This is a genomic window from Bacillus sp. A015 (genome assembly GCF_053851875.1).
Genome location: NZ_JBSPZB010000005.1, coordinates 172,559 through 225,301, shown reverse-complemented (window position 1 = coordinate 225,301; position 52,743 = coordinate 172,559). Strand labels below are relative to the sequence as shown.

The window sequence follows — 52,743 nt, the reverse complement described above, 5'->3', positions numbered from 1 at the left end:
TAACAACATTCGCATTCAAACGAAACTAAACAACCAATCACCGATAAACTATCGGCAATTGGCTGTATAAAGGTGTTTTGATCCCTGTCTCAAAAACGGGGGTCAGTCCCAAACGAGGTGCTTTTTTCTATTCCATGATCTATTTCAACATTTTTTTAGAAAAAGTGATCCAAATCTTCATCCCCCTCGTTCAGTAGATGTCACAACGAAAAGAGAGGAGGCAAAAACATGTTTTCAGATGTTCTCAGCCAGCTATTCGATTCTATTTCTAACATTATTAATACGCTTGGTTAATTTTCAAAACCCGCTGTCCTTAGAAGGTAGCGGGTTTTTTATATAAAAAGCCCGCTTCTAAAGTAGAGCGGGACTTTTATGCATTACATCTTTTCCGGTGCAGATACGCCAATTAGTTTTAATGCGTTGGCTAGCGTAATTTGTGTTGCTTTCATGAGTGATAGACGAGCTGTTGTTTTTGTTTCGTTTTCTACATCAATGACCTTCTCGGCATTGTAGAAGCTGTGAAGGGCTGATGCAAGGTCATAAATATAGTTGGTCACGCGGTGCGGAATGCGCTTTTCAGCTGCTTCTGCTACAACTTCTGGGAAGCTGCCAATGATTTTCAGAAGATCGTATTCTTTTTCCGATTGAATGTGAGAGAAATCTGCTTTCTCAAGGTTTGGCTCGTAGCCTTTTTCTTCACCTTGACGCAGCATGCTGCAAATTCTCGCATGCGCATATTGTGCATAGTATACAGGGTTTTCGTTAGACGTAGAAATCGCTAAGTCTAGGTCAAAGTCCATATGTGTCGCCGCACTTCTCATCGCAAAGAAATAACGAGTGGCATCTAAGCCTACTTCTTCAATCAGATCACGCATCGTCACGGCTTTTCCTGTACGCTTACTCATCTTCATCTTTTCACCGTTTTTGTATAGGTGGACAAGCTGAATGATTTCTACTTCAAGCTTGTCCGCTGGATATCCAAGGGCTTGGATGGCCGCTTTCATTCGAGGGATATAGCCATGATGGTCTGCTCCCCAAATGTTAATGAGCTGATCAAAGCCTCTGTCCAGTTTGTCCTTATGATATGCGATATCTGGAAGCAAGTACGTGAAGCTGCCGTCTTTTTTAATCAGTACACGGTCCTTGTCATCGCCAAAATCAGTTGAACGTAGCCATGTCGCGCCGTCTGCTTCAAAGATATAGCCTTTTTCACGAAGCGTTTCTAGCGCTGGTTCAATTTTGCCGTTTTCATATAAAGATGTTTCAGAATACCATACATCAAATGGGACACGGAAATTCTCAAGGTCTACACGTAATTTTTCTAATTCGTATTTTAATCCGTACTCACGGAAGAACTTCATGCGCTCTTCTTCTGGCTCGTGCACGAAACGGTCACCAAATTCATCAGCAAGCTTTTGACCAATGCCTTTGATGTCTTCTCCTCTGTAGCCGTCCTCCGGCATTTCTTTTTCAAGACCGAGCGCCTCAAAGTAACGTACTTCTACAGATAAAGCGAGGTTATTGATTTGATTCCCTGCATCGTTGATATAGTATTCACGGCTCACGTCGAACCCTGCTTTATCAAGGATGTTGCAAAGAGAATCACCTACAGCTGCTCCGCGGGCATGTCCAAGGTGAAGATCACCTGTTGGGTTTGCTGAAACGAATTCGACTTGTACCTTCTGGCCGCCGCCTGTATTCGTTTCGCCGTATGCCTCTTTTGCCTCAAGGACGGATGGGATGAGCGTTGTTAAATACTGATTGTTCATATAAAAGTTAATGAATCCTGGACCTGCAATATCCAGTTTTTCAATAGACGCTTTCCCTTTGTCAAACGCATTGACAATGTCTTCTGCGATTTGACGAGGTGCTTTTTTCGCAATGCGGGCAAGCTGCATCGCCATGTTGGTGGAGTAATCACCGTGCGTTTTCTCTTTTGGCACTTCCAAAAGGACATCTGGCACCTGGCTTTCATCAGCAAGTCCTGCTTTGACGACTGCCGCAATGATTTCTTCTTTTAACGCATCTTTGACCTGTTCTGCGATATTCATGAACGTAAATCCTCCTTATACGAAATCGATAATGTATGTAAATGCTTTTGATCTTCACCTGTCAGCATATCGTACGTAATGTGCAGTAACCCATTGTCCACATCGAGATCAATGCCGTGTGTGTGAACATCGAGCTGAAGTGTACCGAATGGCATCGTGTAATGTGTGACGGTCGTTTCTCCAATGAGAAAGCGCTGCTTCATTTGAATGGCACCTGATCTCATGACAAAAATTTCTTTTTCACTCATTTTCACAACGGTTTTTACTTGACCCATTTCATGTTCTTCATGGTAAGTGAGATACGTTTTGTCATTCTTCTCTTGATACGTTCCAGTTGTCCGGAATTCGATCGTTTCAGCCGGTTCCGTCTCTGGTTTCATCACTGACTTTACATGAATTGAAATTTGGTTTTGTGTCATTTTGCACTTCCTTTGCTAAGACCCGTTTAACTAAAATAGTATACCATATTCACGATCGCCTATCATACCATCATTTCTCTTCTTCACTAGGATTAAACTTCGTTTTTGATCTTCTAAAATCACTTTAGCAAAAGAGAAAAATGAAATTGACCAATATAACGAGTCCAGCCTTTAATCCCAAGTCTTTTCGATTTATTAAATAAAAAAGAGCTTGTATGCCTGAACTTGCCAAAAATGCCTGAAAAAAATCAAATGGAACGATATGCGCTTGCTTACATACCACCTGCATGAATAACGCAATGCCAGTGAGATAGAAAAAACCTCGATCCTGAAACAGACCAACCATCTCTTCCTTTGCCTCTTTTTTCGAAGCGAAAACTGGCGGCTCAGATGCGAGCTCTCGTTTCAATGTGAAAAAGCCTGCCGCTAACACACATACAGCGAGTAACACCATCAATATAGAAGAAACCATGAGCTGCCTCCTTTATTTTTTTGCCCAATGTAAAAAAAGAGCTTGTCCACATGAGATGACAAGCTCCTCTATTAAAATGTTTATTTCACAAACCCAAGCAGCATTTCGCGTAAAAGCTTGCTCGCTGTATTCGCTGTTTGGTCAGAGTGATCATATACAGGTGCTACCTCGACAAGGTCTGCACCGACTACTTGGACATCAGAGCCTGCAATCGCATGAATGGATGCAAGCAGCTCTTTTGACGTAATGCCGCCAGCATCAACCGTTCCTGTACCAGGTGCATGTGCTGGGTCTAGTACATCAATGTCGATCGTGACATAAACTGGGCGTCCCTTCAGCTTTGGCAATACTTGCTTCAAGGGCTCCAGCACTTCAAATGTAGACATGTGCATGCCCGCTTCTTTTGCCCATTCAAACTCTTCTTTCATCCCAGAACGAATCCCGAAAGAGAACACATTTTCAGGTCCAATGAGTCCTGCTGCTTTACGAATGGGTGTGGAATGAGAGAGCGGCTCTCCCTCATATTCCTCACGAAGATCCGTATGTGCATCCATATGGATGATCGCCAAATCTGGATATTTTTTATGCATTGCACGGAAAACCGGCCAAGACACTAGATGCTCGCCGCCCATTCCTAATGGAAATTTGTCTTTTTCTAAAATGCTGTCGACATACTCTTCAATTAAATCTAAGCTTTTTTGTGCGTTCCCAAAAGGAAGTGGAATGTCACCAGCATCAAAGAATGGTACCTCGTGCAGCTCACGATCTAAATAAGGGCTGTATTCCTCTAAACCAATGGATACTTCACGAATACGGTTCGGACCAAAACGTGAGCCTGGGCGGTAACTGACTGTCCAATCCATCGGCATACCGTATAAAATGACTTTTGCATCTTCCCATGTCGGATGACTTCCAATAAACACTTTTCCTGAATAAGCCTCGTCGAATCTCATGCAAGATTCCTCCTTTTACGCTTCAAAAAATGCGCAAACCATCATTTGCGCATTTCCATTTCGCTTGATTTATTTCATTAAGTCGCTCACAAATTTCGGCAGAACGAATGCCGCTTTGTGCAATTCTTTTGTGTAATATTTTGTTTCAATATCAAAGAAGCGGCTGTCTTCTACAGCAAGTGGATCATATTTTTTAGAACCGATTGTAAACGTCCAAAGACCGCTTGGATACGTTGGGATATTCGCTGTGTAAAGCTTTGTGATCGGGAAAATTTCCTTTACATCACGCTGTACATTTGTAATCAACTCTGGTGTGAACCAAGGGTTGTCCGTTTGTGCAACGAAAATACCGTCTTCTTTGAGTGCTTTTGAAATTCCTGCGTAAAATCCTTTAGAGAACAGGTTCACAGCTGGCCCAACTGGCTCAGTCGAGTCCACCATGATGACATCATATTCGTTGTCAGCTTCGGCAATGTGCATAAAGCCGTCTCCCACTTTGACATCCACACGAGGATCGTCTAGTTTCCCAGCAATGGAAGGAAGGAATTTCTTCGAGTATTCGATCACCTTGCCGTCAATATCAACAAGCGTAGCCTTTTTCACACTTGGGTGTTTGAGGATTTCACGAATCACACCGCCGTCTCCTCCGCCTACGACAAGAACATTTTCCGGGTTTGGATGAGTGAAAAGAGGAACATGTGCCACCATTTCGTGGTATACAAACTCATCTTTCTCAGATGTCATCACCATGCCGTCTAAAAACAGCATATTGCCAAACTCTTCTGTTTCCACCATTTCTAAATGCTGAAAGTCTGTTTGTTCTGTGTGAAGGGTTTTCTTCACCTTTAATGTAATGCCAAAATTCTTCGTTTGCTTCTCTGTATACCAAAGTTCGCTCATTGTCCATCTTCCTCTCATCCAATAATAAACAAACATCTATTGTTAGCGCCTTTTATCGGCTATGACTATATCGATTGTCCAAGAAAAAAGTATAGTGGATTCATATCAAATTGTAAAGAACCGCATACGATATCTTCACTTTTAAGGCACACTCATGCAATCACTTGTTTAAAACGGTTTTCTTTGTTCCATACTGATAAAAAACCGTCAAAATGGGGGCTTTGCATGGACACAATCATGAGTAATAAAAAAATCCGCATGACCGTGAAAACGATTCGAGCCTGCTTTTTTATTGGCTTGCTCGCCTTTCTATTTGCAGGCACTGTCTTTTTGACGATTCTTTTACTTGCAAAGTGGCAAGGTGCCCCTTCTGTTCAAGTTCCCCAATCCACGACCATTTATGCAGCAGATGGCTCAAAACTTGGAGAATCCAGCTTTGGAGAAAAGAGATATTGGGTCCCATTAAAGGACATGTCCCCTCATATCAGGCAGGCAGTTGTAGCTGTTGAGGATAAAACCTTTTATGAGCATCATGGCTTTGATGTAAAACGGATGGCGGGTGCTGCGGTAGCCGATATTCGTGCAATGGCAAAGGTGCAAGGTGCCAGCACGATCACTCAGCAATATGCACGAAATCTCTATTTAGATCATGATAAAACTTGGAAGCGGAAGTGGAATGAAGCCTATTACACGATCCGCTTAGAGCAAAACTATACAAAAGATGAGATTTTAGAAGGATACTTGAACACCATTTATTATGGTCACGGAGCGTACGGTGTGGAAGCGGCGTCCCGCCTTTATTTCGGGAAAAAGGCGAAGGACTTGACCCTGTCCGAATCTGCCCTGCTTGCTGGTATCCCAAAGGGGCCTTCCCTCTATTCTCCTTATGTGAATGAGGAGAAAGCTGAGGCAAGAAAAGCCATGATTCTAAGTCAGATGCAAGAGGAAGGCATGATTTCAAAAAAAGCAGCGGCTGATGCCACAAAAGAAAAGCTGTCCTATCGTCCGCTCAAGCAGAAGCAGCTGCAAGCAAAGCAAGCCCCGTATTTTTATGATGATGTGATTCGAGAACTGAAACAAACCTTAGGCTTAACAGAGGAACAAATTGAAACCTACGGACTGCATATACAAACAACCTTACATCCAGAGTTACAAAAAATCGCAGAAAAGACGCTGAAAAAAACGATGAATGCCGGCTCAGACATCCAAATAGGCTTTACCGCCATCCATCCCCAAACAGGGCATGTGCTTGCTCTAATCGGGGGAAGGGATTATGAGAAAAGCCCATTCAATCGGGTAACACAAGCCAAAAGACAGCCCGGTTCAACAATGAAACCCCTTCTCTATTACATTGCCTTGCAAAATGGTTTTACACCAGCAACTGTCATGCGCAGTGAGGAAACGGTTTTTGAGCTGGATGATCAAGGGAGCGGTGCCGCTTATTCACCAAGTAACTATCACGGCTATTACGCCAATGACGGAATTACGATGCTCCAAGCCCTGGCACTGTCTGATAATATTTATGCAGTCAAAACCCATCTGTTTTTAGGCATGGAGCAGCTTGTACGTGCAGGTAAAACATTTGGTATCAACGAGAAACTAGATCAAGTGCCCTCACTTGCCCTAGGCACGTCTCCTGTCAAACCAATTGAAATGACCAACGCTTACGCCATGCTTGTCAATGGCGGCAAACGTGTCAAGCCAACCTTTATTACGAAAGTAACAGACGCAAAAGGCAACGTGCTCTTTGAGGAAAAACAAAAACGAGAGCAAGCCCTAGATGAAAAAGCAGCATTTGTTACCACCGACATGATGTCAGGGATGTTCAATGATCAACTAAATGGATATACAAGTGTCACTGGACGTACCATGATGAAGGACCTCACACGAACATACGGCGGAAAATCGGGGACGACAGGAGCAGACAGCTGGATGATCGGCTTCTCACCCCAGCTCGTCACAGGTGTGTGGACCGGCTATGATAAAGGACGCACCATTGACTCGGTTGAAGAAACCGCCTATGCGAAAAAAATATGGGCCTCCTTTATGGAATCAGCCCTCACGCAGCAGCCAGCCTCCTCCTTCAAGCCGCCAAACGGCGTAAAAGGCGTGTATATCAATCCAAAAACCGGCGACCTTGCTGGTCCAGGATGTGAATCAAAGGTATTCACCTATTTTATAGAAGGAACTGAGCCGACAGGAGTCTGCTATGGTGCTGAGGACAAAGCCTCTGAGCAAGACCCAGTTCAGGATCAAAAGCCAAAGAAATGGTGGGAAAAGTGGCTGAAACGATAAAGAAATCAAAAAAGACATGAAAAACCCCGAGATACACATCTCGGGATTCTCCATGTCCTAGCTTTAACACCAGTTTACTCAAAAAACGGCTGGAATTGGTGGCCCTCAGCCATTCTTCACAAAAAATTCACAATTACTCAGGGACAGCCAAGCCTTCTTTTAATTCATCTGTGGATGCTTCCCATAATGCTTCATTATGACTCTTCAAAAAATCAGCAAGCACCTTTTTCGATACATCATCCATATGATTGACGACGATTTGGCGTTTCATGGATTTATCCATTAAATTCACATGCTCTGGAAGTGACTTATATCCGCGGCGAATCGAACGGTCGACGGTCATTTCACAGGCCGTCACCCCCGCATAATAAGGTCCATCTTCTCTGCGGTCAATGGTCACCCATACGAGCCAATACGGCTTTCCGTTTGGTACCTCTTCTTTTGTTTTCAAAAATTTAATCCCTTTTTCTACTGCACTTCTTGCATGCATGGCACCAATATCAATGATAGCTTCCTTTTCCTCTACATCAATGATGACTGGCGAGATATTATCAAGACTGAGGGCGCCTGCCCCAAAACCTCCATGACCGTCAGTTGCATCTGTTTTTTTAATGATATTAAAACCAATCGGTTTCTTCTTTTTACCTTCCATTTGTTAGACCTCCTAAAGCAACGGTTTCAAAATTAAATTAAACCAGTAAATAATTTGATCTCTCATACTGATCAACGGACCAAAAACAAACTGACCTAGCGGCGTAATGACCAATATGAGGAAAATGATAATCCCATATTGCTCAAATTGCGTCATCTTCGCGCGGATACCAGGACTGACAACGTCCTCAATAATGCGATACCCGTCTAGAGGCGGGATCGGCAACAAGTTAAATAGGAACAAAATGACGTTCAAGTTAATAAAAATCTTGAAGAAATAATCGACCCCCGGCTCAAAGCGCATGATCCACTCTCCACCGAATTTCTGAAGAAGCACATACACAAAAAAGCCCAAAAACGCTAAGATCAAGTTGCTTAAAGGACCAGCGATGGAGACACAAATCCCTGCTAAGCGCGGGTTCTTAAAATGGTAACGGTTCACCGGTACAGGTCTCGCCCAGCCAAACCCAGCCACAAAGATCAAGATCGTCCCGAATATATCCAGATGCTTTAGTGGATTTAACGTCAGCCTTCCTTGATTTTTAGCTGTCGGGTCTCCAAAACGATACGCAACATATGCATGCGCCAGCTCATGCATCGTGAATGCAACGACAAGCGTAATCGCGACATATGGAATAAGTTCTAATGGATAAACAAGAAATTGGTCCAAAGGCATGAATCCCTCTTTCTTTCTATACAATGATTTACTTCATTCAGTATACTATAAGAAGTCCCTTAAACTAAAGGGAAGCGTAGCACTAAAGGAAAAAGGAGGTTTTTGTATTGCCGATTGTCACTGTTCAAATGCTTGAAGGAAGAACAGACGAGCAGAAAAGAGCTCTTGTGGAGAAAGTCACTGATGCCGTTGTCGAAACAACAGGCGCAGGTGCAGAAAAAGTCTCTGTCATTATTGAAGAAATGAAAAAAGAACACTATGCCGTAGCAGGGAAGCGAATGAGCGACCTGTAAGCATATAAAAAGGACGAACACCTCTGTGTTTGTCCTTTTGTCTCTTATCTTATCTGTACCACGCTTTGTTACGGTTCACTTGACTTTTATGAGCCGCATCGAAGTAATCGACTGTATAGGAATAATCATAATTCATTAAGCAGACAATTCCACTGCCTTGAGGGTCATGCGGCAAGCCAAAGTTATGGCCGTATTCATGCGTAGCGGCTTTTGCTGTATTCGCTGTTCCTTGGTCAAGGTTGACAGCGAATGCACTTCCGCTCGGTGCACGATTGTAAACATAAGCAATTCCGCCAGCATCAAAGTTTGGATTTGCTGTAAATCCTGTGACAAAGTCGTACCCTCTGCCATCAAAGCTGCGCTGAAGGTTTGATAGAATTTGCTCTGCATTTGATCCAGAAGACGTCCAAGATCCTACTGCTTGCACCACAAAGTCCACATCATGGTCGCGGTTAAATGTGACGTCCGCTTGCTCGATGATGCTGACAATCCGCGTCTGCCAATCACTATATTTCGCGCGATACTGCGCATCAGCAACTGCATAGACTGTCACTTTCTGACTGCCTGTACTTGCTTTTGTTGAAATAGAATCTCCTGTATTGGCCTTAAAGGTTCTGGAGCCTACCTGCTTACCGGACTCATCTAACACCTTTGTTGTGACATCTTGTTCAATTGGAGGTGCTGTCATCAAATCTTTAAAATCATTTGCCTTTGGCAACCCCTCACTAACATGTGTTTCGAACGGCGCATGACCATGATCATGCCCATGACCTGCACTCGCTACTGGCGCTGAAGCTGAACTTACCCCCGGTAACAAACTACCTACCAATAAAAATGACAAAAAGACTGAACGCTTTTTCATTCCTATCCCTCCTTTGTTTTTCACAAGGTTATATATTCACTGAAAATTCACTATTTTCCTTCTATTCAGTCAAAAACAGGGAATTGGATGCACAGGAAGAAATCGAATCACGTCATTTTCACTAATTTTTCGGATATTTCGGCACACATTTCATCGAAAAATAGCACTTTGGTCTGGGTCTTCCAAAACAAAAAAAGCCCAAAAAGTCGGGCTCTTGTCAAATTAGTTCAGTTCGTTCAACTGATCGATATAAGCTAGGGCAGCCTCAAATTCTTCGTCCGTATAGCGCTGCTTGCTTTTAATGGTGAAGACCTTTTCCTTCACCTCATCTTGAGGCAGGTCATCAAAGTATAAAATCGTTGAGACGAGCTCAAGGAAACGAGACGATTGCTCGTTCATCTGCTGCGTCAGCACTTTGAGGTCAGGCATGTCCACTTCACACTGATCGAGAAACTCTTTCCCATTGTCCGTCAGCGAATAGCGATATTGATAGTATCCGCCCTTTTTTTCCTTCATTTCGTCCAAGAATCCAAGGTTGCACAGCTCTTCAATTCTGAGCGTCAACTCCTCTGAATAGGGGCCATAAAAATGAAAATCGTATTTCTCGTAAAAAGGCAAATCTAGCTTTTTTGCTATGTAAATCATTTTTTGCAGCTTTTTCCGTCCAACGATTTCCCCTGATTCAGAGAACACCTTCATCAACTTTGCATGCTCTTTCAACAAATTCCCGACATCTCCTTTTTCAGTACTTCCTTATCCCAATCCAAGCAACTTCATGATCGCCTTCTTTTCTTCAGCTTTTTCCGACATATCTACAATTAAGTCCATCGGGAAATAAAGTTTATGATCGGTTCTTCGTTTACCGGAAATGGCGTCAACAATATCTGACTGTCTCGACAGTTCTTTAATATGATCACTTTGCGTTAAGAGGTGAATAGGCAGCCTCTCTTCTTCCTCCCCCGGTCTGTAGAAGTCATAAGGCAAGTCAGAGGAAGAGTCGACCACTAAATAATAGTCAGGATCAATGCCTGCCTCCTTGAACAAGGCGGTCAGCTTGAAATATTTCGTCATTTCTTCATTTGGATTAAACTCTGTATATTGGAACAATCGGCGGTTCATAAAACGGCGGCACAAATCAGCCAGCACATGATCTTCTTCGTCTTCCCACGCCTGAAAATAAAATAAGACAATGGATTCATCCAGCTTAATATAATCCTCTGTGGTGACATTCCCTTCAAAAATCGAATAAAAATGAACAGGGGCATGTGTAAACATATAGCCGGTTTCATGCAGCTCTTTTGCTCGATGGAGGATTTTCGTTAAAATGACTTCCGCACTGCGTGTCACTGGGTGGAAATAAACTTGCCAGTACATTTGATAGCGGCTCATAATATAATCCTCTACGGCATGCATCCCGCTCTGCTTCATCACAATCTGATCTTCTCTCGGACGCATCACTCGCAAAATACGCTCCATATCAAAGTGGCCATAGCTGACGCCTGTATAGTAGGCATCACGCTGCAAGTAGTCCATTCGGTCGGCATCAATTTGACTTGAGATCAAACTGACAACCTGTTTGTTTTGATAGGTTTTGGCAATGACTTCCGCCACATGCTTCGGAAAATCCTCACTAACCCGGCGAAGCACTTCATTTACTTCCGTTTTCCCTAAAATAATATCTCTTGTAAACAATTCATGATCTAAGTGGAAGACCTTTTCAAAGGAATGAGAAAATGGACCATGACCGAGGTCATGAAGCAGGGCGGCACTGAGTACAAGCTCACGCTCCCCTTCATCCCATTCAGGCCGTCCTTTAAACACATCATCGACAATTCGTCTCACAATCTCGTATACACCGAGTGAATGATTGAATCGGCTGTGTTCTGCACCATGAAACGTCAAGTAAGTGGTTCCTAGCTGTTTAATTCGTCGCAGGCGCTGAAATTCTCTAGTTCCTATTAAATCCCATATTAATGCGTCCCGTACGTGAATATACCGGTGCACAGGATCTTTAAATACCTTTTCTTCAGATAATTTCCCTTTTGGATACGCCATCGTTTCGTCCCTCTTTTTTAAGACGTGTTTCTATTATATCGGGTAACTTTTCCCGAAAACATCCTTGAATTTGCTGGTGAATGTGTTCTCAAAGATTGCACGGACGTAAAAAGCCCGACCTGACAGGGACGGACCTCTTTTTAGGTCGACTGAACACATTCAGTGACATTTATTTGACTTTTTTTTGAACCTTTTCGATTAACTCATCTTCTGTTGGTGCGGATAATGGGCGATTGTTCACAAACGCAAAAGCCTTTTTTCGTCCTGGACCACAATATGATTGACAGCCAATCTCAATTTTTGCATCAGGGTCAACCGATTTGAGTCGAGGCAATAACGTCTTCAGGTTCGTCGCATCACAATCGTCACATACGCGAAACTCATTAGCCATGGTCTTACGCTTCCTTTCAATGATGAAACTTCATTCTATATGAAACAGTTGGACAACCAAGAGTGAATAATATACCACCCAACATTGTACATCGAAGCGGCTGGACTTGCAAGATGCATTGTAACCGCCGATACGTGTTCATATAAAAGCTAGTATTTTCCACTATCCTTTTAGCAAACTTGTATAAACCTTCTTCAACTTGGCTAATCTAATACCATCAAATCATATGGGGGTTTAAACACATGTCAAAACAAAGACAAGATGCTTGGTCAGAGGAAGATGATCTCCTTCTGGCAGAAACCGTCTTACGCCATGTCAGAGAGGGCAGCACACAGCTGAACGCGTTTGAAGAAGTAGGAGACAAACTGAACCGCACCTCAGCGGCATGCGGTTTTAGATGGAATGCTGTCGTGAGGCATCAATATGAAAAAGCCTTGGCACTTGCCAAAAAACAGCGAAAGCAACGAATGCGTGCACTCGGCAATGGCCAGCCTGCGAAAAAACGATTACTCTATCAGCCGCAAGTAGAAGAAACGATTACACATGAGGAATTTTCTGAGGAGCTGGAACCAGCGCAAGAAGAAACGTTTGCACCAGCAGCTGAAACAGCAGAACAGCTCCAGTTTGTCGATAAAAGCTACAATGAAGAGTTAGCTAGTTTATCACATTTATTGTCACAGGCTTCCCACGTCGCAGAGAAAAAGCCAGAAGCCAATCCATTTGGGCAGCGTCAGGAATTAACCATCGAAGATATCATTGATTTCTTACGCCGCTATGAAGGTGATGGACAGCAATCGTCTGCCTTACGTATGGAAAACAGCCGGTTAAAACGAGAAAACAACGAACTTTCACATAAAGTCTCGCAGCTAGAGGCTGAAGTGAAAAAGCTTGAAAAGGATCAGCTCACGATTCAAGAAGATTATGAAACACTCGTCAAAATCATGAACCGTGCAAGAAAACTAGTTTTGTTTGAAGATGACGACAATGCCGCACCAACCTTTAAAATGGACCGTAACGGCAACCTTGAAAAAATGGCAGAATAACAAAAAGTGCTCCCCACCTTGGGGAAGCACTTTTTTATATATCCAAAAATAGCATCACACTAAAAAGGACATTGATCAAAAACACGAACATAAAGATATACCTGACCTGTCTCACCTGAAAATCACCAAAAATAAAAATATAAAGCCCTGCGATGCCAAGCGTCAGTACAGGCTGAAGAAACGGCACTAAAAGCGAAATGCCGTAGCCGGCTCCTATGATGACAGGAAGCCAAAGTAAATAGAGGTAACTGCCGTTTTTGGATTTCAAGATACCGCTCCCTCTCTTTCTTCTAATTGCTTCGGTTCAGACTGAACAAACTTGAATCCTGCTATTGTACGACCACGTTTATATGATGTCCAAACGGCAATCGCTGGCTGATCAGTTAGCGATTCTGTGTCGATTGTGATCATCACTTTTTCATTTAATTCGATTGAAGCAGCTGTCTCCAATCTGCACCCAGACAAACTGATATCATGTATGATAATCGGCACCTTCTCATCCAATCGTTCCTCGTAGGTCATCACGCCTGTAACATCTTGTAAAGATCTTCTCATCCATTTGCGTCGTATAGCCTTTGGTATTTTCTCCGTTTCTCTTAAGAAACGGAACAACGTCCGAACAGCAAATGATTTTTCCTCACGATCTGTCATCGCCACATGTTCTCGTGTGAATAAGAAACGGATAAGTGATAGATACCCTGATTTGTGTGTGTCAGTAAAGGAAACACCGATCAGAAGCTGGTCTCCCTCCGGATAACTCCAGACTAAGTCACACACAATACCTTCACCCTCTGAAAAGAACAATTGAGTTTGCCCTTGATAGAGAGAAGGGGCCTGATCCAATGGAATGGATAGCCGCGCACCTGAATCACTCATATCTAATAGAAAACAAGGGATATCATGATCTTGTTGATCGGACCGAAGATGCCCCTCTTTTTCAATGATAAACCTTTCTGATTTTCGATAACGCGGACGATCAAATGCAACAATCAGTGCCATGAATAGACCTGCACCGTTATAAAGCACCCAAAAGAGATTGATCAACGTAAGATCCGCATTCATCGTCCCCTTTATCTTCACATCATACCCTGTTTTCACAAGGACAAGCAATGAGAGTAGCAAGAAGATCAAATGTGGAATCATCGTTTTTAAATGAAAATGCCTTTTATCCGTTTGAATTCCCTTCGGTGTCACAAGAAATTCAATTCGCTTCTTGAAAAGCAGCTCACTTAGGGCCGCACCAGCCAAGTGAAATGCCATAGAGGTTTCATAAATATGACTCCAGAACATACTTCTTTTTTGATTCGACACAAGTTTAAACGCTAGATATGAACTAAAGAATGCCGGCAGCCAAAACATGAAAATGGACTGAAAATCCGCCCAAAAACTTTGGATGCCAAACAGTAAAAACAAGATCGGTGTTAGGATGTAAATCATTTTAAACAAACCGTTAAACCAATAGATAATGCCATCTATATAAAGGACTCTTTGCATAACCGTTAAGCCATGAACCTTCAAAGGGTTGAATTTACGGGCACACTGAATATTCCCTCTAGACCACCGATCTCGCTGTCTCAACAAATCAATCCAGCTTTCAGGGGCCAATCCGACAGCTAATACTTCTCCAATAGACACGGATTTGAACTTCCCTTGGAGGAGCATTCCAGTCGCCATGTCTTCTGTAATCACACCTGTAGCAAATCCACCGATTTCATCTAGGGCGGCTCTTCTAAATACAGTATTACTCCCTACATACATGACGGCATTAAACCGATCCTTGCCGGATTGCAGTGTTTGCATAAAGAAATCCTGTTCATTTGGAATACGATCCTTAGAGAACATATTGTATTGAAAGGGATCTTCATTATAAAACGCCTGTGGAACCTGAACAAACGCAGTCGCTCCATCTTGAAAATAAGGAACCGTCTTTTCTAAAAATGAAGGAAGGGGCACCATATCTGCATCAAGTGTGAGAATAAGCTCCCCATCCGTTTGAGACATTGCATGATTTAAATTACCCGCCTTAGCAAATCTGTTATCTGACCTTGTCAGATAATGAACACCAAACTCATGAGCGAGCTGTTCCACAGCCTGTCGACTCCCATCATCACATAAATAAATGTGGATGCACTCTTTTGGGTAGGAGAGATTCACACAACCTGCAACAGTCCGTTTTAGCACCTCAATTGGCTCATTATATGTAGCTATGAAAATATCAATTATAGGCACCCTATCAAGATCACTCATTTTGACTGGCTTTCGCTTTGAAGGCTTCCAAACAAGTGTATAAAAAACCAGTAGCTGTAAAAATCCAATGCATTCACAGGCAACGAGCAAGATACCCATAACGATATTAAATGTACCTTCATGTGGCAGTGTAAAGAACAGACGCCAACCAATATAGGCCACATTTGTTGACACACAAAGGATAATGATGATTTTTTTAACAGTAGTGGCTACTGGTTGAATACGATACATCCCATACAGCACACATAAAAAACAAAGCATGAACAGCGGGTAATACATAGTGAATAACGACAACTATTTTCCCCTTCTTTCTCTCTAACGCTAGAATCACATCACTTATATGATTTTATATCAATTGCCCATGTTAGATGAAAAACATCTAACATCAATTCACCATATCATTTCCACAATGTATCTAACTGATTTGAATAAAAATCAATGGCCTTTCGATAACTTAAGATATCAGGATCTTTTGTCGTTTCAGTTAAACAGTTCAGTAATATCTCCATTGCTTTGCTATGTTCATTCAAATTATACAAAGTCATGGCATAAAACGTTTGAATGGCTCTGTTATTTGGATAAACTTCCATCCCGTTTAGAAATATCTGTTTTGACTTTTCATATTCTCCTAAAGTTCTGTATGTACTTCCTAACCCTAGTAAAGCGTCTTCTAGTTCTTCTGAAGACAATCCTAACTCGATTGCCTTTTCATAAAAAAAGACTGCTTGCCTTTCCTCTCCTAGCAAGTCATAACTCCAGGCACATTGATAGTGAATGGAGGCATGGTATGGATACTCCTCCACAAGATAAGTGAGCATTTCATTTGATTCTTGAAGGTGTCCACTTTCTCGAAGTTCAATGGCTTTCACAAGCTTTGTATCCATTACTTCACCTCTATGTCTTTTCAAGATTGCAGTACCTATGTGTTTTACGAAAACACCTTTTCATTCCGCTCAATCATCCGCGTCATGTTTTTCTCAAATTCAAGCTGTTCTTCTTCGTTCAGCCCTGATGCCGTCAGTTGGTCACTTAGCTTTTGAAGCTCTTCTAATAAAAGACGCATCAGAAGCATACAATCGATTGGTTCACCAATTAACTCTGACAAAGATGCCATCGTATCAGGCTGTATATCAGGAAATACCGCCTTCACCTCTTGTCGTTTATCCTTTAAGGCCGCATCATAAAAACGGCGAATCAAATCGGCACGTTCCCGTCCGCTTCCATCTGCACACAAATAGATTTGCACAGCGACCCCTCCGCGTAACCTGCGCTGAGAAATGCCTGCAAATTTCTTTCCATTGATGCTTAAATCATAGCTGCCCGGACAGTAAGAGCCGACAATTTCATAGGCTTCAATCTCCACCTCATACATTGCCAGCATCCGGCGGATCAACGCCACCATTGCATCATATCCGCGGTCAATATCAATGCCCTTCTTTTGTTCCGCAAAGATTAAAGACACATTCAGTACACCTTCATCCAGCACCACAGCAAGACCGCCTGAATTGCGCACAATCACACGATACCCCTCTTCCTCAAGCAGCTTCACGCCATCTTGAAGAAATGGAAGTCTTGTATCCTGAATACCAAGAACAATCGTATTGTGATGCACCCAAGAACGGGCAGTCGCTGGTGAGAGCCCCTTCCCCACCGACGCACAAAGCGTATCATCCATAGCGAAGGATTGCTTCGGGTCTACATAAAGCCCCAGGCTGGACTGATCTATGATTCGCCATTTCGGCTGTGTCAGTAACTCAATAGGTTCAATAGGTTCATTTTTCATCTCCTGCATATCCTCTCGTTCATAAACTGTGTTTATTATAACATGGAAGGAACATGGGATGAATGGAGGGAGAAATGGAAAACAACGAGCTTTCTCATAAAGTCTCGCATCTAGAAGCTGAAGTGAAAAAGCTTCAGCTCGCGATTCAAGAAGATTATAAAGCACTCGTCAAAATCATGAATCGTGCAAGAAAACTAGATTGAAGAGGATGATAATGCCGCATCAACCTTTAAAATGGACCGGAACGGCAATCTTGAAAAAATGGAAGAATAACAAAAAGTGCTCCCCACCTGCGGGAAGCACTTTTTTAAATGCCCAAAAATAGCATCACACTAAAAAGAACATTGATCAAAAACACGAACATAAAAATATAAAGACCGGCGATGCCAAGTGTCAGTACAGGCTAAAGGAATGGCACTAAAAGCGAAATGCCATAGCAGGCTCCTATGATAGAAGCCATAACAAATAGAATTAACCACCGTTTTTGGATTTCATATGTTCCTTTAGAACACTAGGCTTCTTTTCTGAAATAATCCTCATTTCTCCAGGTACAAACCAATACTTGCCAGGAGATTTAAAATAAAAATAAATAAAAAGAAATATTTAATCCACCTATTTCTAATAGGTGTAAATATAAATAAATATAAACCTACTGCTCCAAAAGTAAGCACGGGAAATAAAAAATCATTAGACATAGATAAGATAATGCCGAATCCCATTAAAATGGGAAGCCCAAAAAGGTAATACTTTGACTTCAAGACAAATCCTCCTTTATAGAGTTAACAAGGGTGATATATAAGACTCAATAAATGCTGCAATCACGATAAGTACAATAATTAAAATAAAATTAATAATAATTTTTCGCAAATTATTCGTAAAAATATTTTTTTTGTCACTAAAACATAATTCAAAGATGATTTTCAGACCCATAAACCCAATTGAGCCACTTATAAGAAGAGCTGGGATTTCAAAAATTCCATGCGGAAGGATATATAAAGAAATTTGAATAGGGGACAAACCATTGTTTACACTTTCTAAAATCGAAACACTTATAATGTAACCATTAGAAAATAGATAAAACAGAGTAATCAATCCACATGAGAAAAAACCCGAGATTAGTAATAAACAAACAAATAAATTATTTTTTATTAATTCTAACATATTGGATGAAGTCTCGATAGGGGTGACAGATTTATAAGTTGTGGGTGTTGTAAAAAGACCTAGAGTAATTCCTATTAAAAATACGATAAGAGAAATTATAATACTAAAATTATTTAAATGTAAGCTCCTCAGTATTTTCATTTGGAGTATATCTCTTCAACTAAGATTTCTAATTCTCTTAAAGAGTAATCCTTAACTATAATTTCTCGAGCAAACTCTCCATTATGGATAATACCTATTGTATCGCATAAACTATGTGCTAATTCTAGTAAATGAGTTGAAAGAAGAACAGTATTTCCCTTTTTAACATATTCTTTGAGCAAGTCACGTATCGTCTTCCCACTCATTAAATCTATCCCTGTTAGTGGCTCATCAAGTATTAATATACTAGGTTGATGTATAAGTGCAGCAGCAATTGATATTTTTTGTTTCATACCATGGGAATATGTTTTAATTAAAAAATCTCCTTCACTTGACAAATTCAAAACTGTGAGAATCTCTTTAATAAAATGGTCTATGTCTTTGGAAGGGACTTTAAACATCTCACCTACGAAACGCAAATATTCTATTCCAGTTAAATATTCATATAAAACTGCATGGTCAGGTACAAAACCTATTTTTAATGTACTTGGCTTTAAAATATCTAGTTTGCGATTGTCAATTGTAACAAAACCACTTGTAGGCTTAAGTAGACCGGCAATTATTTTTAAAGTTGTTGTCTTACCAACTCCATTTGTACCTAATAAAGCATATATAGAGCCTCTGTTGATTTGAAACGATATATTTTTAAGAACTATTTTATCATCATATATTTTTTTAATCTCATCTAATTTAATCATTGCTTGCAAACCTTTCTGAAAGTTTTATCTTTGATAAGAACAACAACATTAATATATAATTTAATAAGGTTAATATAAAAAATATGAGAGAGGAAACATTTAAAATGACTGTCTCCATTTTCGGATTATTATATAATAAGTAAGTTGAAAACCCAGTTATTTGAAGTGAAAAAATAAAGAAAAAGGCACTATACACGTTACTATAAGTCTTAGCCTTACCAGACTCTCCAATCTCATAAACATGTTCCCAATTAAATTTAGGATACAATGCAGTACTTGAAATTTGAATAAGTCCATATAAAAAACCAGATGTTGTAAATACTATAAATATATAAATTATTAAATAAATAGAGTGGCCTATAAACAAAGAAAAAACTAAAGTAAGTAATACAGATAGTATAAGAACACCAAGATTGTATAAACATAATTTAGGTAAAATTATTTGTTTTAAAGATTTGACATTAGTTTGAAACAAATGTTGATTTTTTAATTCTCCATCTACAGATAGAACCATTTTTAAAGCATCCCCTACTAATTGATAAACAAAATTTGCAACAATTACTGATGAAGCCATAACTGCTACTACTGGGTACGCACTAAAAAAATTTTTTATAGAAGGAATACCAAACCCTAAAATCAACATAAGTAAATATAGCATACTACCAAAATTTCTTATGAAGAACCCATTCATCCTCTGGATAAATAACTTGTCCTTTTGAAAAACTGCATGAAAGACACGCATACTATCTGCAGTTTTAAATTTCGATTTGTATTTATTACTATATAAGTCTGAATATGGAATTAAATCTAATTTTCTCAATACAAAAACCCATACACAAATCATAAAAATTGTAAGTACCATACATATTATAAGTACACTAATAAGTATAAACCAATGATATTTATATTGAGCCATCCAAATATAAGGAGTATATTTCAATAAAGTTGAAAATGTTTCGGAAGTAATAAAGAACTTTATTTGTTCAATTAGACTTTCTTCACTAGTTAAATAAAATACTAGATAGCCTAATGCTAGCGGTAACAATAAAGAAATAGAAAAGAAAATTGCTTTAACAAGTCTTAATTGCACACCTTTACTCCATATAACAGTAATAAAATAAATAAAAAACGATGTGAGCATAGATAAGAGCAACCCTAGTAAAAGATGTATCCCACCCATACAAAAAATATATACGGGATGAATATCAGTTTGTTTAAAAATATATAACAAACAAGAAATAGGAACCACAAAAATAAACCATATAAATATAGTTTTAAAGATTGCTTTTTGAAAAAAAACTGAAAGGACTTGTGTTATTCGAACATGTTTTAGTTGATGAATATGTTTACGGAGATCTAATAAAAAGTGTAAGTAGTTTTCTTTAAAATAGTTTATAGCCCATATGATCTGATCTAAAAAAATTGCTATTAGAACAATTTGAATCCAAGTGTTTAATGGCATCTTCAAAGCTTTTGTCCCGAAAAATACAGCTAAACTAAGTAGAGTTAAATAAATTGCTATAAGCCCTACAAAGAAAAATATCCAATTCTTTTTACTAATTTTTTGTAAATTCCAATCAAAAATTCTTTTTCTAATTAATGACACTGTATTATACTTTATTAAAGAGAGAATTTGAATTAGTACACTAGGCATTTTAAATCAATCCTTTATGTAATGGGAGAGACTCTCTCTTTAGTAGAATAAAGAGAGAGAACCATTTAAATTACCAGAATGCTGCGTATTTCTTCCCGTATTTCTTACTCATAGCTTTTGCTGCAACAATAATTCCATATCCAATTGCACCTGCTCCAGTAACAACACCCAAAAGTGAAATAATAGACAGCACTGTAGAGGCTGAATCAATTATATCAATTGCCTTTTTAGCTGCAACAGTTGATATTCCCAAAGTAGATGTTAACTCAGCCGTCCCACTAACTCCTTGAGCAGCAGTAATCTGAATAGGTGTTTCAGCTAAAAATAATACGTAAATTAAGCTCGCTCCTAATAAACCTACTCCTATAGACAATAAAGATCTTTTTCTAAAAATAGATTGATTCATTTTTTGTTCCTCTTTCCTAATTATTTTATATAAAATTTACGCCTTTTTCTCTCCCATAAGCGTTAAATTTTATTAATTCAAATAATAGTTAATTAATAAGACACTTAATTTCATCACGGTAAATATAGATAAGAAAATTAAACGCTTTATATTATCTAAATCAGTTAATCTTCTAATTAAACTATATAAAAATATAATAGATATAACTAAAAATGGATCAAGAATGTGTAATAACAATCCGTATCTATCCAATGTGTAAGCATTTAATTTTTCGTCAGATAGGAAGTTAAAAATGGATAGAATAATAAGTTTGAAAGTGAATAATGCTGTTGTTAATGCGTAAATTAACATATAGGTTTTTTTAGGTTTTTTAGATCCAAGTAAAAATGCTACAAAGAAAAGTATTAGCCCCCCTATTAAAACCTCTATTATATTAGTAAAAACGGAAAACATTTGAAGTGAAATGACAATCCATCGGAGAATATCTTTATCTATTGTAGGAACATCTCCTTCAATAGATAAAAACATTTGAATAATTTTTTCATACGTACTAAACTGAAAAATGATATTAAATATTAAGATGAACATTAATGAGTACCAAAACCATCTTTTGTTATTTTCGATCACGTTTATATTTTACTCCCTTAAATAACAGTTTATATCCAAATTTTACATTATTTTTCCCTTTTTCAACCTTTATTTCCAAAAATTTTTCTGTTTAATTTTTGGAATATATATAAAGGCATAACTCTACAGGAAAATAGAATTATGCCTACACACATATTTAAATGCACTTATAGTTATTCCTTCATCTTTCAGTATGATAGGCTTCGAAAACCTTTTCATTCCAGTCAATGATCCTCGTCATGTTTTTCTCAAACTCCAGCTGTTCCTCGGTGGTGAATCCTGAAGCTATTAATTGTTCTTTCAGCATTTGAAGTTCTTCCAGTAATAGACGCCATGAAAAGCGCACAATCAATTAATTGGTTCTCTAGTCAATTCTGATAGGGATCCATCGCATCATACCCACGGTCAATATAATGCCCTTCTTTTGTTCTAATTAAAGACACATTCAGTACACCTTCATCCGCACCACAGCAAGACCACCAGTGAATCATGGATTTCAAGCAATGCGATCAATTACGCTTCTATGATACAGCCCTCACTCACCCATTTCAGAAAGTTTTCGGTCATCAACTCTGCATGCTGAGGGTCCATCACACCAGCATCGACGATCCATACTGTTTTCTCTTCTTCAGCTAGCCGCATGAGAAATACTTGCCCGCCGCCATCGTCGCCAATGGCCACATAGCCGCTTGCATAATGATGGGCCTCCCACGTTTCATTGCGTTCCACAATGTCCTCAGTACCGTATAGCAGCAGCTCACCACCAATGGATAACCCATTTGTCTGTTTCAGTAAGGCTTTATAGGCATGAGGCAAAACCAGGTTCAGTTGGGATTCTGCCTCTTTGATGTGTATGTCACTTGCTGGCTGGTGAATGAGCAGGTTTGGGATTTGAGGTAAATTGATCATTTTTGAGAGCCTCCTAAAGGGTCGAGATATATTTTAAGCAGCTGATTTTTTCATGACCCTTTTATATATCCGAAGGAGCACCTTTAAAATGAAATAGAAAATGATGACATCGAGTATAAAACCGAACAATAGAAATTCAAAACCATGATGTGAATGCAGGACTAACCAATCAATAGGGAAACCCCGATAATCAGCCGGCATCGGGTAGATAAACCCCTCTCATAAAAGCTTTCCCAACGACAAGAAGAATACTGATACTTAATAGCCAATCGGATGTTTTTTTGTTTTTGTGTTGTTTATGTTCCATATGCATTCCTTTCTATCTGGTTTGTATCGCTTTCTTATAAAAGGACTTGATATATTCAATGATTGCTCTAAATACCGCTTACTATTTTCTAGAACAATAGACAGCAATCCTATCCATTACAGCAATTCTTTTAGTAAACTCTCCGCTCTATGTAATTCGTTTAGAAAGGGATTTAGATAGTCATTGTCACTATCCAAATAAGCTCTTACATCACCAATGATATAGATCTTTTGGAGATCTTCATTGTTTTGAATAATCCTTCGAGCATCCTTATATCTTTTATATATTAATTGGAGAACACCTTGATTTATCTCATGAGAATATTCTTTTTCTAGAATGTTTATTACCGTTTGAACTTGTTTAGTCAACTCTTCTTTTTTGTCCATATAATTCTCCTAGTTTTTCAAAAGTTTATTCAGATCAGTCGATGGTATTTTACCTGTGAATAATATTGATGGGGCGTTGATGATGCACATGAGTTGTCCTATTTTAGACTAAAGTGACCAAGTCATGAACCTATAGAAATCGGTATTTTGCCAACGGTCAACTTGAAGCATAAGTCACTATCTCATAAATATAAAAAAGGCCCTCTTACACGAGGGCTTGGCTTGGATTTTAAAATTCTAAGATGTCAATTGTTACTCATCTGCCAGTTCCCATACTTTTTGACAATCTACTAAAATCTTATTTGGTGGATCATCATAAAGAGATATCTCCACCAAGGAGCTTTTCCCTTGAATTAACCAATCGTATACACTGCCACTGTTTTCATCAGGATGGGATAGAATATCATTTACTTGGAAAGCGGCAGCAATATATTCCGTAAAATTAATATCATCTTCATCTAACATATTGTTTGTTTCAAAAACCGTATCTAGTTTACCTAAAATTTTTAATCCACTTTTCCATTCCAATATCATATCTCTTTTTTCATACTTTATTAATGTCCCAATCATAGGATCATAACCCATCTATATCCTCTTCACTTGGTTATTCTCAGTCTTACGGCTTTAATGAGTACTCGACTTTCGTTATTATTTTATACAATCTGCCATGTAGATCTTAAAAACATTTAAAGATCAATTAAATTAGCTCAGCCCCCACTTGATTGTAAAATTTAACTTTTAGTCTTTCTTCCTCTTTCACATACATAATCAGAGTCCTGTCATGTTTTTTTATGCTGGTTACGTGAGAGAATTCACCCGAAAAAACTACAAAATCATTAAATGTAATACTTATACTGCTTGTTTGTTTATACACATCAAGGGATAAGATTAACTTGAAATTCAGATCGTCTTTATAAGTATAAATTAACTCTCCATCATCCAAATTGCCCGTAATACTAACTGGCTCACTTTGAAAAAGTTCTAACAAATCATATTCATCATACTTTATAAACATTTTAATTCACCCTTTTACTCATTATTTAGGGATAACTGTAATAACATCACCTAATTCATTTATAATAACTTTGACATCCTGTGTCCCGTGAACAAAAGTTCCTTTTCTATTACCAGGTATCTTATTGGTATTCTTTATAGCGTCCTCAATAACAGAAGGCGGAATATCTCTTGGATCTACATATTTTTTTATAAATTCACTGAATTCCTTTGTTTGTGGCTTATAACCTAATTCATCAGCTTTTTTTATTGCTCTTTTTGTTAAGGCTGCCCTTACTTCAGGAATATCTGGTGCCATTCTTTCTAGGGCATGTTGAGAATATTTTCTTTGATTTATTATTCCTCCGCCCTTTGATAAACTCCAACCAACTTGACCTGTTACGCTAGCCGTCTTCTCAACCCTCTTAACCACATTCTCCCCTTGATCAATCTTAAATACATATTTCCCGCCCTTGATGATTTTCATAAATGGGATAATAGAGGCGGCGGATAGGGCCTGGTCTGTGCTGCTGATTTTTTTGCTGGTTTCGGGGTCTTTGCCTGTGACGGCTCGGTAGCCGTCGTAGATGCCGCTGTATTCTAGGATGATGTTTTCGGCGGTTGAGACGACTTCACCATCTAGTATGCGTTTGACATTTCCGCGGCTGCGGCTTTCTGGGATGTTGTCGACTTCTTCTATTCTTACTTCGCCGTTTGCAATATACGTTCGAATGATTTGTTTATTGGCGTAAACGGTATATCGACCGCCCATATAATCAATGTCTGATGGATTCGAAACGACTTCATCTGCGATATCGAATTCTTTTAACTTTTTGATTCCTTTTACGTTGTATAGTTTACCATTTACGACCCTGATGTCTCTATGAATCTTATATTTCCCGCTTACGGCTTCCCTTTGCAATGTCGTAAGCGATGGATCGTTTGCTTTAACTTGCTTGTTGATGTTTCGGTGGGTGTCACCACGAACAACCGTTTCCACATTCGCCCGTTCTTTCTCCCCCAGCTTCTTAAGCATGATCATCATCGGATTGTCTTTCGGGTTGTCTATTTTTTCGTTCAATCCACTGATCGTACTGCTCACTTTTTCTTCTTTTCCATCTTTGAAAATAGATCCCTTTTGATAGCTCGTGATCTCGATTCTTGGACCGGTGAACATAGTACTCAAGGTGTCTATGTATTGCTTCATTGTTTGAAGGGCGCTTTTGGTTTCATTTAAAGCACTCGTTTGTTCTCTGTCAAATGCATGAAGCAGTCCAATGGTTCTTGAGGTCTCGAGCCAGGCTTTTTGATAGCTCTGCTGAAAAGCTGATTCATCTACACTTGGTAAATGAACAATATGACTGACCCTGCCGATGGCGTGGCTCACATCTGATACGGTCTCAGAAATCGCTCGTTCGGCTTTTTTTAAGCCTTGATCAAGTTCGTGTTCGATAAATGATTGTGAAATAAAACCGTGCTGATTTGATTCAAGGGCATGAAGTGCCTGCTTTGTTTTTTTAAGCGCAGAGCGATATTCTTCAATGACGACCTGAAAGAATTGCAAGAAAGGAATATGGCATTCTGCATAAAACGCTCGGATGGCTTGTCCTGCCTCTCCCTTGAGTGCACCATCAAGTGAGATGATGTGGTCGATTTGTTTTTCTAGTGAGCTGATGTTTTGTGATTGCTGCTTTAACGAATTCAGTGTTTGGTCAATTCCATTGATTAGCGCAAAGGCGTCAAGGGTTTTCATTCCGTTCTCCTTTATTTTCTTTTATGACTAGAAGCAAGCGCTTTGTCTGTTTCAATCATGGTGCTGACGGCTTGTTCTGTTTGTACAAGCTGTTTCTGAAGAATTTCTATATAGGATGTACTTAGTTCATTCAATTGCTGGTTGATCTTTTCTATCTTTTCTGTGGTGGAGAGCTCATTTTTCCCTTTGATGGTTTTTGGTAGTGTTGAATGGACGTGAGCGCCTGCTTGTTTTGCATTTTTTAATGCTTTGTTCGCCTCACTGGCATCTATTTTGATTTCTTTGCTCATTTTATTTTCCTCGTTTTTCTTCCAGTTGTTTTTGCTTCTCTTTTTCTATCTTTCTTTCAACTGCATGGATATCACGTTCTAACGAATGGATCTCCGATTTTAGGTCACTGATTTTCTCATCAATTCGATTCACTAGATTGGTCAGCTGTGCACCCTTTATCTCTTGACTGGCGGATGTCATCTCATCCCGAAGGCCATCAAACGTATCTGCCAGACTGCCAAACCATGTATGTGATGTAAGATCTGGATGAGTGATTTTCTTGCTGGCATCTGACAGGGCCGCTTTGGCCGCTTTTACTTCTTTTCGGCACATGTTGAGTTCTGTGATTTGTTCTTTTTTTATGGATATGTCTGCCTTTAACGAATACAAGGCTGTTGTATAACCGATGATGGCTCCAGACATCGTCAAACACCTCTAATCCTTAAATAGTCCTCCGTTATGTTACCATTTACTAGCACAAGAGGCATATGATTGAAAACGAATTCAACAAAAAATGAATCGTATGTATTGGGTTTTTATACCTATTTCGCACACAAAAAAGCTAGCTTCGTGTAAAAACGAAACTAGCTTTTTTGATCATCATATTAAAGTGCTTGAGCTGCTGTAATCAGCGCAAGATTGTAAACGTCTTCGGCATTACAGCCTCTTGAAAGATCGTTTACTGGTTGGTTTAAGCCTTGTAAAATTGGACCTACAGCTTCAAAGTTACCTAAGCGCTGTGCAATTTTGTAGCCGATGTTTCCAGCTTCAAGACTAGGGAAAACAAATACGCTTGCGTCGCCTTTGATGACGGAATCTGGTGCTTTTTTCGCTGCCACTGAAGGAACGAAAGCTGCATCGAATTGGAATTCTCCATCAAGTACAAGCTCAGGTGCCTTTTCTTTTGCAATGCGAACCGCTTCAGATACTTTTTCTGTTTCGTCTGATTTCGCTGAGCCTTTCGTTGAGAAGCTAAGCATTGCCACACGTGGTTCAATGTCAAACATTTTTGCTGTGTTTGCACTTTCGATCGCAATTTCAGCGAGATCTTGGCTGTCTGGAGCAATGTTGATCGCACAATCAGCAAACACATACTGCTCTTCGCCGCGAGCCATGATGAAGACGCCAGACGTTTTCTTTACGCCTTCTTTTGTTTTAATGATTTGAAGTGCTGGGCGCACTGTGTCAGCAGTTGAGTGTGCTGCACCGCTCACAAGTCCGTCTGCAAGACCTTTATACACAAGCATTGTACCGAAATAGTTTTCATCCAGTAATGCTTTTCTTGCTTGCTCTTCTGTTGCTTTGCCTTTACGTCTTTCTACGAAAGCTTGTACAAGCTCTTCAAAACCTTCATATGTATGAGGATCATACACGTCAACACCGTCAAGTGTAAGACCTAATTCTTTTGCTTTTGCTTCGACTTCTTGCTTTTTGCCTACAACAATTGGCTGCAATACTTTGCCATCTGCTAATTTTTGAACGGCTTCTAGAATGCGTTCGTCCATTCCCTCAGGAAAAACGATCTTTACTCCTTTACCTGCAACCTTTTCCTGAACTGTTGAAAAAATATCTGCCACTTCAATACCCTCCTTGATTTTACGAAAAAAAGCGTTCTCTTTTAAGCATACTCTTCTTCTACATAAATTCAAACTACCAACTTACATTATAGCGCTTACAAAATAAATTCTTATTTTTCAAACTAATTAAATCAATTTCCATAAAAGCTGTTTTCTTCGTTCAAGTTTTGATCACATCTTCATGTGGACAAACTATGTTATAGTTGGAACAGATGGAAAACTGTAAATAGGAGTGAAGGAAATGAGCGAACAACATACAACAAATGAAGCAGCTCAAACACTAGACGGCTGGTATGCGCTTCATGATTTTAGAACGATTGACTGGACAGCTTGGAAGCTGCTGACAAGCGATGAGCGTCAAGCCATTATTCACGAGTTCACAGGTCTAATGGAAAAATGGAAGACAGCTGAGCACGATAAGGCTGGAAGCCAAACAATCTATAGTATTGTCGGCCAAAAAGCAGATATTATGCTCATGATTTTACGTCCAACAATGGAAGAACTGAATGAAATCGAACTTGAATTCAACAAGTCACGACTAGCAGAATTTACGATTCCAGCCTATTCGTACGTGTCAGTTGTTGAACTCAGCAACTACTTAGCAGGAGGCGGCGATGGCGGGGACCCTTACGAAAACCCGCATGTACGTGCGCGTCTATACCCTGAGCTCCCTTCTTCTAAATACGTGTGCTTCTATCCAATGGATAAAAGGCGTTCTGGTAATGACAACTGGTACATGCTCTCAATGGATGAGCGTAAATCCCTCATGAGAAGCCACGGTTTAATTGGCAGAAGCTATGCTGGGAAAGTAAAACAGATCATTACAGGGTCAGTCGGTTTTGATGATTATGAGTGGGGTGTCACCCTTTTCTCTGACGATGTTCTTCAATTCAAAAAACTGGTTTATGAAATGCGATTTGATGAAGTCAGTGCACGCTACGGCGAATTCGGTTCCTTCTTTGTTGGAAACCGATTAGCAAACGATCAGCTGGCGTCATATTTCCATGTATGATAAACTCTTAAGGCTTCGGATCTCTCCGAAGCCTTTTTATGTATTTGTTTAGAAAGGTGATCTCATCATGAAAAACTTCCCCATCGCTATTTTTGCATTAACACTCGGTGCATTTTCGATTGGCATGACGGAATTTGTCATCATGGGGCTTTTGCCAAATGTCGCAAATGATCTCCATGTATCCATCTCTGCTTCAGGGCAGCTGATTACTGGATATGCACTTGGTGTCGCAGTTGGCGGACCTATTTTAACGTTATCAACTGGAAAAATGTCGAGGAAACGTCTCCTCATTCTGTTAATGATGCTTTTCGTGGCGGGAAATGCTGCCGCCGCTGTATCGACCTCTTATGGTCTGTTGATGGCCGCACGTATTTTAACGTCATTTGCTCATGGTACCTTCTTTGGCGTCGGAGCCATTATGGCTGCACGGCTTGTTCCTAAGGAGCGGAGCGCAAGTGCGATCAGTTTCATGTTTACAGGACTTACGGTAGCCAATATACTTGGTGTGCCGTTTGGTACATTTATCGGAAATCAATTCGGCTGGCGAATGTCCTTTCTTGTCATTGCCGTCATTGGACTCATTTCCTTAATCGGTATCATCAGCTTAGTACCAAACCAATCGAAGGAAGAAGTACTTGATATTCGAAATGAGGTATCTGTTTTGAAAAAACCACAGGTACTCGTTTCCTTTGCGATGACCATTTTTGGTTTTGCTGGTGTGTTTACAGCCTTTACATATATCAGCCCTATTCTGCTGCAAGTCACTGGCTTTCAGGAGAATGGGGTCACGCTCATCCTTATCCTCTTCGGACTTGGGGTAACCATCGGGAATTTAGTTGGCGGAAAGCTTGCCGACTGGAAGCTCATGCCGAGCATTATGGTGACACTTGTCCTGCTGATTGCTGTCTTATTATTATTTACGGCCACTTCCGCATTCAAGGTGCCTGCCGTGCTCACTATTTTTGTTTGGGGAATCATTTCATTTATTCTTGTTCCTACCTTGCAATACCGCACGATGAACATGGCACATGAAGCGCCGACTCTCGCATCGACGCTCAGTCATTCTGCCTTTAATATTGGGAATGCCGGCGGTGCAGCACTAGGCGGCCTCGCCATCGAAATCACACATTTACAGCTTGTGCCGTTATTTGCTGCAGGCGTGACATTCATTGGCCTCATCATAACGATCATGAGCTATCAGTCAGATAAACGAGTAAAAAGGACCTGAGATGGGTCCTTTTTTTATTTCACCACGGTCATTTCTGGCCCTTCTATTTGTTTCACACGCTCCTGGACCGGATGAGAAAAGGCGTGCTCTGACAAGACAATATGGGATACGGTTTTCGTAAATCCAGACACTTCTTGAATAAAGGCTTCAATCTCTTCAAGGGACGCGACAGACAGCTTAATGAAAAAGCAAGACTGTCCTGCCACTCGATAAGCAAAAAAGGCACGTGGATGCTGATTCATAAATGTCATAAAACGCTGATACTCCCCGTTTAACACCGTGACTTCCAGTAAACAGTCCATCATAAGCCCCAGTTTTTTATAATTGACCTGTACGGAGTAACCTTCAATAATCCCTGCATCTTCTAATTTTCGCACTCTTTCTGCTACCGCAGGCGCTGATAAATTGACTCGTTTGGACAATTCCCTCATGGATAAGCGGGCATCTTCTCTCAATTCGTTTAAAATATGCACATCAACATCGGTGATTTTCATTCGTACCTCTCCTATCCCAAAATCGTTCCATTTGAAAAGTATTTTATGATGATACTTATGATATGAAATGTAAAATAAAACTAAATAATGGTAGAATTTATTTTAACGGAATTGAATGAAAAAGCAAGTATGGAGGGATCACCTGATGAAAGAATCTTTAGACAGCCGGGCTTCTAAAACGTTTCCCATCACACTTGCCATTGCGCTGACACTTGGCGTCTTTGCGGCGGGATCGGAAGAACTGGTGATTTCACCACTGCTGCCTGATTTATCTAACTCCTTTCAGCACTCTCTTGATATTCTCGCCCTTTCCATCAGTATTTATGGGTTAGCTGTGTTGGTCGGAGCACCACTACTCGTTCCTTTAGGGGATCGGTATTCAAGAGAACTCTGTTTGATCATCGGGCTTTCTTTCTTCCTGATCGGAACAGTGATGTGTGCTGCTGCACCTAATTTGGCGGTGTTTTTTGCTGGCCGTGCCATTTCTGGGCTGGCGACTGGTGTATTTGTGCCAACGGCCTATGCTCTTGTGGGCGACCGGGTTCCTTATCAATACCGAGGCAAAGTGATGGGGCTCATTGTGTCGAGCTGGTCTCTTTCTCTTGTCCTTGGTGTACCGATCGGAGCCTTTATCGGTCAAAGTTTGAACTGGCGCTGGACATTTTGGATCTTCGCTATGATGAGTCTCATTGTATTGCTGCTCGTCATCCTTGAATCTCGAAAACAAGTCGCAACAGCTGACACGAAGGCACCTCAAGCTAGTGAAAAAACAGGCTCTTTATGGGGGGCTTTGAAAATCGATCGTGTCCCTGCCTATTTGACCGTGACATTTTGTAATATGCTTGGATTTTATGGCATGTACTCTTTTTTAGGAGCTTATCTGCAAAGTCTGTTCGCTGGAGGACAATCCACGGCTGGACTTTTGATCATGGCTTATGGAGTTGGCTTTTCCATGAGTGTATTTACCGGGAAATTAGCAGACTGGTTCGGTAAAACGCGTTCTCTCTTCTTTGTGCTAGGTGGAATTACGCTCGTTCTAGCCTTACTTCCTTATGCGCCGTTCTCATGGACATTGCTGATTTTTGCACTATTTATTTGGGGTGCGATGCAAAGTTTATCCGTCACGCTTCTCAGCACCGTTCTGAGCGACTGCTCCCAAACCCATCGAGGGAAAGTGATGGCTTTTTACAGTCTTGCTTCCAATCTTGCCGTTATGCTCGGTTCCGCTCTTATGGGACCCGTGTATGTCCATCTCGGCTATCATACAGTAGGGCTTGTATGTGCATTGATTACTCTTGTTGGTTGTATCATCAGCTTCGTCAGCTATAAACGTGAACGTGTCTTACATCAGAAACATAAAAACACATTTGAAACGTAAGCTCATTTCACTGCACATCTTGATATGTGCAGTTTTTTAGATCAATTTTTAATATCATCATAAAATACATTTTTTATAAATTTTGTTGACAACTGCCAATTCTATTTTTTATAATCTAGTAAAATTTGAAAACAGATTGGATGGTAAACATGATCTTAAAGAATGATGTTTTTCATTTCAAAGAAGAGCCCATCGTTTCACCTAAGATGTTTACAGTCAATACACTAGGCCCTAAGGGGACAAGCAGTGAATATGCAGCAAAACATTTCATCTCTCATTCCACCACTACACTCGGCACCCATACGAAACTATCCCTTTACGATACATTCGAAACTTGCATTGAACACACTCTCTCTAACGCACTTCAATACACTCTCGTTCCACACGCATACGAAGGAATCAAACACTTCTACATGAGACCTGACCTACAGCTTTTACAAATTTTCAGATGTGACACGCCCATGTATGGTTTGGCTGTCAGACCAGATTTCCCATTTCAAGAACAAATGCTCCACCATTTAAAAATTGTCTCTCATCCCGCACCTGTCAATTTGATTCAATATTTCATTCATCAAAATGCTGAATTTGAACTTGTCAATTCTACAAGTACTGCCGCCCAAAAAGTAAGAGACGGCGAATTTGATTTCGCCTTAACCAACGAGGTTGCCAGAGCCACATACGGCCTCACCTTCATTCGAACGTTTAAAAGCATACCAATGAGCTGGTCCATATTTGGAAAAGGAGAGATTTAATATGCAAACTGAACAAAAGACGCAAGAACGATATTTTCCTCAAGCGAAAAAAATAGAATGGGATAATGGCATCACCCAATATTCCACTGTACGAGGCGATACTGAAGTGTTAATTTCATACATTCCTCCTCACACAATCATAGAACCTCACGAGCACCCCGAAGCCCAAATCGGAATCGTATTAAAAGGCGAGCTTCAAATGATGGTCGGCCAATCTATCCAATTGCTCACCCCATTAGAATCAGCCTATATTGCACCGCCGTTTGTCCCTCACGGCGCATCTAATCTGACAGATGAAGAAGTGATAGCAATCGATATTAAGAGATTAAAGGATGGCGAAGAATATACGGCTCCTCCCACTTATTTCTTAGACATTTTCAAAACACGGGATTTACTCCCTGGCATGGAAGTGACCTTTTTTGTTGAGGATTGGATGGAGCTCATGATTGCCAACATTCCTGGGAATGGCGGAGAAATGCCTTTTCATAAGCACCGAAATGAACAAATTGGCATTTGCATCAGCGGGGGCTATGATATGACCATTGAAGGCTTTACAGAAAAAATGGAATTTGGCACCACCTATTTCTGTGATCCAAAGGAAGATCACGGTGCGATTAATCCAAAGCCGGAAGCATCAAAATCTATTAATCTCTTCTTCCCTCCCCGCTATAATCGCTTGAAGCCAAAAGCGTCTAAGGTGAAGAAATGAACATTGCCGGGAAAGTCGTCCTGATTACAGGAGGTGCATCAGGAATTGGACTTGCCGCCGTCAAGCTCTTCCTTGAGCACGGGGCAAAAGTAGCAGTGGCTGACATCAATGAGCAAAGCGGCAAACAACTCGTCGAATCATTGCCGCATGAGCATCTTGCGTTTTTCAAAACGGATATAACAAATGAGTCTGACTGTCATCAAACCGTTCAGGCCGTGCTGAACCGGTTCGGGACCATTGATGTTTTGATTAACAATGCAGGCATCGAAATTGTCTCTCCCATTCACGAGATGACGTTAGAGGATTGGAACCATATTCTACAGGTCAACCTGACTGGCGTATTTCTCATGAGTAAGCATACATTACCGCATATGCTTGAAAAGAAAAGCGGAAGTATTATTAATACCGGATCTGTCGGGGGTCTTGTTGGCTGGCCAGACATTCCTGCATACAACGCAACAAAGGGCGGTGTCATCCAACTAACCAAGTCAATGGCAATTGACTATGCCGCCCATCAAATCAGGGTAAATTGTATCGCCCCAGGAATCATTGATACGCCGTTAAATGAAAAATCCTTTTTAGACAATCACTCAGAAAGTCTCGAGGTGGTCAAAAAGGAAAAAGCAAAGGTCAATCCATTGTTACGTCTTGGACAACCTGAAGAAATTGCTGGCGTGATGCTGTTTCTCGCCTCTGACCTATCCAGCTATATGACTGGGAGTGTTGTCACAGCAGACGGCGGTTACACCGCTAGATAAAAAGGAGTGCTTTCATTGAGTAAAAAAACCGTACTTGTCATTGCTGACCTAGGAGGATGCCCGCCCCATATGTTTTATGAAAGCGTGGCTGCATCGTACCATATCGTTTCTTATATCCCAAGACCCTTTGCCATTACAAAAGGACACGCTGAGCTAATAGAAAAGTACTCCATTGCGGTCATAAAAGATCGTGATTATTTTGAAACACATCCCTCTTTTGAACATCCTGATTCTATTTACTGGGCACAGGATGATTATCCGAAATCAGAAGAAGAGGTTGTGGGAGACCTGGTCCGAGTGGCTTCCTTTTTCAAAGCAGATGCGATGACCACCAATAATGAATTATTCATTGCACCAATGGCGAAAGCCGCTGAACGTCTTGGACTGCGCGGTGCCGGGGTAAAGGCAGCTGAAATGGCGCGTGATAAAAGTCAAATGAGGGCTGCATTCAACGCCGCTGGTGTCAAAGCGGTGAAAACTCAGCCTGTCACCACTTTATCTGATTTTCAGAAAGCCATTAAGCATATCGGTACACCACTTATTTTAAAGCCTACATATTTAGCAAGCTCCATTGGCGTTACCCTTTTTCATGAACGAGCCGGCAGTGATGATCTGTTTTTAAACGTACAATCCTATTTGCAAACCATTCCAGTCCCAAACGCTGTGACATATGAAGCACCATTTGTCGCTGAAACGTATTTAGAGGGTGCTTACGAGGATTGGTATCAAGAAGAAGGCTATTCTGATTATGTCAGTGTTGAAGGGTTGGTTGTCGAGGGTAAATATATCCCTTTTGTCATTCATGATAAGACCCCTCAAATCGGTTTTACAGAAACGGCTCATATCACTCCGTCGATCCTAGACAATAAAGCCCAGCAAATCATCATTGAGGCAGCAAGGAAGGCAAATGAAGGGTTAGGTCTTGAAAACTGTGCAACCCATACAGAGATTAAGCTCATGAAAAATCGAGACACCGGACTGATCGAATCAGCGGCTAGATTTGCCGGCTGGAATATGATTCCGAATATCAAAAAGGTCTTTGGGGTGGATATGGCCAAGCTGCTGATCGATGTATTAGTCGATGGAAAAAAGGCTGAACTGCCAAAGCAGCTGCTTTCTGGACACACGTATTATATGGCAGACTGCCATTTATACCCTCAGCATTTCAAAGAGAGCGGACACATACCGCCAGAGGTCACGCATATCACCATTGATCATGTTCATATCCCGCAGGACGCTTTAGTTGGTGATACAGTGATCGTCAGTAAATCAGTCCCATCCAAAGGCACCTTTGTGGATCTTTCTTTATTTGAAGCCTTTAATGGGATCGTGTCTCTTGAATTAAAAGGATCATCCTCACAAGATGTTGCCTCGTCCATCCGCAACATTCAGAAGCAGGCAACCATTCAGTTGATGGATGAATTAGTGAAGGGATAGAAAGAGAGGCTGATGTGGTGAAGATGTTACCATCTAACATGATTGAACGGCTGCCTGAACAGAAATTTGGAACCGTATTTGAGAAAATTGCACATAAAACAAAAAACGGAGCGAATATCATAAATCTTGGTCAGGGAAATCCCGATCTTCCTACTCCTGCACATATCGTGAGCGCCCTTCAAGAAGCAGCGGGCACTTTGCAATTCCAGCAATATGCGCCCTTTAGAGGCTTTGACTTTTTCAAGCAAGCCATTGCAGATTTTTATAAAAAGGAATTCGGTGCTGAGATTGACCCCCAGAAGGAAATCGCCCTTTTCAATGGTGGGAAAACAGGTCTTTATGTCATGAGTCAATGTCTGCTTGATCCAGGGGATATCGCACTCGTCCCCGATCCAGGTTATCCAGAATATCATTCAGGAATTTTGATGGCTGACGCAAAGCCATACTGTATCAAACTTGATGAGAAAAATGGCTATTTACCGAACCTTTCCTCAATTGATCCGGACGTGTTAAAAAAAGCAAAGGTCCTTTTCTTGAATTATCCGAATAACCCAACTGGTGCTGTCGCAAATGATGCATTTTTTAGAGAAGCTGCTGCCTTTGCGGCCGCTCACGGACTGCATGTGATTCATGATTTTGCCTATGGTTCATTTCATTATGAACAAACACCGGTAAGCTTCATGAATGCTCCTCTTGGAAAAAGCGTAGGAGTGGAATTATATTCTCTATCAAAGACATTTAATATGGCGGGATGGAGAGTCGCTTTTGCTGTCGGGAATGAGGAAATCATTAATGCCATCAACGCCTTCCAAGACCATGTGTTTGTCAGTATGTATGGCGGGTTTCAACAGGCTGCCACCATTGCTTTGCAAAGTGATGATGGTCATATTCGATCATTGAGAGAAGTGTACCTTGAACGAATGAATTTCTTCATCCGTCAAGCAGCGAAACAGCTTGGCTGGACCATTGAACGCCCAGCCGGCGCCTTTTATTTGTGGGCTCCTATCCCTGATAATTTCGAGGATTCTCATACATTTGCTGACTATTTACTCGAACATGCAGATGTCGTTGTAACGCCTGGGGGTGTGTTTGGCGGACATGGAAGCCGTCATGTAAGGATTTCAATGGTTGCCCCAATTGACCAGCTTGCACTGTTTATCGACCGGCTTCACATACTCCCGATTCGCTTTCATCAAAAAACCTGCATGTAGCGGGTTTTTCAGATTGTTGACAAAGGGCTAAAATGAACTTTATTTTAGCCCTTTGTCTTCTTTTCAGCGTGATAGAAAACCTTTGAAGTCTAGGAAGGACGAGTACCGGAGCGGAGCGAATTTGACATTCGTGAGCACCGGCACGCAGGACTGACACCGAATGCGAGGGTTTGTCTACACGCTGAAAACCCGCATGTAGCGGGTTTTTTATGTTATATACTCTTCATCGAACCACCGTCGACAGATATTTGTTGTCCTGTGAGATAGGAGGCTTCCTCTGATGCGATAAAAGCTGCCAACGAAGCCATTTCACTCGCTGAGCCCACTCTTTGCATCGGGATACCTGAAGCGACAGCCTGTACAGCTTCTTCCCGCGATAATGCCTGTTTACGCATCATGTTCCCGATAAATTGTTCATACCGATCTGTTGCAATAAACCCTGGGTTTAAACAGTTCACCGTAATCCCAGAAGGTGCTAGCTGTGTGGCTGCATTTTTACTTGCATTGATAATCGCTGCATTCATCATACTGTTCGTAAACATTTGGTCACCAGGTTCCTTCCATAGGTTCCCGACAATTTGAATGATACGTCCATATTCATGTCTTTTCATCATGGCTGCCGCACGCTTCATCGTATCAACGTACGCAATGGCTTTTTGTGAAAAAGCTGCCAGCATCTGCCCACTTTCACATGAATCAAATGTATCTGGCTTCCCTCCTGGAATGTTATTGATTAACACATCCAGTCTGCCAAACTCTTTTTCTATTGCCGCAAAGGCCTCCGCCCTCACTGCTTCATGCGACATGTCACCACAGAAAAGAGCCACCGGCTCCTTTGTTTCGGTCATGTCCTGAATATGCCGCTGCGTCTGTTCTAGTGAGGATATATTTCTCGAATTGATAATCACCTTTACATCGTCTTGAGCGGCAAGCTTTATGGCGATTGCCTTTCCAATCCCTGTACTTGCCCCTGTTACAAATGCAATTCTTTTAGACAAACTCATCCACATCCCTTTTCTTTTTAACTTCATAAATATACATAAAATGACACATACAGAATGTATTTCAACAAAAAAAGACCTTTCTCCTGCGAAAGGCCTCTGTTCTCTATTTAAACGTCGTTTCCCAATCAAATCCGATCACCTCATCATTCCAAGCGATTCTCTTTTCATCTGGGTTTTTCGGGTCGTAGGATTCTGTTGTAAAATAAACAATTTGCAGCGGCGTCTCACCTAGTACACGGTAGCCATGCGCGACACCTTTCGGAATAAGAAGCAGCATCGGATTGTCCTCTCCCATATAATACACATCGGTTTGGCCGTTTGTCGGAGAACCCTCTCTCAAATCGTATAAAACGACCTGTGCATGACCTGCTGGAAAAAACCAAACGTCGTCTTGTTTTTCATGGTAATGAAAGGCTTTGATCACTCCAGGAAAGCTTTTCGACCACGACGCCTGCCCAAAGCGCTTCAGCATCGGTTCATCATCTCGAATGAGCTCTGCAAAAAAACCGCGATCATCACAATGTTTCATGAGTTTTTTCGTTTGTACACCATCAATCATGCTGATGCCATCTCCCTTCTTTCTGCAAATATTCGTGAAGTGCATCCTTCCAATGTCTTGGCTGCCAGCCTGTGGCTTCAATCGCTTGAAGGTCTAAAACAGAATAGGCTGGACGAGGTGTTTGGAAGCCGTACTCTTCCGTAGAAATCGGCTCAATGGTGGTAGACAGGCCGCTTTTTGCAACAATTTCTGACGCAAAATCAAACCAGGAACAACTCTCTCGGTTACTGACATGATAAACGCCTGCCTTCTGATCAAATAAATGAATCAAGGCCTCTGCTACATCCTTTGTATAAGTAGGAGAGCCTATTTGATCATTCACAATGCGCAAATGATCCTTCGTTTCAGCGAGCCGAAGAATGGTATTCACAAAATTATGTCCCTCATGTCCATAGAGCCACGATGTACGGATGATTTTCACTTCATCTGACACAAGGTGAATCAATTCCTCACCAAGCTTTTTACTCTTTCCATAAATGGTTTGAGGGTCCGCTTGGGCATCGACCTGATAAGGGGTCTCCGCTTGCCCGTCAAATACATAATCTGTACTGACATGTAACACATCTGCCCCTACGTTCTTTGCTTCCAGCGCTGTATAATAGGCGCCAATGCCATTCACAAGATAGGCCTTTTCCGTTTCTATTTCACATTGATCAACAGATGTATATGCTGCCGCACTGACAACAATATCAGGCCGGAAGTGTCTCATCGCGTGTCTGACTGCCTGTTGATCTGCGATATTGAGCATGCTCCTTGTTAAGGCAATGACGCTGATGTTTTTTTCCTTGAGCTGTTTGCTCAATTCTTTCCCTAATTGACCGCCTGCACCGGTGATTAAAACTTTCATCCGTCACCCTTCTTCGCTCTGATCATATTTGGCACGATACCAATTGATCGTTTTTTCAATACCTTCTTCAAATGAAGTCTCCTGCGTCCAGCCGAGCTCTCCTTTTAGCTTACTGGCATCAATGGCATACCGTCTGTCATGCCCTTTTCGATCTTGAATAAACGCAATTTGGTCATGACTGATGCCAAGTTGTGTGAGAATGGTTTTGGTTAAATCGAGATTCGTTTTCTCATTGCCGCCGCCAATATTGTACACCTGCCCGGCTGTCCCGCTCTCCACCACCTGCTTCACAGCTCTCGCATGATCCTCTACATACAGCCAATCACGAATCTGCTGGCCGTCTCCATAAATCGGGATCTTTTCGCCATTGACCGCTTTTCTGATAATGGTCGGTATTAATTTTTCCTCATGTTGATAGGGTCCATAGTTATTGCTGCATCGTGTGATCATTGCGGGTAATTGGTGGGTGTGGATATAGGATTTCACAAGCAGGTCTGAACTCGCCTTACTTGCTGAATAAGGATTATTCGGTGAGAGTGGTGTTTGTTCTGTGAAAGCAGGATCATCCAGTTCCAAATCTCCATATACTTCATCTGTTGAAATATGAATGAGTTTTTTCGCCTTTCCCTTTAAGACAGCTTCCAGCATACGATAGGTACCGAGAACGTTTGTTTGAATAAAAGGTTCTGCCGATTCAATACTGCGATCGACATGCGATTCTGCTGCAAAATGAATGATGCCATCATAGGCTTCATCAAATACTTGACCCAGCTCATACTGCAGGGTGATATCCCCTTGAATAAAACGAAAATGAGGCAGCTTTGATAATTCATCCATTTCCTCTGGATGACTGGCATACGTTAATTTATCAAATACGGTGAGCCGGACATCTGATTCCTGAAGCAGCAGTTTCACAAAATTCAGTCCGATAAATCCCGCTCCACCCGTTATTAAATAAGACTTCGTCATACGTATCCCTCTTTTTTCTTCATCTTTTCAAATATTTTCGTAGATGCTTGGTGGAGAGATTCATGTGTTCCTGCATCAATCCACCACCCTTTTAACATATCATAGGTCAGCTGGCTGTTTGAGATATAGAGATTATTCACGTCTGTAATTTCTAATTCGCCTCGATCTGACGGCGAGATTTTCTCAATATATTGAAAGACTTCTTGATCATAAAAATAGATACCCGTGACACAATAGGATGAACGCGGATGCTCTGGCTTTTCTTCTATTGATAAAATCCGGTGGTGTGCGGCATCAATTTCTGCAATGCCAAACCGCTTCGGATCTGTCACTTCTTTCAAAAGGACCTTGGCTCCGCTTTCTTGCTGCTGAAAGGCTTCGACAAAAGGGCTTAACGCATCCTCAAATACATTATCACCAAGCATGAGCACAAACTTCTCCCCTTCTACAAAGGGCTTTGCATAGGATAAACCGTCTGAAATGCCAGAAGCCTCTGGCTGTACTTGATAAACAATGTTCATCCCAAGTCCCTGATCACCCTCAAGCAATTTTTGAAACAGCGGGATTTGTTCTTCTTGTGAAATCAGCATCACATCTAAAATACCTGCTTCTTTCAGTTTGAACAATGACCAATAAATCATCGGATATGGACCAACCGGCAATAAATGTTTGTTGAAAATCTTAGTTAATGGGGCCAGTCGCGATCCTTTACCTCCTGCTAAAATAACTCCCTTCACATCTACACATCCTTATGTTCTTTTTGGTGATGGTTCATGAGGTGTATAAGAATGTTTTTCACTCGTTCGGTTCCTTTTCCATCAATGAGTGTCCGTCCATTGAGATGGATGCTCCTGCGGAGAAAGTAGCTCCCGGACAGCCTTTGAACCGCACGCAATAGATCTTTTTCATCCACATGGTCGCCTAATCCAAGGTGTAGACAGGCTCCCTTTTGCGCGAAATTACTGGCTGTAACTGCTTGATGGTCTACTTGCGAAAGTACAATGCTGGGCACCCCGATACAAACCGCCTCATATAACGTCATGCCTCCTGCAACAATAGCCAAATCAGCTTCCCATAGACGGGCAGGTAATTGATCTGTATGGCGAATGAATTGAATATGCTCAGCCTCTACTTGTTCTTTGATATGAGCGGCTTTTCCTGTCACCGCTAGAATGTGTAAATGATTTGCTGTGAGGAGTGCTGATACAGCCTTTGATAACAATCCGCGCGGATCACTGCCCCCAAGGCTGATGACCACCCTTTTGCATTCTTTTCGAACCTCGTATGTGTCTTTTAATCGGCCAATCTCGTGATCTAACAATAAATAAGGTGTTCCATAAAAATATTCCGTCCCATTTACTTGCATGTGCTTCCCGTCCAGACCTCCATAAATACCGTTCACGACAGCATCCGCAAGCTGACAGGCTTCATCTCTTTTTTCCTCGAATAAGACCAGCCTTGCACAGCCGCAGGAATCCTTGATCGTTCGAAGGAACTGCAGGTCACAATCAAGGACATCAATCAGCAGAAGATCCGGCTTCAGCTCTTTCATGTCCTGCTGCAGCTGAAGGAGCACATTTGACTCCTGCACCATGTGGACGTGCCACGCTGGATGCGATAGCATTTCTACACAAATCCGCTCATTTGTATAGAAAAATAGGTCATTGCCTTCCTGAAGCAGCTCCCTTGCTAACCGTTTCATTCTGACGACATGCCCCATCCCTCTTAAAAAACCACCAAAGACAACAATCATAATTTTTTTGTTCATTCAGCATCCTTCTGTCTCACAAATTGATTCAACCGAACAATGTCTGGATCTTGTTCACAGATGGATATGAGTTCAGCCGTTGGCACAGCAATGGAACCACCAGCTTTCTCAAGTAACCGGATGGCAAACACGTAATCTTCTTCTGTATCAATCGTGAATCGATAAGCAGGATATGCAAGTTCTTTGGGCGGTGTGAATAATTGAAGGTGAAATTGCTCCGGATGCTTTCTGATATACAGCGTGACATGCTCACGCTCTGACTGCGAGAGGGGGAAATTGTCGATTTCACTTAAAATAGGTGCGTCAATCATTTCCCCGGAAATACCGAGTGGTGTTCCGTTCGTATACGTGTAGTCAGCCTTCTCCTGTCTATGTTTTTCAAGCATTTTCGACAAAAGTGCCGGATCTATGAATGGATTATCTCCCGTTAAACGTACAACAGTTTGCGGTTCAAATTGTCGGACAATCTGCGCAAATCGCTGAAGCACATCCGTCTCACTGCCACGAAACACCTTATAGCCCTTTGATAAACAATAATGAGCCAACAGGTCATCTTCTGCCTCAACCGTTGTGGCGATCATGAGGTTTTGTGTTTTGTGATTGTACTGGTTTGATTGCTTTACCCGTTCAACAATCAAATCGATCAGCGCCATCCCCCCGATCGGTTTCATTACCTTTTTTGGCAGCCTTGTCGAACCCATCCTAGCCTGAATGACAAAGAGCACATCATTGATCATTTTGGGACTCCTGCGTGAGCACATCTTTCCACGAAACGCCTGTATGGGGTGGGATGTCTCTCACAGCCTTTGCGCCAAGTAAAAGCTCCATGTATCGCGGATGCAGGCCCTGACTTTTTTGTCCTGGACGCAGCACGGCTAGATTTTCTGTAGTTAAGGTCTCGCCCTTTGCAATGCCTCTTGTCGTAAAAATGCCTCGATACGCAAATTCACAAATCTGACCTTCAATGGCTGTTGTCGTTTTATAAGAACTGCCAAGAAGCTCCTCGGGCACAGAATGAGCGTCTTCTTCTGTTTGATTTCGCTGCTTTTCTGCTGCTCGAATATGCTGAACCATTTCCTTTAATTCTTCAGGATCAAGGGCAAAGGAATGGTCCGCCCCAGGTAACGTTTTATCCACTGTAAAATGCTTTTCAATCATGGCTGCCCCAAGCTTCACAGCGGCAACAGGCGCTTCAGTTGGGTGCTCACTATGATCTGAAAAGCCAATGACTGCCTCAGGAAAAGCTGAGGTTAAGGTTTGCAGCACACGAAGATTCGTGAATGCTCTAGGTGCAGGATACTTTGCCACACAATGCATGATGGCGATTTGCTTATTTTGCTGGCTTGTAATGGCCTCATATGCTTCATGAACATCGGCAATGGTTGCCCCAGCTGTTGAAAAAATGATCGGCTTTTGAAAAGAAGCGGTGTGACGCAAAAGAGGTAAATGATTGATTTCATAGGATGCCAGTTTAAAAGCAGGCGGATCGGTTTGATTCAATAAATCCGCAGATTCCTCGTCACACACTGTGCTTAAAAAAGTCAGTCCCTTTTCCTCACAACGTGTTAATAAAGCCGGCAGCCATTCTGGCGGCAGCTCCATTTGTTCTACTAACGAAAAAATGGACACTTCTTCTCCTTTGGCCGTTTCGTACAAACCCGGTTCCTTTTGATACATCCGATCAGCTTGAAACATCTGAAACTTCACCGCATCGGCACCTGCTTCTTTTGCCACATCAATTAAAGCAAGGGCCTGATCCAGCTTTCCATCATGGTTAATGCCTGCCTCTGCAATGATAAAGACAGGCGCACCATCCCCCACTTTGCGATCTCCAATATAGAAATGCGCCATCTTATCTCTCTCCTTTTTTCGGCCACACATGGTAATACAGAAAAGTATTCATTGTCCTAAATCCCATCTTCTCGTACAGCTGGATCGCAGGGATGTTATGCAACTGCGTTCCAGCGGAGATGAAGCTATATTGTCTGTCATGAGATACTCTCATCATCTCTACAAACAGCCTTTTTCCGATCCCTTTTCCCTGAATATCTGATCTAATGGCAAAAAGCTCAATCCCTATTTTATTAGCTATGGCCTTTCCTTGAATCAAGCCAACCACTTCATCGTTCAGCTTTGCTACGAGATTGATATCTGCACGCCCATACAAATTATTCCTCATCCACTCCTGATAGAAATGCTGAACAACACGCTGGTCTAAATATGGATCAAGTGCATATCGGCTTTTCATAAAAGCCTGACCACCGAGTGAAACCGCCTCATCGTAATCCTTTTCATTTGGCACACTGATCACCACATCTTGACCTGATAATGACATCTCCATTTGAGCAGGCGGTGCCTCAAGCCTAGTGAGACCGCCGACATAGTAGACATGTGATAGCTTTTGGACAATACGGTTTTTTTCAAGATCAGCCGCTTCAAGGCGTAAAAAGAAGAAATCGCATTTTTCGGTTCTCATCCAAATGATGAATCGCTCCATCAATTCTTGAAAAGCAAGTGCTGATTCAGCTTCCACAAACTTCACATGAAAAATATGCTGATTAAAAATACCGCTTTCCCATTTCGACCATTCGTATAACAGCACCGCTTTAAGCTGGGCTCCGCTGACAAGGGCAAATTGTTTGAAACTGTTCATGTGTTCCGCCCAGTGATCATATTTCTCCAGCCAAGCGGCAAGCACCTGATCGTCTATTGCATGAACGACCTTCATGAAGATGCCCTCTTATCTTTTAAAATAGACAACACTGCGGTGATGACATCCTGCACATCTTCATCTGTCATACTTGGATAAAGCGGGAGTGAAAGAGTTCGTTTGTAATAAGTGAGTGATTCAGGGAAGTCCTCTGGTGAATAGTTGTAGGTTTGCTCGTAATATGGATGCAAATGAACAGGAATAAAGTGAACACTCGTGCCAATTTTATACTCCTTTTGTAGCTGATCAATCATGTCATCACGTGTGATGAATGCTTCTTCTGGATCAACTTGCAGCACATACAAATGCCACGCATGTCTTCCCTTTTGGTGGACAGGCGGTAAGATCAGACCTGCTTCTTTTTGAAAAGCCTGGTTGTATGCCTTCGCAATCTGTTCTCTGCGCGTCTGCATGTTTTCCAGCCGGCTTAGCTGAACGAGCCCTAACGATGCTTGCACGTCAAACATGTTCATTTTATAGCCAGGTTCCTCGACCTCGTAATACCACGTTCCCTTTTCTCCATAACGATTCCACGCTCCCTTGCTCATCCCGTGGAGCGCTAGTCTTCTGATTCGAGCTGCAAGTGCATCATCATTTGTCGTTAGCATGCCGCCTTCTCCGGTCGCTATGTTTTTCGTTGCATAAAAACTAAAAGCGGTCGCATCACCAATTGATCCAATGAGCTGATCGTGATACGTCGTATAGAGGGCATGGGCAGCATCCTCAAGCACAAACAAATCATACTTTTTGGCAATCGCTAAAATCCGGTCCATATCGCACGATTGACCAGCAAAATGAACAGGTACAATCGCTTTTGTATGTGGTGTGATGGCCGCTTCTACTTTCTCCGCATCCAGATTGAGTGTCGCCGGATCAATATCCACGAAAATAGGTGCTGCCCCCGTATGGATGATCGTATTGGCTGTTGCGCAGAACGTCAGGGGCGTTGTGATCACCTCATCACCAGCCCCAATGCCTCTCGCCTTTAACGCTAAAAATAGAGCAGCTGTACATGAATTGACAGCTATCGCGTGTTTTGCACCTGTCAGCTGCCGAAATTCTTCTTCAAACTGCCGGACTTTTGGTCCGGTTGACAGCCAGCCGGACTTTAATGTTCCAATGACTTCATCAATTTCTTCCTGTTCAATCAAAGGCAGTGCATAAGGAAGAAATTGTGTTCTCTTTTGTTCCATATCACTTGCCCCCCTCTTCTTATCTCTTAAAATCCACACCTGTTTTTGTTTTGAGCAGAGAAAGCAGAACATCGGTCGATCGCGCATGTGGATAATTTTCTTTGACAAAAAGGGCACCTTGCTGTTTCGCCAGCTTCATCTCTCGTTCATCCGACAAAGTAAGAACCGCTTTCTCAGCAAGTTTAATAGGGTTTTCTATATGATAGCTGCCAAGCGACTCGTAATAAGGGTATCTTCTGCCTTGTGACATCTTCCCAATTAGCACACTTTTTTCAAAAAGCATCGCTTCAAGACCGACTGTTGATGTGAGCGTAATGACCATATCCATATATGGCAGCAGGTCATACAAGTCGATTTCCTTTTTAATCAATCTCACATGGCTCATTGCTCGTTCAATCGCCTCATAATCATGCACGAGATTTTTGATAATTTCCAAAGGGTGCGGCTTGATGATCAGCTGAATATCTTTCCGTTTCGAAAGCGTTTTAAGGATATCGCCATAAAAAGCTTCTGAAAACGGCTGCGTCGCCACAAGTACTGTCTTTTTGGCTGGACTGAAGTTCAATTTACGAAACAGCAAATCCTGTTGAAGCGGCTTTCGTTCCTGCACCAAATCAAACCTTGGATGACCTGTCACCTCCACCTGTTCAGGCCGACAGCCTTTGTCTTCATACCAGTCCTTTTCATACTTTCCAAACACACCATGAGCTGTAGTGAAAATCGGTAAAAAGGCTTCATCACCCATGAGCGCACCATGCTGAAGACAAATACTAGTGATTTGACGCTTCACTGTTTGCAGAGCCAGCACGCGGCTGTAAACATCCTCCGTCGTACCGACAATGACGGCTGCAATTGGATGCTTATGAAATAACGCCTCTGTCTGGTCAATCACATCAATAAATTGCACAATGTCCTTCTGAAGTTTTTCTTTAAAAAAAGCATTGCCAAAGACAGGATGCTGTGCGTAAGGTTTCAGTAGAGCGTTTGCTTTTTTAATATATTTAGCATGGGCTTTTTTATTAACCTCTCCCACTAAATCCGGCTTGCTGATCACTGGTAATCCAAAATAATCAGCCTTTTTCCAGCGGGCCAACACCACCGTTTTGTTCGGATGAAATCGTTTATAATTGTTTTCAGTAAAGCGTAGGTGGTCAATGTGTAGCAATACCTTGCCCTTTTCTGAAAGATAAGAGATACGCTTCATCTTTTGTTTGTGCTGATCAAAAAATGGCTGAATCTCCTGCGGCAATGGGCAAGTGGTGGCCAGTTTGTGTCCAAACGTTTTATCTTCCATACATTCTCTAACCTCTGGGCTGATGTATTGATAAAAATTGCTGATTAACCCAAGAGGAATTTGACGGTAAGACAAGCCTTTCATTAAATTCACATACTCAAAGTATACCTGCCAATAATGATGAATATAGTGCGACATTCAGGTTACCTCCCATATCTCTTTTTTAATACACGACGGAGCTCCCAGCAGCTAGACTGCGGGGGAAGTGCTTTAATAAAGTCGCTTTTTGCTTTATCTGCTAATTGATAATGAATTGACTGTTCTGTGATGTAATTCGTATCCAGTACTTCGTTATAGGGGTAGAACGGATAGAAATGATTTAATCTAAAAAAGAACCTCGCATCTCCTATACAATAGTACCGTGGATTCTCATCCCAGTAAGATCCATATTCAGTATGAATTCTTTTTAAAATGGATGCACGATGAACAATTGAACAATGATCAATGGCACACGGTGCATTCCATTGCACAATTTGCGCAGGCCGTATGATTTCCTTCACTGGCTCTTTTTTGCTATTTAAATAGATCACTTTAGAACCAGAATAGACAATATTTGCTCTCGGACTGGCATCCAAATAACCCGTGAGCTTTTCCAAGCGATCTGGCGCATACACATTGTCATCTGTCGCATAAGAAATATATTCACCCTTCGCCTGTTCTAGCGCTTGATTAATGAGTACGGCATAGCGGGTTTTCGCTGTTCGTTCTTTCAGCGTTTTGGCACCGCTTTGGATAAAATGGACGCGCGGATCTTTGCGAAAAGGCTCAATAGCAGCCAGGGTTTTTCCGTTTGATCCATCATCCATGATAAAAAGTTCAAGGTCTGACAAAGTCTGGTTTAATATCGCTTCAATCGATCTGCCAACGTAATCCGCCTTGTTGTAGCTCGTCATAATGACAGTTACTTTTGTCAAATTTTTTTCACCTCGGTCTCTTTTAAAATATGGTTTATCATATGTGTCTCCATCTCAAAAGACTGTAGAATGACCTATTTTTTATAAAATTGTACTTTTTTATTGATCTATCTTTGAAAAACGTGAAATTTTTGGTAATATAAGTAATCATTTGTGTGTATTAAAGGAGTAAAGAACATTGAAAGCTATGAAGAGTGATCTCTCCCAAGAAGAGGAAGCAAAAGGATTTTTTCGATTTTTTAAAATTTTCGTTGCGACAAAAACGATTATTCGCTCATACCAACACTCCTCTATTCCAATTTGGCTGATGATGCTCCTTGCAAGTATCGCTGGTACGAGCTGGATCTACGAAGGGTATTTTAGTGAGTATATGGGCAATCATATTACATTCCCTTTTATTCTGTTACATGGGGCGGGTTTTGGTATTTTAGCAGGCAATCTCATTCTATTTTTCGGTGCACTCATTTTACAGTGGTTAGGACGGCTCTTTTTTGGCAATAAAACGCCTTATCGAGATGTGCTCAAGGCCTACACGCTGACGGTCTTTTTTCCTTCTGCTTTATTTGCCCTTACTTGGGTTTTCACTGTGGGGATGCTTGGTCCGTATACATTTGTTAAGATCTCTCCCTATTTAGATCAGCATTATGAAGTCTGGTATTATCTCGATCTATTGCCACTTGCCGAAGCATATGCAAAGACATGGATATTTGGAATGGCTGTTTTAGGCATTGTCGCTGTGATGAAGCTAAAATTATGGCAAGCCTTCATTGTCGTCATCACACCGATGGCCGCATTTTTTCTCATCATGACACTTGTATTTGATGTCCAGCGGGCTGTTAACTGGATGATGTAAAAGGAACTGCGCCAAGCTGTTCCTTTTTTTCGTTCAATGTACATATTCTCCCCTCCTGTCTCATAGTGTGAAAGAGAGAAAGATTGCTAATGGAAACAACAGGCGCTTAAACGCCTTCTGTTTAGAACACCATGAGGAAAGAGGAGGAACGTTATGAAATTGAAAAATCAATTTGGGCAAGGTTCGGGTTTCGAAGGTCAAGATTTTCGCCAGCAACAATATGGAGCAAATCCGTATCCTGCGCAGCAGATGGGTTATTCAGTCCCTCCCCAAACGCAGGGTCAAATGCAGGGTCAAATGCAGCAGGGTTATTCGCCAATGCCATCTACTGGTACTTCACAAGGAGGCCAAGGCGCGCAGAGCGGCGGACAGCCATATCAAATTCCTTCTGGACCGATTTATCAGCAGAATGTCCCAGGTCAGCTGCCAATTGAGCAGTCCTATATTGAAAATATTTTACGATTGAACCGCGGCAAGGTCGCCACGATTTATATGACGTTTGAGGCGAGTAAGGAATGGAATTCGAAGATTTTTAGAGGGGTCATTGAAGCCGCAGGACGTGACCACATTATCATTAGTGATAACAAGACAGGGACACGATACTTACTGTTAACGATCTACCTTGATTACATTACGTTTGATGGGGAAATTCAATATGACTATCCATACTCTATGTCAACGTATTCTCCAAGATAACTTCAAGCAAAAAGCAAGGTGCAGACGTCCTTGCTTTTTGCTTTTGACTAGGTTTTTGACACACTTTTCGGGCGCCGCTCATAAGATGCCTAGTAGTTTTTATCAAAAGCCTAGAGGTGACATCAATGACTGTTGAGCTGGATTATACTTCACCAAATGTCAAATATTCATTCGATCTGAATCAAAGCCCCCTCGTCAAATATGATCAGCATAACCTGATAAATGTTTTAGGAAAAAAACAATTAAACTCGCTGGATCAAGTATCCCTGCTTGATATATATTTGAGTAAAAGCAAAGTAGTAGAGCCTCATTATCATCAAAATGCCGCAGAGCTTGTTTACTGTATAACCGGTTCTGCTGCTGTATCCATGCTGAATCCATTTACAAAAAAGCTGCACACCTATACCATCACCCCTGGGCAGGTGGCAAACGTGCCTCAAGGCTGGTGGCACTATGAAGTCGCCTTACAGGACAGAACTCATTTGTTAGCCATTTTTAACGCACCTACGCCAGAAGTGATCCTAGGCTCAGACCTTCTTACCCTTACCCCATCTCACATCATGGCACATACTTATTGCATGAACGAATCGCAGTGGAAGAAGGCGACACAGCCTGTGAAACCAAGTGTGTTTATCGGACCGTTCTGCCACCGAGAGGAAGAAGCCCAAACACATCCTGTCCCTCCTTCTCACTACGTCCCTTATTATCAAGCACCGCCCAACTACACCCCTTACTGGAGTTAAGAAAAAACCGATGCTCCCCATCAGAGCATCGGTTTTTTGACTTATAAATTTTTTGCTGCTGCAATGACAAGCATGATCCAAGAAGCGATAAACGCCACTCCGCCAATTGGGGTAATGGCACCCAGAATCTTCACCTGAGTCAATGCCAGCACATAAAGGCTTCCCGAGAAGAAAAGGATACCTGCAAGCATTACCCAGCCAGCGGCCGGTACTAAAGAGACACCTGACAGCTTATCTGCAAGAAAGGCCACTATAAATAGTCCAATCGCATGGAACATCTGATATTGAACACCTTTATTCCATATCTCAATATACTTTTCAGGGATTTTCCCTTCCAGACCGTGTGCACCGAAGGCTCCAAGCCCAACAGCAAGCATGGCATTAATGGCACCTAATATGAAAAATAGTTTCATTCGTCATTCTCCTTATCTCGTTCATTATGTTTATCATAGCGCGGGTTACATCCAACATTCAACTTTCCTTTTACGCTGACACGAGATTGTCGGATTTCTTCTTCTTTCTTAACAAGACTTGGTCAACAACGATCGCAATGAGTGTGCCGAGAACAAGACCATTGCTTAATAACGAAATCAAGACAGGGTGCATGCCTTTCAAGGCTTCCTGCGGAACAAACATCGCCCCTACACCTGCTAAAACCGCAATCCCAAGTACAAATCGAATGCGTGGAACCTCTTCCTTTTCATACTGATCAAATTCAGACATCGCAATCCCAATCATAGAGGAGAACACCACAAAGTTCACAGCAAGCCCCACAGGTGACGGCAATGCGGAGAAAAAGCTCATCAATAATGGAAATAAACTAATCAACACAATGAGCAGGCTTCCGAGAAAAAATGGCTTTCTCGATGGAATTTTTGTTGTCTGTATAAATCCCGCTGCCCCCGAAATAGGTACAGGCGCAATCGCACCGATCATCCCACTCAGTAAATGACCAAAAGCCGCCACAAAACCAGCAGGTCGAGCTCTTTTACGCTCACGCAGTTCACCAAATGCCTTCACTGAACTTTCTACAATTCGAATACTTGCCAGCATATTCACAATGAGTAAAATCGTAATAAAAAGGGACGTGACAAGCAATCCACTGTCAAAGACCGGCATGCCGAATGGAAACAGCTTCGGAAACTCGATGATATGCTCAGGAATACGAACTGGCTTCGCCAATCCGAGTAAAGCGAATAACAGCCACCCGCCTGCAAGTGCGAATAACACAGAAAACTGTCTTAAGTAATGCCATTTTGAGCGGCTGATCATGAAGGTGAGGACAATAATCAAGATCGATAAACAAAAGACAAGCCCGTCCACCTGATTTCCCCGATAGCCGATGCCCATTAGCCCTTTCATGATTGGCTGACTTAACTGCACAACAAGTAAAAGCAGGTAAATGCCAGTGACGACTGGCGTAAATAAAGATGCGAGCCAATTAATGATTTTAAATAAACTAAAAATAAAAAAGAAAGCAGCACTAAAAATTAAAGCCCCTTGTAATGCTTGCAGAGTTTCAGGATACGTCGCAAAGATCGTCCCTGTCATGCCTGCATAAAGGGTATACACACCCCACCACAGCCCTGCTGGACTTTCATTGATCGGCAGCATATGGCCGCATAAACACTGCACCATCGCCACAAGTCCAAGTGAAAAGAATGTACTCTGAATCAGCTCTGCCGATTGCACTTGATTCAATTCAAACGCTTGTGCAATCGCAATCGGTACTGCAATAGAAGCTGCGATAAAAAATGCCATCCACTGAATGGCGCCCAAAAATAGTTTCAACCCAATCACCTTCCCTTTGTCGTGACAAGACCACTAAAAATCAAAAATAGAATCGCCGTTTCCGTCCTTCTCTTTTTGCTCCTCTTCTTTATGCTGAAACGTTTTTGCACCACTCGTGCCCATCAGCTTCTCAAGCATGGCTTGATCCGGAGACACAGACGGTGCAGATGGTGTAGATATGGATGGAGGTGGTGAAATGACCGAAGACTGCGGCATTTGCACCTGTGACGGCGCGTCAAGAATGACATCACATAGTGAAGAAATCGCCGCCACTTGACGTTTCACCTCTTCATCATTTCCACTTTGTTTCGCTTTTTGAACCGCTTCCTCCATTTTTTGAAGCAGGCTTGATATATGGATATTCAAGGGTTGACCCTCCAATCATAAAAATTCGTTTTCAACATTATTTTACCAAATGAACAAACCAAATGGGTTCATTTTTTCAAATCA

The 52,743-nt window shown here is 41.5% G+C and carries 60 protein-coding genes and 1 pseudogene; 15 read left to right on the top strand and 46 right to left on the bottom strand.

The features are described from left to right. Positions 1–377 precede the first annotated feature (377 nt). The 5 genes from argS to speE form a co-directional block, all read right to left on the bottom strand. Positions 378–2,051, bottom strand: coding sequence for an arginine--tRNA ligase (argS, locus tag ACSLGF_RS06945; protein ID WP_456003753.1), 1,674 nt, complete (start codon positions 2,049–2,051; stop codon positions 378–380). Then, positions 2,048–2,470: a DUF1934 domain-containing protein gene (locus tag ACSLGF_RS06940; RefSeq protein ID WP_456003750.1), complete on the bottom strand. Its 423-nt coding sequence runs from the start codon at positions 2,468–2,470 to the stop codon at positions 2,048–2,050. Before ACSLGF_RS06940 ends, argS begins: the two co-directional genes overlap by 4 nt. A gap of 124 nt (positions 2,471–2,594) precedes the next feature. Then, positions 2,595–2,942 (bottom strand): hypothetical protein, encoded by a 348-nt coding sequence (locus tag ACSLGF_RS06935; protein ID WP_456003747.1) that lies wholly within the window; start codon positions 2,940–2,942, stop codon positions 2,595–2,597. Positions 2,943–3,022: 80 nt separating this feature from the next. Continuing rightward, positions 3,023–3,895 carry an agmatinase gene (speB, locus tag ACSLGF_RS06930; protein WP_456003744.1) on the bottom strand — a complete coding sequence of 291 codons (873 nt, stop codon included), beginning with the start codon at positions 3,893–3,895 and terminating at the stop codon, positions 3,023–3,025. A gap of 69 nt (positions 3,896–3,964) precedes the next feature. Then, positions 3,965–4,795: a spermidine synthase gene (gene speE, locus ACSLGF_RS06925; RefSeq protein ID WP_099726539.1), complete on the bottom strand. Its 831-nt coding sequence runs from the start codon at positions 4,793–4,795 to the stop codon at positions 3,965–3,967. A 225-nt stretch (positions 4,796–5,020) separates the two neighbouring features. Here speE and ACSLGF_RS06920 point away from each other — a divergent pair, with 225 nt between their 5' ends. Then, positions 5,021–7,090 (top strand): transglycosylase domain-containing protein, encoded by a 2,070-nt coding sequence (locus ACSLGF_RS06920; protein ID WP_456003740.1) that lies wholly within the window; start codon positions 5,021–5,023, stop codon positions 7,088–7,090. A 133-nt stretch (positions 7,091–7,223) separates the two neighbouring features. On the opposite strand, the gene ACSLGF_RS06915 is transcribed toward ACSLGF_RS06920, so the two are convergent. After that, positions 7,224–7,742 (bottom strand): YwhD family protein, encoded by a 519-nt coding sequence (locus ACSLGF_RS06915; RefSeq protein ID WP_456003737.1) that lies wholly within the window; start codon positions 7,740–7,742, stop codon positions 7,224–7,226. Between the two features lie 12 nt (positions 7,743–7,754). Next, positions 7,755–8,411, bottom strand: coding sequence for a site-2 protease family protein (locus ACSLGF_RS06910; RefSeq protein WP_456003773.1), 657 nt, complete (start codon positions 8,409–8,411; stop codon positions 7,755–7,757). Between the two features lie 113 nt (positions 8,412–8,524). Between ACSLGF_RS06910 and ACSLGF_RS06905 the strand changes: the two genes are divergently transcribed. Next, a complete protein-coding gene (locus ACSLGF_RS06905; protein WP_003214939.1) occupies positions 8,525–8,710 on the top strand; it encodes a 2-hydroxymuconate tautomerase in 186 nt (61 codons plus the stop codon). Between the two features lie 49 nt (positions 8,711–8,759). Here the strand turns inward: ACSLGF_RS06905 and ACSLGF_RS06900 are convergent, their stop codons facing one another. The 4 genes from ACSLGF_RS06900 to ACSLGF_RS06885 all read right to left on the bottom strand — a co-directional run bounded on the left by ACSLGF_RS06900 (position 8,760) and on the right by ACSLGF_RS06885 (position 12,018). After that, positions 8,760–9,572 (bottom strand): zinc-dependent metalloprotease, encoded by an 813-nt coding sequence (locus tag ACSLGF_RS06900; protein WP_456003734.1) that lies wholly within the window; start codon positions 9,570–9,572, stop codon positions 8,760–8,762. A gap of 222 nt (positions 9,573–9,794) precedes the next feature. Next, entirely contained in the window at positions 9,795–10,295 is a 501-nt protein-coding gene (locus ACSLGF_RS06895; RefSeq protein ID WP_456003731.1) for a YwgA family protein, read from the bottom strand. 30 nt (positions 10,296–10,325) lie between these two features. Next, complete coding sequence (locus ACSLGF_RS06890; protein ID WP_456003728.1) at positions 10,326–11,627, bottom strand: HD domain-containing protein; 1,302 nt, start codon at positions 11,625–11,627, stop codon at positions 10,326–10,328. Between the two features lie 169 nt (positions 11,628–11,796). After that, on the bottom strand, positions 11,797–12,018 hold the full coding sequence (locus tag ACSLGF_RS06885) for a DUF1450 domain-containing protein (RefSeq protein WP_230030598.1): 222 nt from the start codon (positions 12,016–12,018) through the stop codon (positions 11,797–11,799). Positions 12,019–12,260: 242 nt separating this feature from the next. On the opposite strand from ACSLGF_RS06885, the gene ACSLGF_RS06880 reads away from it, so the two are divergent. Then, a complete protein-coding gene (locus tag ACSLGF_RS06880) occupies positions 12,261–13,061 on the top strand; it encodes an RsfA family transcriptional regulator (protein ID WP_456003726.1) in 801 nt (266 codons plus the stop codon). A 34-nt stretch (positions 13,062–13,095) separates the two neighbouring features. Here the strand turns inward: ACSLGF_RS06880 and ACSLGF_RS06875 are convergent, their stop codons facing one another. The 4 genes from ACSLGF_RS06875 to ACSLGF_RS06860 all read right to left on the bottom strand — a co-directional run bounded on the left by ACSLGF_RS06875 (position 13,096) and on the right by ACSLGF_RS06860 (position 17,091). Continuing rightward, positions 13,096–13,329, bottom strand: a complete 234-nt coding sequence (locus ACSLGF_RS06875; protein ID WP_456003723.1) for a DUF5970 family protein — start codon at positions 13,327–13,329, stop codon at positions 13,096–13,098. Then, complete coding sequence (locus tag ACSLGF_RS06870; protein WP_456003720.1) at positions 13,326–15,602, bottom strand: glycosyltransferase; 2,277 nt, start codon at positions 15,600–15,602, stop codon at positions 13,326–13,328. Before ACSLGF_RS06870 ends, ACSLGF_RS06875 begins: the two co-directional genes overlap by 4 nt. A gap of 104 nt (positions 15,603–15,706) precedes the next feature. Next, the gene (locus ACSLGF_RS06865; RefSeq protein ID WP_456003717.1) at positions 15,707–16,192 is read right to left on the bottom strand and encodes a tetratricopeptide repeat protein; all 486 of its coding nucleotides are present in this window, start codon (positions 16,190–16,192) and stop codon (positions 15,707–15,709) included. A gap of 44 nt (positions 16,193–16,236) precedes the next feature. Further along, positions 16,237–17,091, bottom strand: a complete 855-nt coding sequence (locus ACSLGF_RS06860) for a lipoate--protein ligase family protein (RefSeq protein WP_456003714.1) — start codon at positions 17,089–17,091, stop codon at positions 16,237–16,239. Between the two features lie 77 nt (positions 17,092–17,168). On the opposite strand from ACSLGF_RS06860, the pseudogene ACSLGF_RS06855 reads away from it, so the two are divergent. Further along, positions 17,169–17,364, top strand: a pseudogene (locus tag ACSLGF_RS06855) (Prespore-specific transcriptional regulator RsfA); the annotation flags it as partial. Positions 17,365–17,627: 263 nt separating this feature from the next. Here ACSLGF_RS06855 and ACSLGF_RS06850 read toward each other — a convergent pair. From ACSLGF_RS06850 to pta, 15 genes are all read right to left on the bottom strand, one after another. Further along, entirely contained in the window at positions 17,628–17,849 is a 222-nt protein-coding gene (locus ACSLGF_RS06850) for a DUF5970 family protein (RefSeq protein WP_456003711.1), read from the bottom strand. A 13-nt stretch (positions 17,850–17,862) separates the two neighbouring features. Then, positions 17,863–18,393, bottom strand: a complete 531-nt coding sequence (locus ACSLGF_RS06845; protein WP_456003708.1) for a stage II sporulation protein M — start codon at positions 18,391–18,393, stop codon at positions 17,863–17,865. After that, positions 18,390–19,091, bottom strand: a complete 702-nt coding sequence (locus ACSLGF_RS06840) for an ABC transporter ATP-binding protein (protein ID WP_456003705.1) — start codon at positions 19,089–19,091, stop codon at positions 18,390–18,392. The genes ACSLGF_RS06845 and ACSLGF_RS06840 overlap by 4 nt, the downstream gene beginning before the upstream one ends. Next, positions 19,084–20,745, bottom strand: a complete 1,662-nt coding sequence (locus ACSLGF_RS06835) for a hypothetical protein (protein WP_456003702.1) — start codon at positions 20,743–20,745, stop codon at positions 19,084–19,086. The genes ACSLGF_RS06840 and ACSLGF_RS06835 overlap by 8 nt, the downstream gene beginning before the upstream one ends. A 70-nt stretch (positions 20,746–20,815) precedes the next feature. After that, on the bottom strand, positions 20,816–21,151 hold the full coding sequence (locus ACSLGF_RS06830; RefSeq protein ID WP_456003699.1) for an uberolysin/carnocyclin family circular bacteriocin: 336 nt from the start codon (positions 21,149–21,151) through the stop codon (positions 20,816–20,818). Positions 21,152–21,223: 72 nt separating this feature from the next. Further along, complete coding sequence (locus ACSLGF_RS06825; protein WP_456003696.1) at positions 21,224–21,778, bottom strand: hypothetical protein; 555 nt, start codon at positions 21,776–21,778, stop codon at positions 21,224–21,226. Positions 21,779–21,959: 181 nt separating this feature from the next. Beyond that, a complete protein-coding gene (locus ACSLGF_RS06820) occupies positions 21,960–22,085 on the bottom strand; it encodes a hypothetical protein (protein WP_456003694.1) in 126 nt (41 codons plus the stop codon). 206 nt (positions 22,086–22,291) lie between these two features. Further along, positions 22,292–22,687, bottom strand: a complete 396-nt coding sequence (locus ACSLGF_RS06815) for an SMI1/KNR4 family protein (RefSeq protein ID WP_456003692.1) — start codon at positions 22,685–22,687, stop codon at positions 22,292–22,294. Between the two features lie 423 nt (positions 22,688–23,110). Continuing rightward, on the bottom strand, positions 23,111–23,380 hold the full coding sequence (locus ACSLGF_RS06810; RefSeq protein ID WP_456003689.1) for a hypothetical protein: 270 nt from the start codon (positions 23,378–23,380) through the stop codon (positions 23,111–23,113). 252 nt (positions 23,381–23,632) lie between these two features. After that, on the bottom strand, positions 23,633–23,965 hold the full coding sequence (locus ACSLGF_RS06805; protein ID WP_456003687.1) for a hypothetical protein: 333 nt from the start codon (positions 23,963–23,965) through the stop codon (positions 23,633–23,635). A gap of 112 nt (positions 23,966–24,077) precedes the next feature. Then, on the bottom strand, positions 24,078–24,395 hold the full coding sequence (locus tag ACSLGF_RS06800; protein WP_456003684.1) for a hypothetical protein: 318 nt from the start codon (positions 24,393–24,395) through the stop codon (positions 24,078–24,080). Positions 24,396–24,416: 21 nt separating this feature from the next. Continuing rightward, positions 24,417–26,126 (bottom strand): T7SS effector LXG polymorphic toxin, encoded by a 1,710-nt coding sequence (locus tag ACSLGF_RS06795; RefSeq protein ID WP_456003681.1) that lies wholly within the window; start codon positions 26,124–26,126, stop codon positions 24,417–24,419. A gap of 11 nt (positions 26,127–26,137) precedes the next feature. Further along, on the bottom strand, positions 26,138–26,416 hold the full coding sequence (locus ACSLGF_RS06790; RefSeq protein WP_456003679.1) for a YwqI/YxiC family protein: 279 nt from the start codon (positions 26,414–26,416) through the stop codon (positions 26,138–26,140). Between the two features lies 1 nt (position 26,417). Then, on the bottom strand, positions 26,418–26,819 hold the full coding sequence (locus ACSLGF_RS06785) for a YwqH-like family protein (protein ID WP_456003677.1): 402 nt from the start codon (positions 26,817–26,819) through the stop codon (positions 26,418–26,420). Positions 26,820–27,001: 182 nt separating this feature from the next. Next, complete coding sequence (gene pta, locus ACSLGF_RS06780; protein ID WP_230030592.1) at positions 27,002–27,973, bottom strand: phosphate acetyltransferase; 972 nt, start codon at positions 27,971–27,973, stop codon at positions 27,002–27,004. Between the two features lie 241 nt (positions 27,974–28,214). On the opposite strand from pta, the gene hemQ reads away from it, so the two are divergent. Next, positions 28,215–28,985 (top strand): hydrogen peroxide-dependent heme synthase, encoded by a 771-nt coding sequence (hemQ, locus tag ACSLGF_RS06775; protein ID WP_230030591.1) that lies wholly within the window; start codon positions 28,215–28,217, stop codon positions 28,983–28,985. 67 nt (positions 28,986–29,052) lie between these two features. Beyond that, on the top strand, positions 29,053–30,213 hold the full coding sequence (locus ACSLGF_RS06770; RefSeq protein WP_456003675.1) for an MFS transporter: 1,161 nt from the start codon (positions 29,053–29,055) through the stop codon (positions 30,211–30,213). A gap of 14 nt (positions 30,214–30,227) precedes the next feature. Here ACSLGF_RS06770 and ACSLGF_RS06765 read toward each other — a convergent pair whose 3' ends face one another. Beyond that, positions 30,228–30,707 carry an Lrp/AsnC family transcriptional regulator gene (locus ACSLGF_RS06765; protein ID WP_456003673.1) on the bottom strand — a complete coding sequence of 160 codons (480 nt, stop codon included), beginning with the start codon at positions 30,705–30,707 and terminating at the stop codon, positions 30,228–30,230. 145 nt (positions 30,708–30,852) lie between these two features. Here ACSLGF_RS06765 and ACSLGF_RS06760 point away from each other — a divergent pair, with 145 nt between their 5' ends. The 6 genes from ACSLGF_RS06760 to ACSLGF_RS06735 all read left to right on the top strand — a co-directional run bounded on the left by ACSLGF_RS06760 (position 30,853) and on the right by ACSLGF_RS06735 (position 36,952). After that, on the top strand, positions 30,853–32,085 hold the full coding sequence (locus ACSLGF_RS06760; protein ID WP_456003670.1) for an MFS transporter: 1,233 nt from the start codon (positions 30,853–30,855) through the stop codon (positions 32,083–32,085). 149 nt (positions 32,086–32,234) lie between these two features. Beyond that, positions 32,235–32,837 carry a type 2 periplasmic-binding domain-containing protein gene (locus ACSLGF_RS06755; RefSeq protein ID WP_230030588.1) on the top strand — a complete coding sequence of 201 codons (603 nt, stop codon included), beginning with the start codon at positions 32,235–32,237 and terminating at the stop codon, positions 32,835–32,837. A gap of 1 nt (position 32,838) precedes the next feature. Further along, positions 32,839–33,546, top strand: a complete 708-nt coding sequence (locus tag ACSLGF_RS06750) for a cupin domain-containing protein (RefSeq protein WP_456003667.1) — start codon at positions 32,839–32,841, stop codon at positions 33,544–33,546. Next, on the top strand, positions 33,543–34,304 hold the full coding sequence (locus ACSLGF_RS06745; protein WP_456003665.1) for a glucose 1-dehydrogenase: 762 nt from the start codon (positions 33,543–33,545) through the stop codon (positions 34,302–34,304). The genes ACSLGF_RS06750 and ACSLGF_RS06745 overlap by 4 nt, the downstream gene beginning before the upstream one ends. Before the next feature lie 15 nt (positions 34,305–34,319). Continuing rightward, positions 34,320–35,741, top strand: a complete 1,422-nt coding sequence (locus ACSLGF_RS06740) for an ATP-grasp domain-containing protein (RefSeq protein WP_456003662.1) — start codon at positions 34,320–34,322, stop codon at positions 35,739–35,741. A gap of 17 nt (positions 35,742–35,758) precedes the next feature. Continuing rightward, positions 35,759–36,952: an aminotransferase class I/II-fold pyridoxal phosphate-dependent enzyme gene (locus tag ACSLGF_RS06735; protein ID WP_456003660.1), complete on the top strand. Its 1,194-nt coding sequence runs from the start codon at positions 35,759–35,761 to the stop codon at positions 36,950–36,952. 212 nt (positions 36,953–37,164) lie between these two features. Here the strand turns inward: ACSLGF_RS06735 and ACSLGF_RS06730 are convergent, their stop codons facing one another. From ACSLGF_RS06730 to ACSLGF_RS06675, 12 genes are all read right to left on the bottom strand, one after another. After that, complete coding sequence (locus ACSLGF_RS06730; protein ID WP_456003657.1) at positions 37,165–37,956, bottom strand: SDR family oxidoreductase; 792 nt, start codon at positions 37,954–37,956, stop codon at positions 37,165–37,167. Between the two features lie 103 nt (positions 37,957–38,059). Beyond that, positions 38,060–38,515 (bottom strand): dTDP-4-dehydrorhamnose 3,5-epimerase family protein, encoded by a 456-nt coding sequence (locus ACSLGF_RS06725; protein ID WP_456003655.1) that lies wholly within the window; start codon positions 38,513–38,515, stop codon positions 38,060–38,062. Then, positions 38,508–39,362 (bottom strand): dTDP-4-dehydrorhamnose reductase, encoded by an 855-nt coding sequence (rfbD, locus tag ACSLGF_RS06720; protein ID WP_230030583.1) that lies wholly within the window; start codon positions 39,360–39,362, stop codon positions 38,508–38,510. Before rfbD ends, ACSLGF_RS06725 begins: the two co-directional genes overlap by 8 nt. Before the next feature lie 3 nt (positions 39,363–39,365). Further along, positions 39,366–40,331, bottom strand: a complete 966-nt coding sequence (gene rfbB / locus ACSLGF_RS06715; RefSeq protein ID WP_456003653.1) for a dTDP-glucose 4,6-dehydratase — start codon at positions 40,329–40,331, stop codon at positions 39,366–39,368. Next, entirely contained in the window at positions 40,328–41,068 is a 741-nt protein-coding gene (locus ACSLGF_RS06710) for a sugar phosphate nucleotidyltransferase (protein ID WP_456003651.1), read from the bottom strand. Before ACSLGF_RS06710 ends, rfbB begins: the two co-directional genes overlap by 4 nt. Before the next feature lie 2 nt (positions 41,069–41,070). Next, positions 41,071–42,099 (bottom strand): PseG/SpsG family protein, encoded by a 1,029-nt coding sequence (locus ACSLGF_RS06705; RefSeq protein WP_456003648.1) that lies wholly within the window; start codon positions 42,097–42,099, stop codon positions 41,071–41,073. Beyond that, on the bottom strand, positions 42,096–42,836 hold the full coding sequence (locus ACSLGF_RS06700) for a cytidylyltransferase domain-containing protein (RefSeq protein WP_456003645.1): 741 nt from the start codon (positions 42,834–42,836) through the stop codon (positions 42,096–42,098). The genes ACSLGF_RS06705 and ACSLGF_RS06700 overlap by 4 nt, the downstream gene beginning before the upstream one ends. Then, positions 42,826–43,950: an N-acetylneuraminate synthase family protein gene (locus tag ACSLGF_RS06695; RefSeq protein ID WP_456003642.1), complete on the bottom strand. Its 1,125-nt coding sequence runs from the start codon at positions 43,948–43,950 to the stop codon at positions 42,826–42,828. The genes ACSLGF_RS06700 and ACSLGF_RS06695 overlap by 11 nt, the downstream gene beginning before the upstream one ends. Before the next feature lies 1 nt (position 43,951). After that, complete coding sequence (locus ACSLGF_RS06690) at positions 43,952–44,827, bottom strand: N-acetyltransferase family protein (protein ID WP_456003639.1); 876 nt, start codon at positions 44,825–44,827, stop codon at positions 43,952–43,954. Continuing rightward, on the bottom strand, positions 44,824–46,002 hold the full coding sequence (locus ACSLGF_RS06685) for a DegT/DnrJ/EryC1/StrS family aminotransferase (protein ID WP_456003636.1): 1,179 nt from the start codon (positions 46,000–46,002) through the stop codon (positions 44,824–44,826). The genes ACSLGF_RS06690 and ACSLGF_RS06685 overlap by 4 nt, the downstream gene beginning before the upstream one ends. Positions 46,003–46,021: 19 nt before the next feature. Continuing rightward, positions 46,022–47,434: a capsular polysaccharide export protein, LipB/KpsS family gene (locus ACSLGF_RS06680; protein WP_456003634.1), complete on the bottom strand. Its 1,413-nt coding sequence runs from the start codon at positions 47,432–47,434 to the stop codon at positions 46,022–46,024. A gap of 5 nt (positions 47,435–47,439) precedes the next feature. Next, positions 47,440–48,210: a glycosyltransferase family 2 protein gene (locus ACSLGF_RS06675; protein WP_456003630.1), complete on the bottom strand. Its 771-nt coding sequence runs from the start codon at positions 48,208–48,210 to the stop codon at positions 47,440–47,442. A gap of 178 nt (positions 48,211–48,388) precedes the next feature. Here ACSLGF_RS06675 and ACSLGF_RS06670 point away from each other — a divergent pair, with 178 nt between their 5' ends. The 3 genes from ACSLGF_RS06670 to ACSLGF_RS06660 all read left to right on the top strand — a co-directional run bounded on the left by ACSLGF_RS06670 (position 48,389) and on the right by ACSLGF_RS06660 (position 50,502). Further along, on the top strand, positions 48,389–49,063 hold the full coding sequence (locus tag ACSLGF_RS06670) for a YIP1 family protein (RefSeq protein ID WP_456003627.1): 675 nt from the start codon (positions 48,389–48,391) through the stop codon (positions 49,061–49,063). Positions 49,064–49,216: 153 nt separating this feature from the next. Further along, the gene (gene gerQ / locus ACSLGF_RS06665) at positions 49,217–49,759 is read left to right on the top strand and encodes a spore coat protein GerQ (protein ID WP_456003624.1); all 543 of its coding nucleotides are present in this window, start codon (positions 49,217–49,219) and stop codon (positions 49,757–49,759) included. A 125-nt stretch (positions 49,760–49,884) separates the two neighbouring features. Beyond that, positions 49,885–50,502, top strand: coding sequence for a cupin domain-containing protein (locus ACSLGF_RS06660; protein WP_456003622.1), 618 nt, complete (start codon positions 49,885–49,887; stop codon positions 50,500–50,502). 41 nt (positions 50,503–50,543) lie between these two features. Here ACSLGF_RS06660 and ACSLGF_RS06655 read toward each other — a convergent pair whose 3' ends face one another. The 3 genes from ACSLGF_RS06655 to ACSLGF_RS06645 form a co-directional block, all read right to left on the bottom strand. Further along, positions 50,544–50,915 carry a DUF423 domain-containing protein gene (locus tag ACSLGF_RS06655; RefSeq protein ID WP_034621882.1) on the bottom strand — a complete coding sequence of 124 codons (372 nt, stop codon included), beginning with the start codon at positions 50,913–50,915 and terminating at the stop codon, positions 50,544–50,546. 70 nt (positions 50,916–50,985) lie between these two features. Further along, positions 50,986–52,293 (bottom strand): purine/pyrimidine permease, encoded by a 1,308-nt coding sequence (locus ACSLGF_RS06650; protein ID WP_456003619.1) that lies wholly within the window; start codon positions 52,291–52,293, stop codon positions 50,986–50,988. A 33-nt stretch (positions 52,294–52,326) separates the two neighbouring features. Beyond that, a complete protein-coding gene (locus tag ACSLGF_RS06645; protein WP_456003616.1) occupies positions 52,327–52,659 on the bottom strand; it encodes a YwdI family protein in 333 nt (110 codons plus the stop codon). Positions 52,660–52,743: the final 84 nt, after the last annotated feature.

Coding starts and splice junctions, on each gene's coding strand:
- argS (WP_456003753.1), bottom strand. CDS start 2,051: ATGAATATCGCAGAACAGGTCAAAGATGCGTTAAAAGAAGAAATCATT.
- ACSLGF_RS06940 (WP_456003750.1), bottom strand. CDS start 2,470: ATGACACAAAACCAAATTTCAATTCATGTAAAGTCAGTGATGAAACCA.
- ACSLGF_RS06935 (WP_456003747.1), bottom strand. CDS start 2,942: ATGGTTTCTTCTATATTGATGGTGTTACTCGCTGTATGTGTGTTAGCG.
- speB (WP_456003744.1), bottom strand. CDS start 3,895: ATGAGATTCGACGAGGCTTATTCAGGAAAAGTGTTTATTGGAAGTCAT.
- speE (WP_099726539.1), bottom strand. CDS start 4,795: ATGAGCGAACTTTGGTATACAGAGAAGCAAACGAAGAATTTTGGCATT.
- ACSLGF_RS06920 (WP_456003740.1), top strand. CDS start 5,021: ATGGACACAATCATGAGTAATAAAAAAATCCGCATGACCGTGAAAACG.
- ACSLGF_RS06915 (WP_456003737.1), bottom strand. CDS start 7,742: ATGGAAGGTAAAAAGAAGAAACCGATTGGTTTTAATATCATTAAAAAA.
- ACSLGF_RS06900 (WP_456003734.1), bottom strand. CDS start 9,572: ATGAAAAAGCGTTCAGTCTTTTTGTCATTTTTATTGGTAGGTAGTTTG.
- ACSLGF_RS06890 (WP_456003728.1), bottom strand. CDS start 11,627: ATGGCGTATCCAAAAGGGAAATTATCTGAAGAAAAGGTATTTAAAGAT.
- ACSLGF_RS06885 (WP_230030598.1), bottom strand. CDS start 12,018: ATGGCTAATGAGTTTCGCGTATGTGACGATTGTGATGCGACGAACCTG.
- ACSLGF_RS06880 (WP_456003726.1), top strand. CDS start 12,261: ATGTCAAAACAAAGACAAGATGCTTGGTCAGAGGAAGATGATCTCCTT.
- ACSLGF_RS06865 (WP_456003717.1), bottom strand. CDS start 16,192: ATGGATACAAAGCTTGTGAAAGCCATTGAACTTCGAGAAAGTGGACAC.
- ACSLGF_RS06860 (WP_456003714.1), bottom strand. CDS start 17,091: ATGAAAAATGAACCTATTGAACCTATTGAGTTACTGACACAGCCGAAA.
- ACSLGF_RS06845 (WP_456003708.1), bottom strand. CDS start 18,393: ATGAAAATACTGAGGAGCTTACATTTAAATAATTTTAGTATTATAATT.
- ACSLGF_RS06840 (WP_456003705.1), bottom strand. CDS start 19,091: ATGATTAAATTAGATGAGATTAAAAAAATATATGATGATAAAATAGTT.
- ACSLGF_RS06835 (WP_456003702.1), bottom strand. CDS start 20,745: ATGCCTAGTGTACTAATTCAAATTCTCTCTTTAATAAAGTATAATACA.
- ACSLGF_RS06830 (WP_456003699.1), bottom strand. CDS start 21,151: ATGAATCAATCTATTTTTAGAAAAAGATCTTTATTGTCTATAGGAGTA.
- ACSLGF_RS06820 (WP_456003694.1), bottom strand. CDS start 22,085: ATGCTGAAAGAACAATTAATAGCTTCAGGATTCACCACCGAGGAACAG.
- ACSLGF_RS06815 (WP_456003692.1), bottom strand. CDS start 22,687: ATGATCAATTTACCTCAAATCCCAAACCTGCTCATTCACCAGCCAGCA.
- ACSLGF_RS06810 (WP_456003689.1), bottom strand. CDS start 23,380: ATGGACAAAAAAGAAGAGTTGACTAAACAAGTTCAAACGGTAATAAAC.
- ACSLGF_RS06805 (WP_456003687.1), bottom strand. CDS start 23,965: ATGGGTTATGATCCTATGATTGGGACATTAATAAAGTATGAAAAAAGA.
- ACSLGF_RS06800 (WP_456003684.1), bottom strand. CDS start 24,395: ATGTTTATAAAGTATGATGAATATGATTTGTTAGAACTTTTTCAAAGT.
- ACSLGF_RS06795 (WP_456003681.1), bottom strand. CDS start 26,126: ATGAAAACCCTTGACGCCTTTGCGCTAATCAATGGAATTGACCAAACA.
- ACSLGF_RS06790 (WP_456003679.1), bottom strand. CDS start 26,416: ATGAGCAAAGAAATCAAAATAGATGCCAGTGAGGCGAACAAAGCATTA.
- ACSLGF_RS06785 (WP_456003677.1), bottom strand. CDS start 26,819: ATGTCTGGAGCCATCATCGGTTATACAACAGCCTTGTATTCGTTAAAG.
- hemQ (WP_230030591.1), top strand. CDS start 28,215: ATGAGCGAACAACATACAACAAATGAAGCAGCTCAAACACTAGACGGC.
- ACSLGF_RS06770 (WP_456003675.1), top strand. CDS start 29,053: ATGAAAAACTTCCCCATCGCTATTTTTGCATTAACACTCGGTGCATTT.
- ACSLGF_RS06765 (WP_456003673.1), bottom strand. CDS start 30,707: ATGAAAATCACCGATGTTGATGTGCATATTTTAAACGAATTGAGAGAA.
- ACSLGF_RS06760 (WP_456003670.1), top strand. CDS start 30,853: ATGAAAGAATCTTTAGACAGCCGGGCTTCTAAAACGTTTCCCATCACA.
- ACSLGF_RS06755 (WP_230030588.1), top strand. CDS start 32,235: ATGATCTTAAAGAATGATGTTTTTCATTTCAAAGAAGAGCCCATCGTT.
- ACSLGF_RS06750 (WP_456003667.1), top strand. CDS start 32,839: ATGCAAACTGAACAAAAGACGCAAGAACGATATTTTCCTCAAGCGAAA.
- ACSLGF_RS06745 (WP_456003665.1), top strand. CDS start 33,543: ATGAACATTGCCGGGAAAGTCGTCCTGATTACAGGAGGTGCATCAGGA.
- ACSLGF_RS06730 (WP_456003657.1), bottom strand. CDS start 37,956: ATGAGTTTGTCTAAAAGAATTGCATTTGTAACAGGGGCAAGTACAGGG.
- ACSLGF_RS06725 (WP_456003655.1), bottom strand. CDS start 38,515: ATGATTGATGGTGTACAAACGAAAAAACTCATGAAACATTGTGATGAT.
- rfbD (WP_230030583.1), bottom strand. CDS start 39,362: ATGAAAGTTTTAATCACCGGTGCAGGCGGTCAATTAGGGAAAGAATTG.
- rfbB (WP_456003653.1), bottom strand. CDS start 40,331: ATGACGAAGTCTTATTTAATAACGGGTGGAGCGGGATTTATCGGACTG.
- ACSLGF_RS06705 (WP_456003648.1), bottom strand. CDS start 42,099: ATGAACAAAAAAATTATGATTGTTGTCTTTGGTGGTTTTTTAAGAGGG.
- ACSLGF_RS06700 (WP_456003645.1), bottom strand. CDS start 42,836: ATGATCAATGATGTGCTCTTTGTCATTCAGGCTAGGATGGGTTCGACA.
- ACSLGF_RS06695 (WP_456003642.1), bottom strand. CDS start 43,950: ATGGCGCATTTCTATATTGGAGATCGCAAAGTGGGGGATGGTGCGCCT.
- ACSLGF_RS06690 (WP_456003639.1), bottom strand. CDS start 44,827: ATGAAGGTCGTTCATGCAATAGACGATCAGGTGCTTGCCGCTTGGCTG.
- ACSLGF_RS06685 (WP_456003636.1), bottom strand. CDS start 46,002: ATGGAACAAAAGAGAACACAATTTCTTCCTTATGCACTGCCTTTGATT.
- ACSLGF_RS06680 (WP_456003634.1), bottom strand. CDS start 47,434: ATGTCGCACTATATTCATCATTATTGGCAGGTATACTTTGAGTATGTG.
- gerQ (WP_456003624.1), top strand. CDS start 49,217: ATGAAATTGAAAAATCAATTTGGGCAAGGTTCGGGTTTCGAAGGTCAA.
- ACSLGF_RS06660 (WP_456003622.1), top strand. CDS start 49,885: ATGACTGTTGAGCTGGATTATACTTCACCAAATGTCAAATATTCATTC.
- ACSLGF_RS06655 (WP_034621882.1), bottom strand. CDS start 50,915: ATGAAACTATTTTTCATATTAGGTGCCATTAATGCCATGCTTGCTGTT.